The 57,671-nt window shown below is 49.5% G+C and carries 47 protein-coding genes and 1 pseudogene (1 of these 48 running past the window's edge); 9 read left to right on the top strand and 39 right to left on the bottom strand.

Going from position 1 to position 57,671, the window contains the following annotated elements; genetic code table 11:
- From FHS16_RS00235 to FHS16_RS00210, 6 genes are all read right to left on the bottom strand, one after another.
- Nucleotides 1–184 carry the 5' end (the start) of a hypothetical protein gene (locus tag FHS16_RS00235; RefSeq protein ID WP_183557229.1) on the bottom strand. The gene continues 185 nt to the left of window position 1, outside the view, so the window shows 184 of its 369 coding nt (coding positions 1–184); its start codon is at nucleotides 182–184; the stop codon falls past the left edge of the window.
- Nucleotides 185–257: 73 nt separating this feature from the next.
- On the bottom strand, nucleotides 258–638 hold the full coding sequence (locus FHS16_RS00230) for a VOC family protein (RefSeq protein ID WP_183557226.1): 381 nt from the start codon (nucleotides 636–638) through the stop codon (nucleotides 258–260).
- A gap of 46 nt (nucleotides 639–684) precedes the next feature.
- Nucleotides 685–1,425 (bottom strand): MBL fold metallo-hydrolase, encoded by a 741-nt coding sequence (locus FHS16_RS00225; RefSeq protein WP_183557223.1) that lies wholly within the window; start codon nucleotides 1,423–1,425, stop codon nucleotides 685–687.
- 69 nt (nucleotides 1,426–1,494) lie between these two features.
- Nucleotides 1,495–1,860 (bottom strand): hypothetical protein, encoded by a 366-nt coding sequence (locus tag FHS16_RS00220; RefSeq protein ID WP_183557220.1) that lies wholly within the window; start codon nucleotides 1,858–1,860, stop codon nucleotides 1,495–1,497.
- 105 nt (nucleotides 1,861–1,965) lie between these two features.
- Complete coding sequence (locus FHS16_RS00215) at nucleotides 1,966–2,868, bottom strand: pyridoxamine 5'-phosphate oxidase family protein (protein WP_183557216.1); 903 nt, start codon at nucleotides 2,866–2,868, stop codon at nucleotides 1,966–1,968.
- A gap of 15 nt (nucleotides 2,869–2,883) precedes the next feature.
- On the bottom strand, nucleotides 2,884–3,423 hold the full coding sequence (locus FHS16_RS00210) for an HPP family protein (RefSeq protein ID WP_183557213.1): 540 nt from the start codon (nucleotides 3,421–3,423) through the stop codon (nucleotides 2,884–2,886).
- Nucleotides 3,424–3,569: 146 nt separating this feature from the next.
- Here FHS16_RS00210 and FHS16_RS00205 point away from each other — a divergent pair, with 146 nt between their 5' ends.
- Nucleotides 3,570–4,559, top strand: a complete 990-nt coding sequence (locus tag FHS16_RS00205) for a GntR family transcriptional regulator (protein ID WP_183557210.1) — start codon at nucleotides 3,570–3,572, stop codon at nucleotides 4,557–4,559.
- Between the two features lie 219 nt (nucleotides 4,560–4,778).
- Here FHS16_RS00205 and FHS16_RS00200 read toward each other — a convergent pair whose 3' ends face one another.
- From FHS16_RS00200 to FHS16_RS00125, 16 genes are all read right to left on the bottom strand, one after another.
- The gene (locus FHS16_RS00200) at nucleotides 4,779–5,564 is read right to left on the bottom strand and encodes a TatD family hydrolase (protein WP_183557207.1); all 786 of its coding nucleotides are present in this window, start codon (nucleotides 5,562–5,564) and stop codon (nucleotides 4,779–4,781) included.
- A complete protein-coding gene (locus tag FHS16_RS00195; RefSeq protein WP_183558444.1) occupies nucleotides 5,557–6,138 on the bottom strand; it encodes an RNA 2'-phosphotransferase in 582 nt (193 codons plus the stop codon). The genes FHS16_RS00200 and FHS16_RS00195 overlap by 8 nt, the downstream gene beginning before the upstream one ends.
- Before the next feature lie 222 nt (nucleotides 6,139–6,360).
- On the bottom strand, nucleotides 6,361–7,245 hold the full coding sequence (locus FHS16_RS00190; protein WP_183557204.1) for a 5'-3' exonuclease: 885 nt from the start codon (nucleotides 7,243–7,245) through the stop codon (nucleotides 6,361–6,363).
- Nucleotides 7,246–7,279: 34 nt separating this feature from the next.
- A complete protein-coding gene (locus FHS16_RS00185; RefSeq protein WP_376769639.1) occupies nucleotides 7,280–8,530 on the bottom strand; it encodes an aminotransferase class I/II-fold pyridoxal phosphate-dependent enzyme in 1,251 nt (416 codons plus the stop codon).
- Nucleotides 8,499–8,873: an arsenate reductase family protein gene (locus tag FHS16_RS00180; protein WP_183557201.1), complete on the bottom strand. Its 375-nt coding sequence runs from the start codon at nucleotides 8,871–8,873 to the stop codon at nucleotides 8,499–8,501. The genes FHS16_RS00185 and FHS16_RS00180 overlap by 32 nt, the downstream gene beginning before the upstream one ends.
- Before the next feature lie 39 nt (nucleotides 8,874–8,912).
- On the bottom strand, nucleotides 8,913–9,869 hold the full coding sequence (locus FHS16_RS00175) for an RluA family pseudouridine synthase (protein ID WP_183557198.1): 957 nt from the start codon (nucleotides 9,867–9,869) through the stop codon (nucleotides 8,913–8,915).
- Nucleotides 9,866–10,438, bottom strand: coding sequence for a cob(I)yrinic acid a,c-diamide adenosyltransferase (locus FHS16_RS00170; protein ID WP_183557195.1), 573 nt, complete (start codon nucleotides 10,436–10,438; stop codon nucleotides 9,866–9,868). The genes FHS16_RS00175 and FHS16_RS00170 overlap by 4 nt, the downstream gene beginning before the upstream one ends.
- Nucleotides 10,439–10,541: 103 nt before the next feature.
- Complete coding sequence (locus FHS16_RS00165; protein ID WP_183557192.1) at nucleotides 10,542–11,762, bottom strand: aminotransferase class I/II-fold pyridoxal phosphate-dependent enzyme; 1,221 nt, start codon at nucleotides 11,760–11,762, stop codon at nucleotides 10,542–10,544.
- Nucleotides 11,763–11,775: 13 nt separating this feature from the next.
- The gene (locus tag FHS16_RS00160) at nucleotides 11,776–12,267 is read right to left on the bottom strand and encodes an Lrp/AsnC family transcriptional regulator (protein WP_183557190.1); all 492 of its coding nucleotides are present in this window, start codon (nucleotides 12,265–12,267) and stop codon (nucleotides 11,776–11,778) included.
- 256 nt (nucleotides 12,268–12,523) lie between these two features.
- Nucleotides 12,524–12,925: a spore coat protein gene (locus tag FHS16_RS00155; protein ID WP_183557186.1), complete on the bottom strand. Its 402-nt coding sequence runs from the start codon at nucleotides 12,923–12,925 to the stop codon at nucleotides 12,524–12,526.
- Nucleotides 12,926–12,960: 35 nt separating this feature from the next.
- Nucleotides 12,961–13,185 (bottom strand): hypothetical protein, encoded by a 225-nt coding sequence (locus FHS16_RS00150; protein ID WP_183557183.1) that lies wholly within the window; start codon nucleotides 13,183–13,185, stop codon nucleotides 12,961–12,963.
- Between the two features lie 91 nt (nucleotides 13,186–13,276).
- Nucleotides 13,277–14,446 (bottom strand): Ger(x)C family spore germination protein, encoded by a 1,170-nt coding sequence (locus tag FHS16_RS00145; protein WP_183557180.1) that lies wholly within the window; start codon nucleotides 14,444–14,446, stop codon nucleotides 13,277–13,279.
- Nucleotides 14,446–15,909: a spore germination protein gene (locus tag FHS16_RS00140; RefSeq protein WP_183557177.1), complete on the bottom strand. Its 1,464-nt coding sequence runs from the start codon at nucleotides 15,907–15,909 to the stop codon at nucleotides 14,446–14,448. Before FHS16_RS00140 ends, FHS16_RS00145 begins: the two co-directional genes overlap by 1 nt.
- On the bottom strand, nucleotides 15,906–17,039 hold the full coding sequence (locus tag FHS16_RS00135; protein WP_183557174.1) for a GerAB/ArcD/ProY family transporter: 1,134 nt from the start codon (nucleotides 17,037–17,039) through the stop codon (nucleotides 15,906–15,908). The genes FHS16_RS00140 and FHS16_RS00135 overlap by 4 nt, the downstream gene beginning before the upstream one ends.
- Nucleotides 17,040–17,258: 219 nt before the next feature.
- Nucleotides 17,259–17,927: a YwrJ family protein gene (locus tag FHS16_RS00130; RefSeq protein ID WP_183557172.1), complete on the bottom strand. Its 669-nt coding sequence runs from the start codon at nucleotides 17,925–17,927 to the stop codon at nucleotides 17,259–17,261.
- Nucleotides 17,928–18,004: 77 nt separating this feature from the next.
- Nucleotides 18,005–18,739 carry a DUF2642 domain-containing protein gene (locus FHS16_RS00125; protein ID WP_183557168.1) on the bottom strand — a complete coding sequence of 245 codons (735 nt, stop codon included), beginning with the start codon at nucleotides 18,737–18,739 and terminating at the stop codon, nucleotides 18,005–18,007.
- Between the two features lie 383 nt (nucleotides 18,740–19,122).
- Here FHS16_RS00125 and FHS16_RS00120 point away from each other — a divergent pair, with 383 nt between their 5' ends.
- The gene (locus FHS16_RS00120; RefSeq protein ID WP_183557166.1) at nucleotides 19,123–20,190 is read left to right on the top strand and encodes a CotH kinase family protein; all 1,068 of its coding nucleotides are present in this window, start codon (nucleotides 19,123–19,125) and stop codon (nucleotides 20,188–20,190) included.
- An 18-nt stretch (nucleotides 20,191–20,208) separates the two neighbouring features.
- Here the strand turns inward: FHS16_RS00120 and cysK are convergent, their stop codons facing one another.
- The 5 genes from cysK to FHS16_RS00095 form a co-directional block, all read right to left on the bottom strand.
- Nucleotides 20,209–21,126, bottom strand: coding sequence for a cysteine synthase A (gene cysK, locus FHS16_RS00115; protein WP_183557164.1), 918 nt, complete (start codon nucleotides 21,124–21,126; stop codon nucleotides 20,209–20,211).
- A 24-nt stretch (nucleotides 21,127–21,150) separates the two neighbouring features.
- On the bottom strand, nucleotides 21,151–22,350 hold the full coding sequence (locus FHS16_RS00110) for an MFS transporter (protein WP_183557162.1): 1,200 nt from the start codon (nucleotides 22,348–22,350) through the stop codon (nucleotides 21,151–21,153).
- Nucleotides 22,351–22,476: 126 nt separating this feature from the next.
- Nucleotides 22,477–23,085: a hypothetical protein gene (locus tag FHS16_RS00105; RefSeq protein ID WP_183557160.1), complete on the bottom strand. Its 609-nt coding sequence runs from the start codon at nucleotides 23,083–23,085 to the stop codon at nucleotides 22,477–22,479.
- A 112-nt stretch (nucleotides 23,086–23,197) separates the two neighbouring features.
- Nucleotides 23,198–23,620 carry a DUF350 domain-containing protein gene (locus tag FHS16_RS00100; RefSeq protein ID WP_138752566.1) on the bottom strand — a complete coding sequence of 141 codons (423 nt, stop codon included), beginning with the start codon at nucleotides 23,618–23,620 and terminating at the stop codon, nucleotides 23,198–23,200.
- Between the two features lie 48 nt (nucleotides 23,621–23,668).
- Nucleotides 23,669–26,035, bottom strand: coding sequence for an endonuclease MutS2 (locus FHS16_RS00095; protein ID WP_183557158.1), 2,367 nt, complete (start codon nucleotides 26,033–26,035; stop codon nucleotides 23,669–23,671).
- Nucleotides 26,036–26,237: 202 nt separating this feature from the next.
- On the opposite strand from FHS16_RS00095, the gene FHS16_RS00090 reads away from it, so the two are divergent.
- Together FHS16_RS00090 and FHS16_RS00085 are read left to right on the top strand one after the other, a co-directional pair.
- Nucleotides 26,238–26,597 (top strand): phage holin family protein, encoded by a 360-nt coding sequence (locus tag FHS16_RS00090; RefSeq protein WP_183557157.1) that lies wholly within the window; start codon nucleotides 26,238–26,240, stop codon nucleotides 26,595–26,597.
- 216 nt (nucleotides 26,598–26,813) lie between these two features.
- The gene (locus FHS16_RS00085; RefSeq protein ID WP_183557154.1) at nucleotides 26,814–27,197 is read left to right on the top strand and encodes a cupredoxin domain-containing protein; all 384 of its coding nucleotides are present in this window, start codon (nucleotides 26,814–26,816) and stop codon (nucleotides 27,195–27,197) included.
- A gap of 108 nt (nucleotides 27,198–27,305) precedes the next feature.
- Here FHS16_RS00085 and FHS16_RS00080 read toward each other — a convergent pair whose 3' ends face one another.
- From FHS16_RS00080 to FHS16_RS00070, 3 genes are all read right to left on the bottom strand, one after another.
- A complete protein-coding gene (locus tag FHS16_RS00080; RefSeq protein WP_183557151.1) occupies nucleotides 27,306–28,142 on the bottom strand; it encodes a carbohydrate ABC transporter permease in 837 nt (278 codons plus the stop codon).
- The gene (locus tag FHS16_RS00075; protein WP_183557149.1) at nucleotides 28,139–29,020 is read right to left on the bottom strand and encodes a carbohydrate ABC transporter permease; all 882 of its coding nucleotides are present in this window, start codon (nucleotides 29,018–29,020) and stop codon (nucleotides 28,139–28,141) included. The genes FHS16_RS00080 and FHS16_RS00075 overlap by 4 nt, the downstream gene beginning before the upstream one ends.
- A gap of 85 nt (nucleotides 29,021–29,105) precedes the next feature.
- A complete protein-coding gene (locus FHS16_RS00070) occupies nucleotides 29,106–30,473 on the bottom strand; it encodes an ABC transporter substrate-binding protein (RefSeq protein ID WP_183557146.1) in 1,368 nt (455 codons plus the stop codon).
- 170 nt (nucleotides 30,474–30,643) lie between these two features.
- On the opposite strand from FHS16_RS00070, the gene FHS16_RS00065 reads away from it, so the two are divergent.
- Together FHS16_RS00065 and FHS16_RS00060 are read left to right on the top strand one after the other, a co-directional pair.
- The gene (locus FHS16_RS00065; protein ID WP_183557144.1) at nucleotides 30,644–32,443 is read left to right on the top strand and encodes a sensor histidine kinase; all 1,800 of its coding nucleotides are present in this window, start codon (nucleotides 30,644–30,646) and stop codon (nucleotides 32,441–32,443) included.
- Nucleotides 32,444–32,450: 7 nt separating this feature from the next.
- Complete coding sequence (locus FHS16_RS00060; RefSeq protein ID WP_183557142.1) at nucleotides 32,451–33,998, top strand: response regulator transcription factor; 1,548 nt, start codon at nucleotides 32,451–32,453, stop codon at nucleotides 33,996–33,998.
- 452 nt (nucleotides 33,999–34,450) lie between these two features.
- Here FHS16_RS00060 and FHS16_RS00055 read toward each other — a convergent pair whose 3' ends face one another.
- Nucleotides 34,451–39,079: a glycoside hydrolase family 3 C-terminal domain-containing protein gene (locus FHS16_RS00055; RefSeq protein ID WP_183557140.1), complete on the bottom strand. Its 4,629-nt coding sequence runs from the start codon at nucleotides 39,077–39,079 to the stop codon at nucleotides 34,451–34,453.
- Nucleotides 39,080–39,291: 212 nt separating this feature from the next.
- Here FHS16_RS00055 and FHS16_RS00050 point away from each other — a divergent pair, with 212 nt between their 5' ends.
- Complete coding sequence (locus FHS16_RS00050) at nucleotides 39,292–39,972, top strand: SDR family NAD(P)-dependent oxidoreductase (RefSeq protein ID WP_183557138.1); 681 nt, start codon at nucleotides 39,292–39,294, stop codon at nucleotides 39,970–39,972.
- A gap of 225 nt (nucleotides 39,973–40,197) precedes the next feature.
- Here the strand turns inward: FHS16_RS00050 and FHS16_RS00045 are convergent, their stop codons facing one another.
- The 7 genes from FHS16_RS00045 to FHS16_RS00020 all read right to left on the bottom strand — a co-directional run bounded on the left by FHS16_RS00045 (nucleotide 40,198) and on the right by FHS16_RS00020 (nucleotide 54,203).
- On the bottom strand, nucleotides 40,198–43,752 hold the full coding sequence (locus FHS16_RS00045; RefSeq protein WP_183557136.1) for a hypothetical protein: 3,555 nt from the start codon (nucleotides 43,750–43,752) through the stop codon (nucleotides 40,198–40,200).
- A gap of 197 nt (nucleotides 43,753–43,949) precedes the next feature.
- Nucleotides 43,950–46,391 carry a phenylalanine--tRNA ligase subunit beta gene (gene pheT / locus FHS16_RS00040; RefSeq protein ID WP_183557135.1) on the bottom strand — a complete coding sequence of 814 codons (2,442 nt, stop codon included), beginning with the start codon at nucleotides 46,389–46,391 and terminating at the stop codon, nucleotides 43,950–43,952.
- Between the two features lie 24 nt (nucleotides 46,392–46,415).
- Nucleotides 46,416–47,450 (bottom strand): phenylalanine--tRNA ligase subunit alpha, encoded by a 1,035-nt coding sequence (gene pheS, locus FHS16_RS00035; protein ID WP_183557134.1) that lies wholly within the window; start codon nucleotides 47,448–47,450, stop codon nucleotides 46,416–46,418.
- Between the two features lie 167 nt (nucleotides 47,451–47,617).
- On the bottom strand, nucleotides 47,618–47,746 hold the full coding sequence (locus FHS16_RS32165; protein WP_281378953.1) for a hypothetical protein: 129 nt from the start codon (nucleotides 47,744–47,746) through the stop codon (nucleotides 47,618–47,620).
- A gap of 128 nt (nucleotides 47,747–47,874) precedes the next feature.
- Nucleotides 47,875–50,907, bottom strand: coding sequence for an Npt1/Npt2 family nucleotide transporter (locus tag FHS16_RS00030; protein WP_183557133.1), 3,033 nt, complete (start codon nucleotides 50,905–50,907; stop codon nucleotides 47,875–47,877).
- 6 nt (nucleotides 50,908–50,913) lie between these two features.
- A complete protein-coding gene (locus FHS16_RS00025) occupies nucleotides 50,914–51,411 on the bottom strand; it encodes a GNAT family N-acetyltransferase (protein ID WP_183557132.1) in 498 nt (165 codons plus the stop codon).
- A gap of 26 nt (nucleotides 51,412–51,437) precedes the next feature.
- Entirely contained in the window at nucleotides 51,438–54,203 is a 2,766-nt protein-coding gene (locus FHS16_RS00020; protein ID WP_183557131.1) for an adenylate/guanylate cyclase domain-containing protein, read from the bottom strand.
- Nucleotides 54,204–54,394: 191 nt separating this feature from the next.
- On the opposite strand from FHS16_RS00020, the gene FHS16_RS00015 reads away from it, so the two are divergent.
- A complete protein-coding gene (locus FHS16_RS00015) occupies nucleotides 54,395–54,781 on the top strand; it encodes a DUF4280 domain-containing protein (protein ID WP_183557130.1) in 387 nt (128 codons plus the stop codon).
- 1 nt (nucleotide 54,782) lies between these two features.
- Entirely contained in the window at nucleotides 54,783–56,624 is a 1,842-nt protein-coding gene (locus tag FHS16_RS00010) for a hypothetical protein (RefSeq protein WP_183557128.1), read from the top strand.
- Between the two features lie 41 nt (nucleotides 56,625–56,665).
- Here FHS16_RS00010 and FHS16_RS00005 read toward each other — a convergent pair.
- Nucleotides 56,666–57,671: pseudogene (locus FHS16_RS00005) on the bottom strand (IS3 family transposase); the annotation flags it as partial.

The raw sequence follows: 57,671 nt of genomic DNA, 5'->3' as shown, positions 1-57,671 counted from the left end.
TAAACTCACGGTTGTCCAATGAGTCATGAAAGCTGCGAGACAGGGATGTATAGTAGGAAACCACTGTTTGTATGATATGAATGACGGATGCCCTTCCCGCGATGCTTCCCTTTAGAAAGGTAGACGTAAGTATAACATCGTCGGCAAGGAGATCAAGAAAGGCCGGGCGATTATTGGTATTCATAGGGTTCTCCTTGTCTGAGTAAATGAGGGCTGCTATGATGAACGGCATCGACAAGCGATAGATCAATGCTAATTCATGCTTTTTGGAAAAATTCGATCCATTCCTCCTCGGGTCCATATATGAAAAAGTAGCGAATTCCGCTTGGCATCGATGCAATCTCTTCATTAATAAACGCTACGCCAAGTTGCTTGATCCGGTTCCATTCATCTTCGATATTGTCAACGGAGAAGGCGACGTGATGTATTTTGCCTTCGGACGGCAATTGATCCTTAAGGCCTTGAATCATTTCAATTACGGTCTCATCCTCCAATCCATACCCTAGGAAAGCTACCTCTAGCCCACCCGCATGTTCGCTTCTCTCCTTCACTTTGAGCCCAGCCACTTCCGTATAGAACCGAATGGATGCGTTTATATCCTTTACCATAATCCCAACATGATCAATTTTTCTAGTCATATGAATTCCTCCTGTGAATCGTTGATGTTGTTTTCAGAGCAGCGCACTATATCGAGAAAACTTCTTTTGTTTGTAAAAAGCGTATTTGTATGCGGTCTTGTCCACTTTTGGCCAATCGATTTGGGATGTCCGATGTCTCCGTATAGATAGGCGGATGATGGGCTGCCTTATAGTGGATCGGAATGAGCGTCTTAGCTCCTAGAATCTCCGCAGCCGTAACTGCTTGCTCAGGCGTTAAGCAGATTGGCTGATCGCTGGGTGGTGTGACTCCCGGGAATTGTGTTACGGCTCCGTTAACAGGCAGGCATGCGACATCAAACTTGCCGAACGCCTTTACAAACTTCCACCAGTAGCCGTGCCATAATGTATCGCCTGCATGAATAATTTGCTTGCCGCCACCGCGTACAATCCAAGACACCTGCGGATCACCCGAGCCGTCCACTGCATGAGCTGCAAGGAATGTAAATGGGCCAATGGTGCAGGGTACGCCGATTGCAAGGCCAGTTACGCGGGTCAATCCGCTGCTAACCGCTATATCGACGATTTCCTCGGTGACGAATACCGGAACGTCAGAACCATAAGCCGCAATAATCGCTCGTGGATCAAAATGATCAGGATGTTGATGCGTGATCAGCACGGCAGCGGCTGGCCCATATGCTTCTAAATGAAAAAACGACTCATGCGGCTCGCCTAGCTTTTCAGGAAAATGGTAAAGCGGATCGATCGCAATAGCCGTACTTTCTAATTCAACTCGAATGCCAGCCCAAGGAAGCTTCTGAATATTCATAATCGCAATCCCTCTCCCTCTATTTAGCCCTATTGATGCTATTCTCGTCAGTTCTATCCATATGCTTTTTTACAAAATAATAGGCATGTAACCATCCTTCATAAATTGGGAAAAGGATAAATGGCCGCCATTCCCTTCGCTTCCGACCAGTTGAACCCCTGCCTGCCGAACCTCTTCCACCACATCAAAAGCTCCCGCGCAAGCACCACAGCCTCCCTTGATGATGCCTGTCTTCATCACTTGCTTATATAAAGGATTGAGAAGGTGATCCGGCTTCGTGAATTCGTTAGGCCACTGCGTTCCTGCTCCGTCAAAATAGATCTCAACTTCCATCCCTGCCTCATGCAGCTCTTGGCCGTACAATAGTCCATGCATCGCTTTCCCCATGTCTTGCTGATTGGCTTGTATGATAATCAAATATTTATTAGTGCTCATATGAATGCCTCCCTATAATGATTTATGATCTAAAGCTGTAACAATCCATTCCGTTCGTTCTGAGTTAACCGCTCACCTCCTTTCATGTGCGTGCACCGCTTCGCCTCACGGATTGTAGGGAGACAATTCTGTATCCTCCCAATGCATTTCAGCAGCGTTATTTAATTGAACAACTTCTTCCGCGACAAATTGCACGAGTCGTTCTGCACCTCGGAACTGTGCTGATTCCTCCTCATCCCAAATGATTTCAGCCTTGCCGGTCAGATGAAGCGAATGACCATGTTCGTAGTCTATAAACAATAGGCCCGAAGCAGGGTTCGAATAAATATTGCCCAGCGTGTTATACATCGAATTGCCGTAATAGTCTGGAAACCTGATCGTCTTCGCATCGATCACCTGCAGAAACCCAGGATTACCTCCGCGGTGCGAGGCATCCATTTCTCCGCTTTCGCTCACGCTGCCAATGTAGAACGTATCCGATTGGGCGATCCACTCGCGTTGCTGCTGACTCAGTTCACTGCTTCGATGCATCGATTTTAGTTGCCTATGGGCATCTGAATCCGCTCGAAGCGATCTTTTTTGAATATATTTAGGACAATTCCCATAAACCTGATGAGCAGTCACTTTCAGTTTTCCCTGCTCGACATGGGCTGTTCCGTTGATTCGAAGCCTAATTCTTCTTTTCGTATCGATGATGAGCATCCCTATTTGTTCCTGGTTTAGCCACATGGAACCAAAAGGATCGTCCACAATAATGATTTCATCATGGATCACCATTGTATGCTCATCCATTACCTCGGCAAAGCCTGCTTCTCCAGTCAAAAATGTCACCCAAACGTTTCCTTTGCGATCCGCGGATGACAAAACCGCGAACTGTTGCGATTTGAGAAACTGGATGATTCCATTGGAAAATTGATTGCTGATCATTTTTGCGTTCTGGTCAGCAATCTTCCCTTCACCCGTTCGTTTTTGTACGTACAGCTCGCCCTCATGATACACGTCCATCATGCTGTCTACCTCCAATCAGAACCAGAATGTCGGATACTTGCGTTTCTTATCCATATTGTTAATAAGCAAAGCCATCACTACGATAAGCACGGATCCGATCAATACGGGCGTAAGCAAAAAAGTCCAGCTGCTGCCGCTTAGAATAACAACCAACGGATCTGCCCCTGCAGGCGGATGCGTGGTTTTACTGAGCATCATCAAGCCAATCGACAAGCCTACAGCTGCTGCCATTACCCAGATGCTTTGTCCAAAGAAATGTAAGCAAAGCAGCCCAACTAACGTTGAAATAACATGCCCTCCGATAATGTTGCGCGGCTGAGACAAAGGTGCATCCCATAGCCCGAACGCTAGAACACAGGTTGCGCCAAAAGGAGCCATCATCCACGCACTTGCTGTCAGCTCGGATAATAATGCTAATACTGCAATTGCGGTAAAGCCGCCAATCGCTCCGATCAGCGCATTTCTCGGAACGACCTTTAAAGGACTCCTGCCTTTGCTTCTCATCTTCAACCAAAACCCAGCTTCATCCACCTTATTCAATGTGTCCACCACCATATATACATTTAACTAGTTAACTAGTTATATAACTTTTTTAAAGCATTGTCAATCATCTTTTCGTTTATCTTTCACTTAACCCATTTGGATTATGTGTAAATCAAGGTTATAATATAACTAGTCAACCATGAAATGAGGTGTCTAGTATGGAAGAAAATCAATATATCCTTCAGGCTAATCCCCATTTAACCTTTAATGTAAATACGCAAATCAAAGAGCAGCTCAAATGGCTAATCGGAATTGGACAAATGGAAGCTGGCGATTTGCTTCCTTCAGCAAGTCAATTAGCGGATGAGCTCGAGCTTAATCGGAATACAGTCAACTGGGTATATACCCAGCTGCGTAATGAAGGCCTTGTAACCATGCAAAAGGGCTTCGGGACACAGATCACCGGCGGAGTTGAAACCAAGCAGCTTATGGAGCAGCGTAAACCGATGCAGCAGCTTTTGAACGCGACCATGAAAGAGGCTTCCGCCTTGGGATTTGATTTGCAAGCTTTTTTTATGGCGGGCCTCGCTTACTCTTTGCTGCAGCCTCCTAACCCAGTCGGCAAGCTTCGCATTTTACTTGTGGAATGCAGCGGACATGATCATCCTTTTTATCGCCAGCATATTGAACGGGCAACCGAGGGTGAAGTCGAGACTTTTTTTCTGAATGATAGTTCCACGACTGATGAAAGCGTAAGAGAAGCGGCACTTCGCTGCGATGTAATCGTTACAACGATGAACCACGCCGAAGAAGCCAAAGCTCTATTTGCCAGCTTTGACAGTAAGGTTATTGTGATTGGAGCAACGATTGAAACGTCTCTGCTGCTTGATATCGCCAAGTTGAAGCAGGATACGCATGTCGCGTTTGTGTGTTTGGGGAAAATAGGAGGAGAATGGATGGCCAATCGTGTTCGAGAAGCCGGAATTAACCAGCTTCACTTTGAGACGATGGGATTGAATGAGCATGAGCGCCTGAATGAGGCGGTCCCTAGTTTGGACAAAATATATGCATCTGCCGCCGTATTTCAGGAACTGCAGCAAATGTTTCCCGAGAAAACAGAGCTGTTCCCAATGAAATTAGAAGAGAGCAGTAAAAACTTATTACAGGAGCTCGCAATGCATCCTGACGTAAAAGGTGGGCGAGCATAGCCTCCTATCAATACCTGAACAAACGCTGCGCATACCATTTGTATTAGAAGGATCTACATTAATGCGAGTAGCTGCACCCGCGAACGGGGTTATAAAGCCTGATACGCTCCTCTAAGCCTTGCAGGTTTATCCTTTCACTTTCCTAGCGCAAGAGGAGCCTATCATCCAAGGACGGGTCGAACTCATCTTTTTCGATTTGCATTTGAGTGCTGGAATCGGTTATATACGGAAAAACGCCTCAGACGTCGCTGTCGTTGCTGCCGCAACCTCCTCCTCTGATTTGCCCATGCATCGCGCTACTGCTTGAAGAATATGAGGCAAGAATGCAGGTTCGTTCCGACCGTCCTGCGGTTTCTCCTTCATGTCTCGCGGAGTCAGAAAAGGCGCATCCGTCTCGATCATGAGTCGGTCCAGCGGAATCATACGGACAAGGTCCCGCAAATGCCTGCCTCTTCGCTCGTCGCAAATCCAGCCAGTGATACCAATGTGGAAGCCCATTTCAAGATACGCCTTAAGCTCTGATTCCGTCCCTGTAAAACAGTGGACAACCGCCTTTTTCACCGCATGTTCCTTAAGCATCGCCGAAAAATCCGCAAATGCCTCCCGTTCATGCAGAAAAAGCGGCATATCCAGCTCAAGCGCCAACCGGATTTGTTCGGTGAACCAGCTGCGCTGCACGTCACGGGGCGAGAAATCCCGGTTATAGTCCAGACCGCATTCCCCGATCGCCACTACTTGCGGCAAGGCTGCCAATTCTTTTAATTTGGACATCGTTTCTTCGTTGCAGCTCTTTGCATCATGAGGGTGAATACCCGCGGTACTATACAGATTCCCCTTATAACGTGATATAAAGCGAGCTGCTTCCATACTGTTTCTAAGGCTTGTACCCGTAATGACAAGCGGGGTAACGTTGTTTGCGACTGCCCTTTGGACAACCTGGTCCCGATCCTGCCGAAATGAACGATGCATCAAATTAACGCCAATATCTATAATTCGCTCACTCATGATTCTCGCTCTCCTTCTCCTGAGGGTGCCATACAGAGCAGCTTTCCGACGGAACATGATCTGCCAGCCACACCTCATTACCCGCGTAATAGAAAGTGACCCCTAGCTGCGCGGCACTTAACGTATCCACCTTCAAAATAATCAGCTCGCCTCTGCGGCTGCCGGCTAATGTTGCAAAATCGGTGCCTTCCGACAAATGAACATACTGTCTGCCCATCGATCTTAATCCTTCTATCAGGATAGATGGCAGAGCCTTCTTATTCGTTCCGTGATACAAAACGGCTGGCTGCTCGCCAGGCGCATAGCTGATTTTATTATGGCTGTGCCCGTATCTCGCTCTTATGCGCCCGTTCTTTATTTCAAACCGCTGCTTCTCCGAGTTCCGTACGACCTGCTCTATATCTTCCTGCTTAACCCATGACCACTCTGACTCGGCATGAATAGTTTCAAGCAGATCATTCACTGTACATGAGCCGTCCTCAGAATCCAGGACAAGACCGAACTCCTCTGGCGTATGCCGCAGCAGCTTAGTCATCCATTTGCTTAACCTTTTTTCTATGGTTTGATCTAACATCACTTTCACATCGCTTCCTAATCCTTCTTTTCCTTCTTTTCCTTCTTTTCCTTCTTTTCCCTTGACTGCATTATAACCAATCTGAATGCTGCGGGCTGGGAATTTTCAATTATAATCAAATACTTCGGATTCCCAATCTCCAATCGCCGCTGAAATGAGCAAACGACTTCATAAAAAAACAGCTAAATCAACGCCGAAGCGGATTAGCTGTTTTGTTCAGTGCTATTTAACAATGATAGGCTGTCCCAACAATTTGATTAGGCTGCCGAATTCCAGCTCATCAAACTTTCGAACGACTGTTTCCGTGTCCATGTTCCACAAGCATTCTAGCAATTCGCATGCTACGGGCGCATTGAGTTGTATCGTCGCCAAATCGCGTGAGAGATGAAGCATGTCCAAATCCGCTTCAATTTTGGCACGGATCGTCTTGGATACAGATTCCAAATTAGCAAGCAAGCCTTCAATGGAACCATGCTCTTGAATGAGCTTATGCGCTGTTTTCTCGCCGATCCCTTTGACGCCGGGATAATTATCGCTCGTATCGCCCATCAAGCCTTTAATATCAATGATCTGAATCGGCGTCAGCTGGCGTTCCTCCATTAAGCTCACCGGTGTATACACCATATAGTTGCCAATTCCTTTTTTCATGATAGCAACGGAGACACGATCATCAACTAGCTGCAGCATATCATGATCCCCGGTTACGACAAATATATGCGCTTGATCTTTAAGCGCAGCCGCCAACGTGCCGATACAATCATCCGCTTCATAACCCGCAATGCCAATGTTCGGCACGTTAAAGCTTGCCACAACATCCTTCACGAGATCGAATTGTGGAATCAAGTCTTCCGGAGCTGCAGGTCGGTTCGATTTGTAGCCATCATATTGCTCCGTTCGGAAAGTCGTGCTTCCCATATCCCAGCAGCATACGACATGTGTAGGATTAAAGGTATGAATAGCATCCATGAAATAACGTACAAAGCCGTGCACCGCATTCACCGGTACGCCCGTGCTCGTCCTGCGAATGCTTCCTCCGAATGATGTAGCGAAATATGCCCGAAATAAAATTGCCATGCCGTCAACTAACAGCAGCCGTTGCTCACTCATGATTTTAAACCCTCTCTCTCACTATTGCTTGCTACTACCTTTTATGCCCACGAATAAAGTTTCCAATCCTTCTCGCCGCTTCTTTCAGACGCTCCTCATTCTCCACAAGCGCAATTCGCACGTATCCTTCGCCTTCGGAGCCGAAAGCTTCGCCCGGAACGACGACCACTCCGGTCTGCTTCAGCATTTCCTGGGAAATTCGCCGTGAGTTCCAATGCTCATCCTGTACCCACTGCATAGGCGGCAGCGGCGCCCAAATAAACATCGTAGCTTTGGGAGCGGCAACTTCCCAGCCCTCTTCACGCAGCGCTTCCAGAAACACGTCGCGGCGACGCTCGTATAGCTTGCCTGCCTTCGGCTGGTCTGGACTCTCGATTGCTTCACGCAATGCAACGATACCCGCTTCCTGAATAGGATCAAATACGCCGTAATCGATATTCGCTTTCAGCTCGCGAAGAGCCCCGACGGCTGCCGCGTTGCCAGCCAAGAACCCGATGCGGCAGCCAGCCATATTGAAGCTTTTGGACAAGGAATGGAACTCTACAGCCTGCTCGATTGCCCCCGGTACCTCCAATATGCTGGGCGGCTCGCAGCCGTCGAAGCCCATTTCGGAATAGGCCAAATCATGCACAACCAATACCCCATGCTGACGGGCTTTGTTAATGAGCTGCTCAAAAAAAGAAAGGTCCGCGACAGCAGAGATCGGATTGTTCGGATAATTCAACAAAATAAAAGAAGCTTTGTCCCAATCCTCATCCGGGATCGCTGCTAAGTCAGGCATGAAGCCATTCTCTTCCCTTAATGGCATAAGCTTCGCTTCCACCCCTGCTAGCGCAAGCGAAGCTGCATAAATCGGATAACCCGGGTCAGGCAGCAGCGCCATATCGCCTGGATCGCAAAGTGCCATGGCGAGATGGGCCAGCCCATCCTGAGAGCCGAGAAGGGTAACGATATCGCTCCCTGCATCAAGCTCAACGTTGAATCGATGCTTCATCCAAGCCGCGGCTTGCTGGCGAAAGGGCAGTCCGCTCTTCGTTGCCGGATAGGCATACATATCCGAGCGTAAAACCGCTTCGCTTAGAGCTTGCTTAACGGCTGGCGAAGGTGGCTGATCCGGACTGCCGATACCAAGATCTATAATATCTAGCCCGCTCTCCGCAGCGGCAAGCTTCCAAGCCGCGACCTCTGCAAAGATCGACGATCCCAGCTGTGACAGACGGTTTGATCGCCATTTGATTTCCGACATTGTCCATTCACCCTTTTCTAGTATTCCAAGCTTGTTCATATTGCTCTTCCTTGTAGCCAACCGTGACCTTTTCCCCATCCGTCACGATAGGACGCTTGATGAGCATGCCGTTCGAAGCGAGCAGCGCATATTGGTCATCCGCTGACATAGCCGCCAGCTTGTCCTTCAGTCCTAATTCCCGGTAGACATCGCCAGAAGTGTTAAAAAACTTTTTGAGCTCCAGCCCGCTGTTGGCTACAAGTACTTTCAACTCGTCTGCCGAAGGCGTATCCTCGACAATATGGCGTGTCACAACGTCATTTCCTTTATTTTGCAGCGATTTCAACGCCGCTTTGCATGTGCTGCATTTGGGATATTGAATAATGGTTAATGGCTTTGACATTCTGTTGAATCCTCCAATATGGATATAAACGTTCCGGTGTTATGTTGTAAGCTTCTGCTCTAATCGTGCAAGCTCAGGGGGGAGATCTGCCTGCCACTCCATCCATTGCTTCGTGATAGGGTGTGTGAAGCCCAAAATTTCGGCATGCAATGCCTGTCTGCCAGCTTCTAGCTCCCACTCCTCAACGCTGCCCTGCTCGGATCCATACATTTTGTCGCCAATCAATGGACAGCCGATGTGCTTCATATGGACGCGAATCTGATGCGTTCTTCCCGTCTCCAGCTTCAGACGGACGGCTGATGCCGGTCTATTGGACGTTTCATTATAGCTCGCCAACGTCTCATAATGCGTGACCGACGGATAGCCCGTTGGCGTGACGATTCGAATATGCGGCCGCTCAGGGTCACGGTCAATCGGTTCATCAACCGTACCCTGCACGGGTGCCGGGCTTCCGTACACATAAGCCCGATAAAGCTTCAAGAAACCGTTCGCCTGCATTTGCTCGGATAGCTGCTGATGCACGTATGAAGTTTTCGCGATTGCCACGAGGCCGGAGGTTTCTTCATCCAATCGATGCACAGGTCTAAATCGTACCTGTTCGCCTCGCTCCTGCCAATGGAAAACAACGCCATTCGCAAGTGTCCCCGTATAATGGCCATGCGTTGGATGTACGATCATACCCGCTGGCTTATTCACAATTAAGAGATCCTCGTCCTCGAACACGATTTGAATCGGAATCGGCTGCGGTAAAATATCCTCCGAAATTTCCCTTAGCATCCTTACGCGAATCATATCGCCGGCAGCAACAGGTGCTGTCGTGTAGGCGCGGACCTCGTTAACCGTCAGTCCGTGCTCCGTCAGCTTCACCTGCGACAGCAGCTTTCGGGAAACGCCAAGCTGCCGCTCCAGAACGGTACGTACCGTTTTGCCATGCTCCGCCTCCCGAACAATCGCTACTAAGGGCCGATAATAAAGCTTTTCGAATGGATCATTCATTTCTTCGGCATCCCAAATACATGTGCGCTTCGCACATATTCGGTGTCATTCACGCCAAGCTTGGCATTCGCGGCTCTTGCCGCTGCAAAGAAAAAGTCAGACAAACGGTTTAAATAACTGAGCACGTCTTGATTGACAGCATGCTCGCCCGCTAGCGTAACGACGCGGCGCTCTGCGCGGCGACAAACCGTCCTGCATACATGCAGCAGAGCAGACACCGAGCTTCCCCCTGGCAGTATGAATCTCGTAATTTCCGGAGCTTCGCTGCTATATTGATCAATCCAGCCTTCTAGACGAAGCGCCGGCTCAGCTGCTATTTTCAAAGGAGCTCCCGGGGCCGCATAAGCAAGATCAGATCCGCAATCAAACAGCTCCTGCTGAATATCGATAAGCAAAGCAGCCATCTCCGCAAGCTCATCATGCTTGCTCGCCTCTGCCGCTGCTTGCCCGACGAAGGAGTTAAGCTCATCAATTGTACCGTATGCCTCGACGCGAGCGTCATCCTTGCGAACTCTCCCGCCAATTAAGGAAGTTTGGCCGCTATCTCCTGTTTTCGTGTATAGTTTCAACCTTTTCAGCTCCTCATCCATTCCCGGATCGTTAATCATGCAAACAGCAGGCCGGATAATCTCCTGACCTGCTGCTCAAGTAAATAAATAGTTCAACCTGGAATTAGCCCTGCTGCTTCAAACGGTGGACAAAGCCGCCGATCCGCTCAAGCGCTTCGGTTAGATTGGTAACGGATGTAGCGTAGGAGCAGCGAAGATGTCCTTCGCCTCCAAGCCCGAATACATCCCCAGGTACTGCGGCTACTCCCGCTTCATCCAGCAGACGCTGTGCGAATTGTTCGCTCGTTAAGCCTGTTGAAACGATGGACGGAAATGCATAGAAGGCTCCTTGCGGCTCATGGCAGTCAAGGCCAATATCCCGAAAGCCCTTTACGACTAAGCGGCGCCGCTGATTATAAGCTTCTACCATGCGGTCCTTCTCTTCCAAGCCGTGCTGAAGCGCTTCAAGAGCCGCATATTGCGCCATGATTGGAGCGCACATCACAGTATATTGATGAATCTTCAGCATCGCCGCGATCAGATCAGGATGGCCGCATGCATAGCCCATCCGCCAACCCGTCATCGCAAACGCCTTCGAGAAGCCGCTGACCAGAATGGTGCGGTCCTTCATGCCCGGCATAGCGGCAAAGCTGACATGCTTCGAGCCGTAGGTCAATTCCGCATATATCTCATCCGAAATAACGACAAGGTCATGCTCCTCCACAAGCTTCGTAATCGGCAGCCAGTCCTCATAGGTCATCGTCCCGCCGGTTGGATTGCTTGGGTAACATAGAATTAGCACTTTCGACTTCGGCGTAATGACCGCTTTTAGCGATTCTGCTTTTAGCTTGAACTCATCCTTGGCATACGTTTCGATGCCTACCGGCTTTCCGCCCGTAAGCGCCGTAATTGGCGAGTATGAGATATAGCAGGGCTCCGGGATCAGAATCTCATCTCCAGGAGCAATGAATGCGCGCAGCGCGAGATCAATCGCTTCGCTTCCTCCAACCGTAACCAAAATTTCGTCCGCAGGATTATACGCTACAGCGAACTGGTCATTTAAGTACTGCCCGATCGCTCCGCGAAGCTCCGGCATACCTGCATTCGAGGTATATTGCGTTTTCCCCGTTTCAAGCGCATAAACAGCCGCTTCCCTTACATGCCATGGCGTAACAAAATCAGGTTCGCCTACGCCAAGCGTTATGACATCCTTGCGCGTGCTGACCAAATCAAAAAACCGGCGGATCCCCGACGGTTTAATGTCCCGAACGAGCGGAGACAAGTAATCGGCCATCGATTGGCGCCGCACAGGTGTGGAGGGTTGTTTCTCTTCGTCTTTAATCATTGCCATCACCCTTTTACGGCGAAACCATCAACCGATGATCCCCTTCATGCTCCTCGAAGATAATGCCGTCCTGTTTGTATTTTTTCAAGATAAAAAACGTTTTAGTCGATAATACCGCATCGATCGGCGATAATTTATTCGAAACAAAAGAGGCAACCTCTTTTAGGTTTTTCCCTTCAACCTCAACCAGCAGGTCGTAAGCACCGGACATGAGATATACGGATTTTACTTCCGGATATAAATAAATGCGCTCAGCGATTCCTTCGAATCCGCGACCGCGTTCTGGTGTTATTTGAACCTCGATAAGTGCCGTTACCTTCTGATCATCAATCTTGCTCCAATTCACAACGGTAGCATACTTCACGATAATATGGTCGTTCTCAAGCTCAGCGATCGCTTGCTTCACTTCCTCTATAGGTACAGCAAGCATAGTAGCGATCAACTCGGCGTCCCTTCGCGCGTCTTCCTTTAGCAGTTCGAGCACTTTCAACTGTAATTCGGTCATTGTATAACTCCTTCCAGTACGACTGCGATTATAAAGAATATTTTACAACTTTTTCGAATCCCGCGCAATCAAAGGCTTTTGGGAAGACGCGGCATTTCCAAGCATCGTCCGCATGCAACAGCTTGTATATTTTCCGATTATTTCCTTGTTATATTTCGATGCTTCCTATTTTTATTTTTGCTGGTTGCCTGCGATTATGATGTTAGCCTTATAAATGAAAGCAACCAAAAAAAGACCCGCTAGGGGTCTTTTCTGCTTACATATAATGCGTCTGTCCGTTTTGCTGTTGCTGGCTTGATTGTTGCATTTGCGGCGTGTATAAGGTTTGGCTTTGCTGGCCGCCTAGCGTTTGCTGTAAAAACTGATTCGTTTTTTGTTTGGTTTGCTGATATTGCTTCGCTTGTTTATCGAGCTCTTGGCGAAGCGCAGGTGAGGCCGTATTATACATATTGGCTTGCTGCATCGCTTGGAACATTTGTCCTTGAAGCGCCAGCGTATTGTCTGTCAGCTTCGTAAACAGCTGGCGAATATCGGGACAAGTCGACTCGGTTGCGGCTGTCGCATATTCGCGAACAATCCTCTTTAAATCAGAGAGAATGCCGCCAGCCAAATCTTCTTCCGTTAAGACGGATTGTTTTTGCTGCTGTTGTTGATACATATCGACTTACCTCCTATGCCTATTATGGAGTTCTTTTATTGCTGAGGCTGCGTGGGAGCCATTTGCTGATGGTGCGAAATCGCATGCAGCAAAGAATCATAATGCTGCTGATGCGTTTGAATCATTTGTGAAGCTAGGCTCGTGAGAGCAGGGGTTGTACCCGTTGCTACCAAGGCTGCACATTGCTTTATTTGAGCATCTTCGTTAGACATAGAGTCTGCAATATACTCCAGCTCTTTCGCTGTCATTGGCTGAATCATCATTCATCCTCCTTGTTTCGTTATGAATTGCTTAAGCACCGCGGACCCATTATTTTCGTGCCAAACGTATTATGAGCTATTTTTCCTTTATTTATGTATCGCTGTTTAATTCGAAATTGCCGGAATGAATGAGCTGAAAGGTTGTTTTAAACTCCACTTGCTCCTCTTTCGGCATCCAATTCTCTCCTTTGCAGTGCTGCTTCCAATAGGCGTTATGGTATCGGTAAAGATGATGCTCGAGACCGAACACATCCATTCCCTTCGCCTGTCCCTTGCGATACGTTTCTAACAGCTGCTGCTGAGTCTTCTCTGCCACCGCTGTCTCTACCTGGGACTGCGCCACTCCAACCTGCATCTCTGACATATCTCCACCCATTTTCACAGCGAGTATAAAATGAGGAACTCCGTTCTTGAAAGTAACGTTTATTTTCGCTTTGGAGGAGGTGACCGTTACCGTTGCCGTGCCGTTGTTGACTTTCACTCCGAATAAAAAATGCTCAAATTCCGGATTTATCCATCTTAGCCCTTCTGCCTCCGGCTCCGGCATAAATCCTATATACCTAAACTCCCGATATACAAAGACGCCGTCGATAAATTGTATTTTAAGCGGCTGTTTTTTTCTTTTCCAATAATCCTTATTAGCCGAAAGTGATGGAACTGTCGTCGTCATAGCTGGTTCATTTAAGGATTGCACAGCCAACTGAAGAGCATGCGGACGAATGAAGCTTCTTTGAACATTAAGAGGGGCAGGCATGTACATAATGCTATTCAACGGCGATTGGTCAAAAAAAGTATCGGTCGTAAAAAGATCATCGATCGGGGATTTTGTCCCAAACAATATAGAAGTATACCTGGAAGCCCTTTGACGATTGAGACCATCCATAATATCCTCCATATGCGTCATCGCCCTTTCTTGCACGATGACAGATTTCAAATGCTCCAAGCTAAGAATCGCTTGCCCTGCCTTCGTCAGATCATTTAATGCAAGCAGGATGGAATCCCCTTTGCCTTTGCCGATCCAAACAGGGTTCGGGTCGGGCTGAATCGATTCCGTCTTCGCAATTAACCCGAACTTGATCATTTGGGCGTAAACCTCGTAATGCCCCTCCTTGAAATCAATGCCAAGCGATGAGATATAGCTCATGTCCTCGAGGTTGATTTCATCCCAGCAACCTTGGAGCAGAAAGGAGCTTAATAGCACGCCAAGCAGCGCCGTCCGCTTCGCTCTTTGACGTCGCAGCATCATCCACCGGGAAAGCATCACTTGTCCCTCCTTCCGCTTCGCAGCTTCCAAGGCAGCTGTATAAGCGCAGGAATAAGCTGCTTTAAGCGAAATGGTGCAAGCGGCTCTAAATAGGACCTTCCAAACGATTCAAGCGTGCATAAATAAATGATGACCGCGAAGGTGCCTACAAAGAAACCGAAAATACCTAGGACTGAGGAGCAAAAAAGAACGAAATAACGAATAACGCTGACCGAACCGCTTAATGATTGATTGACAAGCGTGAACGTAGAAACGGCAGTTACAGCGGCCATGACCAGCATGGTCGGCGAGGTCATTCCCGCTCGTATCGCAGCATCTCCCACAATTAAGCCCCCGACAACAGAAACGGTCTGTCCGACTGCTCTTGGCAGCCTCACCCCCGCCTCTCGAAAAAGCTCGAACATCGTAAGCATCATGAACATCTCCATGGTTGCAGACAAAGGCAAGCCAATCCTGGATATGGTAATGGTTGCAAGCAAGGTAAACGGAATTTGATCCGTATTGAATGCAGACAAAGCAATCCAGAATCCAGGCAGACAAATGGAGAAGATGAGGCCAACAAATCGCAGCAGCCGCTCCATCGATACGTAATAAAAAGGCAGATGTGCATCCTCGGGCGACTTGATAAGCAATAACAATGTTCCAGGCGCAATCAGTGCGGAAGGCGAGCCGTCCAGCAGAATCGCTACCTTCCCTCGCAGCAGTGACTGTACGACATAGTCCGGCCTTCCTACATATTCAACAAGCGGAAATAAAGAGAGACGGCGATCCGACAATAGCTCCTCCAGCTGGCTGCCGCCTGTTATGGACGGAACTTCAATTCGGCTAAGTCTTCTTCTCGCTTCTTCTACAAGCTCAGGCTCCGCAATGCCATCCATGTAGATCAACGCGATTTCCGTTAAAGATTCACTGCCGAGCCGATTGTATTCAACCTGCATATCCGGAGTGCGGAGACGCTTGCGTACCAGTGCAACATTCGTGGCCAGCTGCTCTACAAACCCGTCACGCGGACCTCTGATCGATACCTCCATCGTAGATTCCTCAGGACTTCTGCCCGGCTGATCAGCAATGTCGTACTCATATAGCCCCTCTAAATTCTCGAATGAAAGGATCACGCTGCCTGCAAACAATCGAGCAAATAAATTGCTGCCGTCTGGTCCGCTCTCTAATTTACTGAACAGCATACTGGGTTTATGGATATCCGTCTTGGTGTCTTTCGGGAAAGCTCTAAGCTGCTCCGCCCATTGCTCAAGCTGGGGAAGCAGGCCCAGCTGCATCTGCTGGTTATCGATCAAGCCATCACAGTAAAACAAAATCACCTCTAACGGTCCGTGGACGTCCAGCGTTTGCCTATATTCAATCACGTCATGGCAGCCTGCTAAATAGCTTCTGAACTGATCTACATTCATGTCATGGCCATCCGCATTCCCTTTCCATTCTTGCCGGACGATATGTTTCATGTCTGCTCTGCCTCCTCCGAGCCGTTTATCGCGATACGTGTATTTCCTTTCGCTCTCTTTCCCTTTTTAAAGAAGGAGACGAACCAAATGATGCTGGTTAATGCAATGACAAATACTCCGACGTGCTGAAAATAAACCATGAACAACTCTTTAATGAAAATCATATGGTTGATACCAATACCTGAAGCGATGAGGATAAGCACTCCCAACACCGCAGATGAAAGCCACTTTCTTCTCAATCGCCGCATCGGTCCGAACTCGGATAAAATATGTATGGATAACGATATTCGAATGAGCGCTCCGGACATCCATTGATAGATCGCAAAAAAATCAACATGCTCGAAATATTTGCCAATCGACACCAATCTCCACTGCGAAAAAGCGGGATAACGGAGATCTTCCGCTTCCTCCGGCCCGAATTGGGTAATGGCTCCCGTCACAGGCCCAATCGTCAGCAATGCCAAAAATAGGACGAGTACAATGAAATGCCAGCGTTTGAATGTCCCTTTCACATGGTGCTGAATAAATAGCAGACCAAACAGCTCGCAAGATGAGGTCACGCAAAACAACACACCATGCAAAACGGGCATCGGTCCTCTCTCAAGCATTGGCAACAAGTAATGGTAGTCCTTATGCGGCATGTTGGCTGACATGACGAAATCGCCCAGCAGTACTACAATCGGCAATAATATACAGCTAACATAGGCAATCACTCTTAGCCCGGATATAGAGGCAAACATGCATAGTCCTAAGAACACCGTACACACAACAATCGAAGGGGTGTTTGGCAGGTAGGTTGTGGCGGTCCAAGAGGCCGTCGTAATGAGCGTCTCGAGCGCCGTGCATAATTGGACAAGCAGCAACATGCCGATTAGGAATGCTGCCAGCCACCGAGGAATATATTCCGCGAGCCACTTGTCGATAGCCATCCCATTCATTCGTTTTAAAGTTCCATATATAGGTAGCAATACCCATGGCAAAACAATAGCGAGCTCTGCTAACACCGATATCCACGCGTCACGTTTGGCAACATCAAGCAGCAACGGAACCACCAATACATGATTCACGAGACCGACAGACAAAATCAGCATAAACATGGCGGGTAAAATGCCAAATGGTTTTATCTTCATTACCAATCACTTCCTTACACAGTAATGTTCCCTTATTGCCATTCATAATGCATCCAAATTTCGTTTTTACATGAGAGTGTAAACGGCAGTCGCCGCCCTCTGTGGCAAAAGCAGTCGTTTCGCGGAGATATATAAGCACATTCAGATGTGAAAACCTATAAATTCTTATAGATCAAAAAAAGATGCTTAAGCCGTTTGCCGGCAAAGCATCTTCTTGTTTTAAGGAATATGAACGGTTTTGACATGATCAAAATGAAGGAAAACAGCATTCCCGCTGGCATTTGCCAGCTCTATCATATTTTGATCGACACTTTTGAGCACGCCGATCTTGTTCGAATTCTCGCCTAAATCAAGAACTACAAATTCTCCGATAAGCTTGCGAAGCTGTTGATCGAGGGTTCTTGCCAGTGTTAGCGGGGATGGCTTCAGAGGGAACTGCTCAGGTGTCAACGTATAAGGAGTAACATTCGGTGTATACGGAATTAAATATTTCATATGATGCAGCGAAACGATTACCGTATGGTAAACGGGCGAGTAGAAAACGAAGAAATCGTTCATTACGGTTGTTAGATAGCCATGTATAGACTGGTTTCCTGTAATATAAATTTCCGAGAACATGCCTTTGGCGTTCATCAACATTTTGCGATACGAAACAGGCTCGTTATAGGGCTCAAAAGGTGTCTCCGGGACTTCGTATATTTCTTCAGCCTCTCTTGTAGAGAGCCGAAGCTGCTGCAAGTGAATAAGCGGAATATAAAGAAATTGCGTTCCGTTGTGCAGCACTAAAATATCTTGACCAAATTCAATCAGTTTACCTCGTATAGGCGCTACTTTTCCTGAAATCTCCAATTCGACCTGCCGGTCAAGCAGCGGATGACGGGTTTTCATGCAATCAACCTCCTCTCATCCGATTAGGATTGAGCCAGACAAAGGATCAACACTTTGTCTGGCAACAACCATTAGCCTTACTTAACCGACCGACGTGGAGCCTTGGAAACCATTTTGACAGAAGCTGCGTTTGCACGGTTTTTTCCACCGCTGCGGTTGCCTTGCGATTTGTTGCTTTTGTTTTCGTTTTTGTTGTCGTTTTTGTTGTCGTTTTTGTTGTCGTTTTTGTTCTTGTTGCTGTCGGAATTGTTTGCTGTGCTGTTGTTGCCGCCCGAACGGCCGCAGTTCACTTCTTTAATCGTCTTGATATGGTCGATTTGAATTTGAATGGCTTCTCTGCCTGATACAAGCAGAACGGAGTTGTTGTTTACTTGAGCTAAGAAGCCTTCTACCCGCTCAGGTCCGCCCCAGTTGATTTGTACGAACGTTTGATTCAATGCACGGATAACCCCACGGAAATTATTCGCTTTGATAAAGCTAGGGTCGCGGTGTCCGCTTTTATGACCGCCGCTTTTGTTTCCTCCGCTCTTTCCGCCGCTTTTGTTGCAAGCTACTTCAGTAATGCTTTTAACATGACTTTTAGCTACATAAACAACGCCTTCTCTTGTGTTCACTACGAGATAATCGCTTTTTACTGCAAGAAGCTTGCCTTGAATGGAATCCGGGCCTCCGCGGTTGATTTTCACGTTTTTGCCTACCAAGCTTTGAAGAAAATCATCGTTTTGTCCATTGCCATTGCTTCTATGACATCTGTGATTGTTATTCGAATCCATTTGACCAGCAACGTTCTGATTGTTACAGCAATAACTCATAAATAAATCCCTCCGATAATATCATTAGTAGATTGGGGCCTTACCGAGAAAACGACATCTGACTGAACGCTATCCTTCTGTTCTTCTAGCTTTGCATCCCTCCCACGCGTCTTTCACTCCATCTATCATGATGCTCGATATGTAATATATTTATATGTATCCCCTATAGTAGCGGTACTAGATTACTATCTATTTATTTAAAGTTGTGCCTTTTGTCATTACTAGAAATAGAGTCATTACGGACATATATACGATACTGGTAAACATATCGTCATTTGCAGTTCCGAGGCTGTGACCATCTGGGCATGTGCTGAATACGGTAATAAGATCAAAAGCCTATCGTTATGAGGTGGGCTGTATCTTTTGCCACGGGAGATGATGGAATGGCTGCTGCCTTGCCTGTGCGTACGATTCGGATCACAGACTCAGACTTGCAGGAAATTAAGGGGAATGCATGGGGGAAAGACTTCAAGCCGGCTGAGCTCGGAATGGATGAGCATACGTACAAAGCAGAATTCGGCTTGCGGGGAGGCCATACGCGCAACTATGCCAAAAAATCCTATGAGGTTCGGCTGGAAGATGGCAGAACGCTGCATTGGAATGCCGAGTATGATGACCCATCCATGATACGCAATGCGCTTTCCTTTCACTTTTTCAATACCATCGGCGTGCCTTCGCCTCGAACAAACCATTTCTGGTTAATCATCAACGGGATTGCGCAAGGCGTTTATTTGGAAATCGAAGCCGTTGATTCGCTCTTCTTTGAGAAACGAAGCATTCGCAGCAAGTCATTGCTCTACGCAGTGAATGACAGTGCTGATTTCAGCTTAATCGACCCGGTAACGAAGGATAGGAAGCCTTCATTATTTGACGGCTATGAGCTTATGAAAGGAAAAACGGGGACAAAAAGCAGGCTGGTGTCGTTTATTCGAGGCTCGAATCGTTTATCGGGAGAGAAGCTGCACAAACATACCGCAAGAAGACTCGACATATCCCAATACTTATTGTGGCTAGCCGGAGCGGTATTAACGGGAAACTATGATGGATTTGATCAAAACTATGCTTTATATGAGCATGTGCCAAGCGGGAAATACAGAATGATTCCATGGGATTACGAGGGAACTTGGGGAAGAAATTGCTATGGGAAGCCCTGCGGAAGCGATCTCGTACGGCTGCAAGGCTACAATACGTTGACAGAAAAGCTGTTTACGCTTCCTGCTTGCCGCAGAAAATACAAGTCCATTATGAAAGGGCTGCTGAAAACCGATTTCACATTGGAGAAGCTTGAGCCCGTTATGTCCAGCATGCATGAGAGCCTATCTCCAGCGATTCGGAGCGACTATACAAGAAAGGCAAGCTACGATACGTTTCTATCGGAGCCTGCCTTCTTCCGCACCTATATTCAAGAGCGGCGCATCATTGTGAAGCGTTCGCTGCAGGAATGGACATAAGAGCGGCCCATGACTAATTTAAAAGATATCCATGCTCATGTAGCGTTCTCCCGTATCCGGCGCAATGCAGAGCACGCGTTTTCCGGTACCAAGCCGCTTTGCGATTTGCATGGCTGCCCATACGGATGCACCGGAGGAAGGCCCTAGCAGGAGGCCTTCTCTTGTGGCAAGGTCCCGCATCGTCGTTAGTGCATGATCATCGGACACTTGAATAATCTCATCATAAACCGAAGTGTTAAGAATGGCCGGCACGAATCCGGGACTTGTTCCAACCAGCTTATGCGGTCCCGGAACACCGCCTGATAATACGGGAGACCCCTGAGGCTCCACAACCGCCACATAGAGATTCGGCATCGCTTCCTTGAGCGCTTCTCCTGTACCGGTTATCGTCCCCCCAGTGCCTGCCGTTGCAACGAACGCATCAAGCTTGCCATCCATTTGCTCCACAATTTCAACGGCAGTCGTTAACCGATGAATATGCGGGTTCGCTTCGTTCTCGAATTGATTCGGAATATAGCTGCCGGGACGGTCTGCTTGAAGCTCTTCTGCTTTGCGAATAGCGCCAGGCATTCTTTCTGCGGCTGGGGTGAGTACAACCTCCGCTCCGTAGGCCTGCAGCAGCTTAATCCGCTCCGCAGTCATATTATCCGGCATGACTAGAATCATTTTGTAGCCTCTTGCTGCCGCGTTCATAGCGAGTCCAATGCCAGTATTGCCGCTTGTTGGCTCAATTATGGTATCACCTGGCTTGATTAATCCCCTTTGCTCCGCATCATTGATGAGAGACAGGGCGGCTCGATCCTTGACGCTTCCGCTCGGATTAAATCGCTCCAGCTTGACGTATACCTCGGCGCTTCCCTCTTCCGGCAGGCGTCCCAGCCTTACGACCGGCGTATTTCCAATCAATTGCGTAATATCGTTCACGATTCTAGGCATTGTAAGTCCTCTTCTCCACTTATGTTAAGCGCTTTGCTGCTTCAAGAACGGCTTCATAAACCACCAGCCCGCAATCGGAACCACCCCGACTGCGAACAGAAGCCATGTAATGGCGGTTGTCGAATGATTAAGCGGCAGTACGATCAAATATGATGATAAACCAATGACTCTTCCGAGTACGAGGCCCGCTTCTCGCAGCACAATAAACTCTTCCCGCTCCCGTGCGCTCTCTTCGGATTGCCCAATCAGATCGAAAACTCGCGAGGTCATCGGAATAATATAAAACGGCATAAAAAGCGACGTTCCGATACCGAACATCAGCAGCGTGCCATAGGTTACTTTCCAGAACAGCGGCAAAATGACGATTCCGATCATTACGGCTCCGAGAAGCATGGCCCGTTTGCGATTGTTCTGATTAAGCCTCTTTCCGATGAACCAAAAGCTGACAAGCGCGACAAGAGAAGTAATCAGCGAAAACGTGCCAAGTTTGCTCTCGTTTTGGGTAGCTATATAGACGGTAAGTCCCACAAGAAACATAAAAACCCCCTCGCGTACGCCCTGCGCCGCTATCGCAGGAAACATGCGCCGCCAAGGATTTCCTTTCTGCCTGAGCTGCCGCCAGCCATGCAGCCAGCTGTAGCTGCCTTCCGCATGCCGCTTCTTAAGCCAAAAGCTCAACACGACGCTAATTGCGAATATAACGAGAGATATCGTGAAAATGAGCCGATACCCTTTCTCGCCTTGCATGGAAGTAATGAGCAAGCCTGACACCCATGGCGCTATAATGCCTGCCGCCGATCCCAGCAATCCGGCCCAGCCATTGTATCGATCGCGATTATCGGGATCGGTCACCTCGAAATAAACCACATTGAATGCGATCCAAAAAAAACCGAGCGCCATACCATTCAAAAGCCCTAGTGGCACATAATAAAGCTTTGCTTGCGTACCAAGCAGCAGAACGGTGCAATAAAAAACGCCTGATAATACGATGCCTGCACGCAGGCTGTTCATTTTGTTATGCTCTTTCACCCATTTGCCCGCGACCCAAAATGTTAATCCACTCATTACATATTGGCCCATGGTGAACCAACCAATCAAGGAATAGGACTGGCTTGCTTTCCATAAGTACACGGGAACAAACGTCCCTGACAGAGCATTCGCAACGCCGTACAGCGCTTGAACGATGAGCAATAAAACAGCTTGTTTGTCTAAGGTTTTGGCCAAAACGATTCCTCCTGCCAAAAAGGAAGGACCTGTTTGCCATGTCCTTCCCTTCGCGTTTCCGAATTACGTTTTGTAAGATTCCCTCTTTCCGCACAAGCCATGCCCGACCATTTTATCCAGCCGCAGCTACTCGTTTGGCGTTAGCCGCTTCAGCATTTGCTCCCGGTCGCTTTGACTTAGCAGTGTGGACGTGTGGTAACAGGCAGGACAGACATACAATGCAAGCTTGAACGGAGTCGTAAGCACTGGTCCGCCAAGTGAAGGAGCGATTCTTGCCTCGAATTGCTGCTCGCCTACGAGCTGTACGCCAGCCTCAATCATATAGGAGCGGCAAACCGGACATTCCGGCACCTCGTCTTGATCGTCGAGCACCCGCTGTACGGTTTCCTCTACGGCAAATCGAGCCGTATCGGCGCTGCGGTAACCATCATCCTCTTGCAGCCAGCGTTTATGGCCAGGATCATCGGAATCATGCTCCTGCTCATCTTCATCCCACTCTTCTTGGTCCGAATCAGAGTCGTTTTGCTTCGCAGCTCGGTGCGTATCATTAATTTTCAACGCTTGGACTGCTCTTTCATGCTCGTCAGCTTCTACCTCATCCTCGTCATAGCCAAGCTCTATCGTCCGGTATGCGCTTAACTCATTGTCGCAATGAGGACAATGCGATTCAGGACCGATTTCCTCATCCCATACGATTTCTGTCAAACACCATGGGCAAATCAAATGCTCTTCCATTGTTTGTCTTCCCCTCTAATTGTTCAATAGATAAACGACGCCAAATGCAAAAAACAAAATAGCGACGACGATTAAAATTTTCCATAATACATTCAAAATGATTTCCTCCGGATTATATAATGACCGTTGCTCCGATGACATAGGATAGCGATACCGAGATAATCATCGCAATAAGTCCCACCGCGCGATTATCGCGGGCGATTTCATCATCAATTCGGAATACAGGCGTTAGAAACTCGAATAAGAAATATGCGGCCATCAGAATAACGAACCCAAAAGCTCCCCAGATGAGGCTTTGATAAACCGAATCATTCGATTCAATGGAGAACCTGAATATATTGCATATGCCAAATATTTTCCCGCTCGTCGCCATTGCAACGGCTACATTGCCCTTCTTGATTTCGCTCCAGCATTTGTATCTGGTCACAAGCTCAAAACAAGATAAAAAGACGATAAGGGACAAGACAGTCACTGACACATAAACGAGCGAGGCTGCGTAAGGATTGCTTAGCAGATTATCGACTTCATTACTCATTTCCTGTTCCTCCATATCAGGCGATCTTGGGCACCTGACGGCTGCAGGCTATTTCAGTTCCGCAACCGTCACGCCAACGCCGCCTTCGCCATAGTTGCCGAGCCTGAAGCTTTTGACATGGCTGTGCCTGCGCAAATATTGCTGAATGCCGGTGCGGAGCACTCCCGTGCCTTTGCCATGAATGATGGCAACCTGTGCGAGTCCCGACAAGAAAGCCTCATCCAAAAAGCGGTCTACCTCTAGAATCGCTTCTTCCAGGTTATCGCCACGCAAATCCAGCTCCATTTTGAAATTCTCTTCTTTGGAGCGCTTAAGGGTGGCAGATTGCTTCGGCTGCTGCGTTTTCGTGGAAGCTGACGCCTTCAAGAGCTCCAGATCATCAAGCGCAACCTTCATTTTCATAATGCCCAGCTGAACAGTAGCATCCGATCCGTGGATTTCCACGACCGTCCCCTTCTGGTTCAGGCTGTACACCGTTACTTCGTCTCCTGCTTCAATCTTGGCAGCCTTCGCTGCGGTTTTGGTACCGCCGCGTTTGGATTTCTGCAGCTCCGGTGCTGCTTCATCCAGCTTGCGGCGCGCTTCGATCAGCTTGTGCTCCTTAACCGAGGCTCCTTCTTCCATCGCAAGCTTACGCAAATCGGCAATAATTTGCTCCGCTTCGCGCTTCGCCTTCATGACAGCTTCACGCGCTTCCTCCTGCGCTTTCAGCAGAAGCTTTTCCTTCTGCTCCTCGAACCGTTCGCGATCTGCTTCGTGGCGCGCACGGAGCGTTTCCATCTCGCGGCGCAGCGATTCTGCCGTTTGGCGCTCGGTTTCCGCTCCCAAACGATTCTCTTCAAGTGATGCAATCATGTTCTCAACCCGTTGATCCTCTTCGCTTACCTCGCCTCTTGCATGTTCAATAATCGTGCGGGGAAGTCCGAGCCGTTCAGCAATTGCGAACGCATTGCTTCGTCCCGGCACGCCGACAAGCAGGCGATAAGTAGGACTAAGCGTAGCGACATCGAATTCCATGCTCGCATTAATGACTCCCTTGCGATTATAAGCGTATGCCTTCAGCTCGCTGTAATGCGTTGTTGCTACGATACGGCTATCCATTGCATGCACATGCTCAAGAATCGCGATCGCAAGGGCTGAACCTTCAGCAGGATCGGTACCCGCTCCAAGCTCATCGAGCAGCACAAGGCTCTTCGAGGTCATCGTGCCCAGAATGCGGATAATGTTCTTCAGATGGCTTGAGAATGTGCTTAAGCTCTGTTCAATGCTTTGCTCATCGCCAATATCGGCATAGATGGCATCGAATACGCAAAGCTGGCTTCCGTCCTCTGCCGGAACGAATAAACCGGACATTGCCATTAAGCTAAGCAAGCCAATCGTTTTCAAGGAGACCGTCTTGCCTCCCGTATTCGGCCCCGTTACGATAATAGCCGTGTATTGATTGCCGAGCTCAACATCAATAGGTACGACAAGCTCAGATGCGATCAACGGATGGCGGCCGCGTTTGAGCTTAAGAAATCCTCTGTCATTCATACGCGGCTGCGTCGCTTTCATGCCATGGGCAAGTCGTGCCTTCGCATAAGCGAAGTCAATACGACCCAGCAGATCCATATTAAAGATCAAATCCTCGACGTAATCCGAAGCAAGGGCGGTAAGCTTCTGCAATATTTTTTCAATTTCGCGCAGCTCGCCAGCCTTTAGCTCACGCAGCTTATTGTTCATGGCGACGATTGCTTCCGGTTCAATGAAAAGCGTTGCACCGGAACCGGATTGGTCATGCACAATGCCGCCGAAGTGAGAGCGGTACTCTTGTTTTACGGGAATTACATACCGATCGTTTCGCAGCGTGACGATGGCGTCCTGCAGCATCTTTTGGACGGAGGACGAACGAACCATTTGATCCATTTTCTCGCGGATGCGTGATTCGCCGTTTCTCAGCTCGCGCCTGATGGATGCGAGCTCAGCGCTTGCGCTGTCCATGACCTCTGCTTGATCGTCAATGCAGTCGAATATCGCGTCCTCAAGCTGCTTATGCTCACTGATTTGGTCTGCAATTTGCTGCAGCATCGGAATCGGATGATCCTCATGAAGCAAGCCGATATGTTTCTTTACGCGGCGTCCGCCTCTGGAGGTAGCCGCGATGTTAAGCAGCTCTTCGGGGTTAAGCGTACCCCCGATGCGGGCGCGATGAAGCGGCGCAGTAATGTCAACAACGCCTCCGAACGGTGCGCTGCCCTTCAAGCGGTCTGCCGCATAGGCCTCGTCAGTTAGCTGCAGCGTTGCTTTGACCGTTTCCAAGTCCGACAGCGGCTGAAGCGCTTCTGCAATCGTTTTCCCGAGGGATGTTGCCGCATGCTGTGACAATCTATGTATGATTTTGGGATATTCAAGTGTCGTCAAAATTTTGGTGTCCAACAAATAACACTCCTCTCGCCTTCCTATTATAGCCGAACCGCGGCTGCGATGCACGATCTGAACCTTTGTTTCATACATAAATGATGCGCATTTGGTCACAATAGTATTGAACGAGCTTTCTTACAATGCAGCTTTCGCTACAAACGGCGAAAAGATCCAGCTTGGCTGAGGTTTTCTCGCACAATAAAAGGAGGTTTGCGCAATGACTTTTTTAGGACATGTCATCCGGTTTATCGTGGCCGCGCTGGTGTTAATGCTGGTAGGGTTTATCGTGCCCCAATTTAGCGTAGGCGGTTTCTGGAGCGCCTTTTTTCTTGCTCTTGTTATCGCCGCTCTTGGCTGGGTTATTGAAGGGATATTTGGCAAGAGGGTTACCCCCTTCGGCCGCGGCATCGTCGGCTTTATCGCCAGTGCAGCCGTCATTTGGATCGCTCAGTTTATCGTAGGCGGCGTTAGCGTCACGCTGCTCGGCGCAATATTGGCTGCGCTTGTCATCGGTATCATCGATTTGTTCATCCCGGTGAGCACACCGTATGAAGCAGGCAGACGCGACCGCAATTAATGAATCAGCTTCCATGCAAAAAAAGCCCTTGATCGCCTTCCAAAGCGTTCAAGGGCTGCTTTTTGCGATTAGGAGCTTTACCTGATTTCATCATACATTCACAGCTTATTCAAAAGTTTGCCATATGGTCATGTCTGCAATGTCCGGAATTTAGGCTACAATAGAAATAACTCGGCCTTGCAGCACATGCCGGGAATAGAAGGGGGAAACTTACTCATGAAAAAATGGTTACTATTTGCAAGCGCGCTTTGCCTTGTATTTGTCCTCGCGGCTTGCGGAGCAAATACCGCCAAAGAAGACAACAAGGAAGCTAACACTACTGCCGCAGACAGCGGTTCAGCGTCCGATCTAGTCGTAACCGCATCCAACTGGAAGTTCGACCAAAAGGAATATAAGATCAAAGCCGGTGAAACGGTCAATCTTAAATTGGATTCCGTTAGCGGCCTGCACGGCTTGCAAATCCAAAAAACCGACTATCAGATTGCAAACGGCAAAACCGTTGCCGTTAACATAAGCGAGCCAGGCAGCTATGAGATGATCTGTACGGTACCATGCGGCACTGGCCACAGAGAAATGAAAGCTACGCTGGTTGTTGAGTAATTGAAAGAGAATGAAAGCAAGGGCTGTGCCGCGGATCTCATCGATCAGCCGCACAGCCCTTGCTCTTTCCATCCGTTAAACTGTAATCGCTTCACACTTTGTTTCACGCTACCCCTTAACGGCTCCGACCGTCATGCCGCCGACAAAATATTTTTGCAGGAATAGAAAGGCTACGAGCAGCGGCAGCGCACAAAGGAAGCAAGCCGCGAACAGCACATTCCACTGCGTCGGATTTTGCTGATCCCCCAGAAAGCCGAGCATAGCCAAGGGCAGCGGAGATTCAGCGGCTCTGGAAATGAAGATCATATTAAAGAAGTAGTCATTCCATATCCATACGCCTTGCGTAATGATAACCGACACCGTAACCGGCAGGAGCAGTGGGAATACGACAAGCCAGAACCTGCGGAACAACCCGGCCCCATCGATATGGGCAGCCTCCTCAACCTCCTCAGGCACGCCGCTCCTAATGAAGCCTGTGTACAGAAACGTAGAGAACGGCAGGCTGCATGTGATAAACATCAGAATCGGCGTATATTGCGACGTCGGGATATGAAGCGAGTTAATCATCTGCACAATCGGGATAAGCACCATTTGGGAAGGTACGACTAAGCCCGATAGGAAAAATAGATACAGGAACTTGCTCCATTTGGACTGGAGGCGAGCCATCGGGTACGCAGCCATAGCCGCCAGCAGCACGACTACAATGACCGATATGCCGGTAAGGATAATGCTGTTCATAAGCGCTTGCGGGAAATGCATTCTCTCAAACGCTGTACGGTAGCTCGCAAAGGATATTTCGCTGAATAATTGAAGCGGATTGGCATTGTTGTTCGGATCGCGCAGCGAAGTCGACAACGCAATAATGAGCGGAATTAAATTAACAGCCATGACGATAATAACCGAAAGCTGCACGAGCGTCTTTTTGGTCAAGGAACCGATGGTCATGCCGACACCTCCCGTTTGTTCATGCGGATAACGAAAGCGGCCGTCAGAACAATAATCAGGGCAAAGGAAATAACGCCTAGCGCCGATGCCTTGCCGAACAGCTGCTCCGTAAAGGCCATCTTGTAAATGGAATAAATCAACGTATTGGTAGACGTGCCTGGACCGCCGTTTGTCATAATGAATGGGAAATCGAACGCCTTCAAGCCATTGATCAGACTTAATGTTACATTAATCGTGATCGCAGTCGCGAGCAGCGGCAGCTTTACATGCTTCAATAGGCGCCAAGGGCCGCAGCCATCCATTTTCCCCGCTTCAAGCAAATCATTCGGTACCGTTTGGAGACCTGCAAGGAAAATAATCATCGTTGTACCTATGTTTTTCCAAATTTCAACAAAAATAATGGCATATAATGCGGAGGAATAGCTGCCTAGAAAATTCAGATTGTCGTCGTTGATGCCGAATTTATCTAGGAAGGACGAGATCATGCCGTAATCAGGCATATATACGTAGCTCCAGATGAATCCGACTACAATTGCGCTGAACAAAGTCGGAATATAAGCCAAGGAGCGGTAAATCCCTTTTCCTCTAATTTTCATATTTAGGAGCAATGCGAGCGCAAGGCCGATAATATTGCCTAGCACGACCGTGACGAGCGTATAGATCAACGTGTTTTTGACGGAAATACCGAGTGTATCTCCATTAAAGAGAGCCTTGTAATTATCCAGACCGATGTAGTTGTAAGCCTGCGAAAAGCCGTTGTAGTCCGTGATGCTGTATTGAAACAATCTTAAAATCGGAAAAATCCAAAAAATCAGGTAGAAAACGAGTGCCGGTATTGCAAAAAAGTACATTGTTTTTTTCATTACAGTCGAATTCATGTTGCTCCATCCTCTCCGGCTAACCTCATACCGGCGGGGAAGACGGCTGTCTTCCCCCCGCTGCTGCTACCCTTTAATCAAAAAATTATTTGTTTTTCCAAAGCTCTTGGAACTTCTCATCCATCGCCTTCGCCACATCTTCCGGCGTCGCTTTTTGACCGCCGATAATTTCAGCAAACTTCGATTGCATCACATCGGAAACGCCAGCCGGCCACATTTGGTTGCTGAAGTATACCGAGTTGCCGTTCGTTTGATAGTTATCATTCACCGTTTTGAACAGCTCATTAATAAGCGGAACGTCTTTATAGACGCTGATCGAGCTGTTGGCGGCAACAAATGCTTTGAACAAATCCGATTCTCCGTCAAACAGATAGTTCAAAATTTCTTTCGCAGCATCCAGATTATTCGATTTGGCATTGATGCCATAGCCGGCAGCTGTCGCCGCAGAGACAAAAGTTGGCTTGCCTGCCTCGTTGCCGGGAAGTGAATCGAATCCGCGGGTAAACTCAGCAGCGCCTTTCGACGTCATGGAAGCGTAATCCCAAGTGCCCGTGAATGTCATCGCTGCTTTGCCGTCAATGAACAATTGGGAAGCCTGCGCGCTGCCTACTCCAAGCGAGTTTTTCACGACATAGCCTTTGTCATAAAGCTCTTTGTACATCGAAATGGTTTTTACCCATTTCGGATCATTCAGTGATTTCTCGCCGTTTTGCACCTTTACGTCAAAGTCCATCTCATCTGGGTAAACTACGTTCGCCGCAATGGGATACATGCCGAATTGAATCACCCAAGGATCTTTATCGCCAAGCACGATTGGAGTTATGCCCGCATCCTTCAGCTTCTGGCATGCTTCAAGGAAAGAAGCCCAATCTTTCGGGAATTCGGTTACGCCTACTTGCTCCAGCATTTCCTTGTTATAGTAGACGCCCAGGTAATCCAAGCCTTTCGCTACGGCATAAGGCTTGCCTTCATAAGACATATCATCTTTCGCACCCGTTCCGATGTTGTCCCAGAATGTCAGATCGGACAAGTCGGCCGTAAAGCCTGCTTTCGCGAAATCTATAACGCCGCCGGCTGCATTTTTAGGGAAAACCAAGAAAATATCAGGTCCTTGCCCCGCTGCCAGCTTCGTGCGAACGGAAGTGTTGTATTGATCATCCGGAAGCTTCTGCACTTCTAGCGTGATGTTCGGGAACTTCTCTTTCACGAGGCGCGGAAGCGTCTCTAGTTCAAAATCTTCGCCTTCCGATGCTTTATTGCCGGACAACATCATGGTCAGCGTAATCGGCTCGGATGAAGCTGCTTCTTCCTCTTTATTTCCCGAATCGTTTGCGCTGTCCGTCGCGGCCGGTGTATTGGTCGCATTCGAAGCTCCGTTATTGGAACCGCAGGCACTGAGTAGAACGAAACAAAATACTAGAATTGCGAGTCCCATTGTTTTAACCGATTTCATTGTACAATTCCCCCTGTTTTCATTGTTTGTGTCGCAGGCTGGCTCTCTCCTGCTTTTCATGAAACGCTATTGCCTTGAGCACACTTTTATAATAATGTGAGAAACAGTATAAATGCTTTGGCTCATTTGGTGCACTATTTTTAGATTAGACAAACGAGGAGGATACGTGTATGCTCTTTTTTAATATTAAAACCAAGCTGTTTCTCGTGCTTGTCCTAGTGTCCATTGTGCCCATTATTGTGGTTAGCGTAAGCTCTTACCGCAGCTACACCAAGCTTGTCAATGAACAGACCTCGCTTGTCGCTTCAACAACGATCAACAACTCGGTGAAAAGCATTGAGGATATTTTGCAAAATATTGACCGAATCTCGATTACGGTGCAGCAGCAATCCTCAACCGCAACCGCTTACACTACCGTTAGCGACGAGCTCAGAAAGCTGCGCAACACGAATGACCAATACGAAATATTCATTACTCGAGCTAAGCTGAAGCTTATTTTCGAGAATATTTTATTGGGTTATAATTACATTAATGGTATTTATCTTTTTATGCCTGATGGGAAATTCATTAGCTACGGCAACGGAACAGATCTTATGGTCGACTACGTTCCTTTCGCTGACGATTGGTACAAGCAGACTATTGCAAGCAAAGGCGACCTGTTCATCGGCGAGGTTGAAACAAAGCCCTACATCATTAATGCGAAGCCTTCCATCGGCTTTTCAAGAGCGCTTTATGATCCCAATTCCAATGAATTTCTTGGCGTATTCATGCTGGATTGCAGCATGAACATCTTCGCCGGGGTGAACCGGAATCCCGCTCCAAGCATCTCCAATATTTACTTGGCGAATGAGAAAGGGAAAATATTGTTTGACGGCACCAACAGTCTCTCCGGTGAAGATCTGCCAGAAGAGCTTCTAAGCAAGACACTTGCCATGGCGGGCACCAAGCAGCAGTTCAACGATGCCAAGAGCTTAACGGTTATCCAAACGATTCCGAGCAATAACTGGAAAGTTATCGCCAACATTTCCGTCGCCAAGGTCTATGAAGAGTACGGAATCTCGCAGAAGCTTATCATTTACGTTTCGGTTTCATGCGCCGTCATCTTCCTGCTCCTTTCCTTCTTCTTGTCCAATTTAATTACGAAGCCGATCATACAGCTGACGAAGGTTATGCGCAGGAATAAGGCAGAGCGTATCGTCACGATCAAAGCCGACAACAAAAGAGTCGACGAAATCGGCATACTGTACCATGAATTCGACAAAATGATGAAGGATATCGATACGCATATCCGCGAGAGCTACCAAAACAGGATCCTCACGATGGACTCGCAAATGAAAGCGCTTGAAGCTCAAATCAACTCGCATTTCCTGTACAACACGCTTGAGTCCATTAACAGCATCGCCGAGATCGAGGAGGTCGAAAGCATCGTTGTCATGACGAAAGCGCTGGGCGATATGTTCAGGTACAGCATCAAAACCGATAGCGAGCTAGTAGCTGCTTCCGAGGAAATTCAGCATGTAGACAACTACATGGCGATTCAGCAAATCCGATACGGCGATAAAATTACGTTCAACAAACAGATTGACGAGCAAATCTTGCAGGTCAACATGCTGAAGCTTCTTTTGCAGCCGCTCGTAGAAAACGCCATTTATCACGGTTTAGAAAACAAACGGGGCAAAGGCAGCATCACCATAAAAGGCTATCAGCGCGAAGAAATGGTCTTTTTCGAAATTTGCGATGACGGAGTCGGCATGTCGCACGAGCAAGTTTCAGAGCTTAGGCTGCTGCTGTCCCAGCCTGCTGAATTTTCTGCGATCGGACAACGGTCAAGGCAAAGCATCGGCATTAAAAACGTACATTCCAGGCTGGCGCTTTATTATGGCTTGGAGAACGGCCTGACCGTCACTAGCGAGAAAAACATGGGCACCACCGTCAAAATTGCCGTTCCGTCTAAATGGGAGAAGAGGTGACAACAACATGTACTCATTCATTATCGTAGACGATGAGCCCTTGATTCGGAAGGGGCTGCTCAAAAAAATTCAATCCTATGCCGAGCCGCTCGCCTTCGCTGGCGAAGCCGATAACGGAGCAGATGCTTTGGAGCTAATCGGCAGCCAAAACCCTGATATTATTTTTACGGATATGCGTATGCCCGAGATGGATGGGAAGTCGTTAATGAAAACCGTCCATCAGCTCTACCCCGACAAAAAAATAATCGTGATCAGCGGGCACTCGGACTTTGATTACATGAAAGAGGCGATCTCGGCTAAGGTCGTCAGCTACTTGCTTAAGCCGTTCAGCCGCGAAGAGATTCACCGCACGCTGGAGCAAGCGATCGAAGCGATTGAGAAGGATCAGAGCGTCAAGCAGGAGGTTGTGCAGAAGACCGCCGAAAATGAGCAGATCAGCTACCATTCCGATGTGCAATCCCTGCTCAATCTGATAATCGGCATTCACCAGCGGGATAAGCTGCCCACCTTTCAATCCGCTCGCTTGAAGGAAGCTCTAGCAGCTTCCGCTTTTATTCTGCTTACCGTATACGCGCCTGATTCGAATGCGCAGCATATCGATGAGCTGCAGCCGGAATATGTGTATATTCCCCATTCCCAAAGCGAGAAGCTGGCTTTTATCCTTATTCCGCTATCTGCCGAGCAGACCGATTCAGAAAAGCTTGCATCCGCCAAACGGACAGCAGATCAGCTCATTAACGCCGTAAGCGTGAGAAAAGGCAGCGAAGGCTGCGTGGGCATCAGCAATGTATTCCACGACATCGGCATGCTTCGGCAAGCCCATCACGAAACCATTAACGCGCTCGATCAGCGGTCGATTGCCGATTTCGGCCGCTGTTACATGTACGAAAAGCAAGGCGAATGGCCTGATGTCATGCTGTGGGAAAGAACGCATGAGCTGTTATTTCTGGTAGAGTCGGGCAAGAGCCTAAAGGTAAAGGAGCTCGTTCTCGACTTTTTCGCCTTTTATATCCGTCAGCCCGCCGTCTCTCTCGCCCAGCTGAAGGAGCAAAGCCGGGATATGATTCAAGAGGTTAAAAAGATGCTGTCCGTCTATTTGCAGACACATGCCGACGGCGCCCCCTCCTCAAGCCTGGAATCCGTGCTGAACATCTCCTTTGATCTGGATTCGATTCGTGAGTATCTGCTTACGGTCTTGATGGGCACCGCCGACCTCTTGAAGGAAAGCTCTGTCTATGCGTCCGAAAATGTGATCGAAAATATTAAAACCTATATCCACAAAAATTACACCAAGGATCTCACTCTTGAAAAAATATCATCGCTTTTTTATCTCAATCCAAGCTATCTCAGCTTCTTGTTCAAAGAAAAAACATCGCATAATTTCACCGATTATATTAACCAGCTTCGAATCGAGCAAGCAAAAGCGCTGCTTAAAAACTCCGATGACAAGGTTTATAAAGTAGCCAAGCAGCTTGGCTTCGACAATCCGAAATACTTCTTCCGGGTATTCAAGAAAATCACTGGCGCGACACCCGAGGAATTTAGAAAAAGCTGATCATTAAGGTGAAACGGCTGTCGCCGTCCTTTGGCGGCGCAGCGCGTTTCATACCGAAAAATATAGAGAAAGGATGGCGAAATCATATCCTTTCCTATATTTCAAGTGTAAACGGCTGAAGCCGTCCTTTCTATAGACGCCATCGTATCGGCGAAATGTATAGAGAAAGGATGAGCAAAGTCATATCCTTTCCTATACGTCAAGTGTAAACGGCTGAAGCCGTCCTCTGGCGGCTAAGCTTACGTTTCGCGTAGACATATAGAGAACGTTGGCGAAATGATATCCTTTCCTATATCTCAAGAAGAAAAGGATACCCTCCTTTGCAAGAGGAGGGTATCCTTTTCTAGTAGAAATAGAAGAATACTTTATCGCCTGAAACATATTAAATCTTATATTTGCAGCAAAAACAGCCTGCCCTCAAACGAGGAGCAGGCTGTTTTCTATCTACTATTTTACGGGATCAAGTTCACGATAATGCCTTGGGTACGGAGGGCAACAGCAGCCAGCTCCGCACGGGTAATGGTACTTGCAGGCAGCAATTGCTGCGCAGGCGTCCCTTTGAAAATGCCGTATTTGATAGCAATAGCCATTGCGTTACGGTTCTCTTTGGAAATGTTGGATGCGTCCTTATAGCCTTGGAGCAGCTTGCTGACCTCTGCATCGCTCAGCGCAATGTCAACGCCTGCATGCTTAAGGGCGTTAGCAAGCACAGCAGCCATTCCTTCGCGCGACATTGGCGTATCGGATGCCAGAGTAGAATAATCTACCAGCTTAAGCTGGACCGCCGCTCTCACAACCGCATCATACCATTTCGTATCGGAAGTGCTTGTAATTGGAGCTATGCCGAGCACGTTAAGCGCAACCATTAGCGTTTGTGCTTTTGTGGTAGGAGCACTCGGCTGCATCGTCGAAGTCGTCACGCCATTGATTAGCAGCAGGCTGTTCGCCTTCGCGATCTCACTGGCGTACCATGCACTTGCAGCCACATCGGTGAACTCGCGCTCGGAAGAAATGGCTACATAGGTGCCGCTCTTAGAAACGAGCGCTTTAATGACAGTCTTCCCATTTGCATCCGTCGTCAGCTTGCCAGGCACCGGTGTCAGCGTGCCGTCATCGGCAACCAAAGCGAGCGCCGTCACCTTTTTGCCGGCTTCTTTCTCTACGGTAACAGTCGCTGTTGCATAGGAGCCGTTCACTTGGTTGACTTTGATGCTTACCGGCGCTGAAGCTACGATAACGCCATCTGCTTTAACATTGTTCACTTTCGCAATATCAGCAGCGCTCGCGGGCGTAACCGACACGGCTGGCGTTGCCGTGACCGGGGCGCCTCCTCCGCCATTTGTTGGAGCTGCTTCAATCGCAACAGTCAGCTTATTGCTGTCCGTTACATTGCCGTTAAACGCAGCAGCTTTTGCTTGCATGCTGATCGATGCAGCTTTCGCTGTTCCATTGAGCTGAAGCGCTGCTTCTGTGCCTGATTCATTTACTTGAACAGAAGCCAGCGCAAGTCCGCTTGCTGCTGCATCAAAGCTCCAGTTATCGGTGTTAGAAGCCGCACTCGCAAAAGGAGCGTTGTCGCTTTTAATTACAATAATAGGATTTACTTGCCCTGCTGTGAGTTGGCTGGCTGTGCTGACAGCGGCTTCGCTCTCGAATGCCAAGCTGTCGATACGTAGGTCAGCCGATTTGAATACGACATAAAGATTATGCTTGCCCTTCAAGCTTGTGTTGCTCAAATCTGAATGAACGTCAACATAACCAAGCTCTGTTACCGGAACGGCTGCATTTGCAATCGTATAGGATCGAGGCTGTGTGGCTGGAACCTCAATCATTGCGATCGGCGCGCTGCTAGGGGAGTCCGCATGCAATGTTATAATACCGCCTGCAGCATCGGATGCAACGGATGCGCTCACGCGCAATGCTCCTGTCATATCTACATTAGGAATGGCAACGTATGAGCCATTTTGCTTGGATCTAACCGCATAATAGCCGCCTACGACATTTTTCGCTTTCAGGTTTTGTGCCGTACGCTCTTTGGACACCTCGTGATAGATAACCTCATTCGAGACAAAGGAATGGTCAAACACATTAAACGGAACATAAACCTTCAGAGCAGCAATGTCTTCGCCACTGATTTGAATCGTCTTCTCGCCGTGGATATCTTGGGAGGAAGACCCTGTCAGTAATGAATAAACGCCATTTTCAACAACGAAGCTATTTTGGTTCACATCCCAAATACCAAAGTCGCTTGCGTCAACCGTCAATGTAACGGTACGGCTCTCTCCAGCAGCCAAATGAACTTTCTCAAAGCCGACAAGCTGCTGCTTGGGAGCGGAGTCGCCATAAGCGGATTGCTTGTTTTTAATATACAGCTGAACGACTTCAGAAGTATCCACGCTGCCTTCGTTTTTCACCTTAACGGAAACGGTAAATGTATCATCCCCATTTGCGCTCACTGGAGCAGCGAAATCACTGTATGAGAATGAGCTGTAAGAAAGACCGAATCCAAATGGATACGTAACCTGCGCATCTGTATACATATAGGTAAGCTTGGACTCGATTGGATCAGCATTCGTCATGTCAAGCGTAAACCTCGGATCAATTGTTGCTAGAGAAGCGGTTTTGTTTCCTTCTGGAACGACATATTTATGAATAGCCGGGAATGCTGACATATCGGCATACCAGGTAGAGGTCAAACGGCCTGTTGGCGCATAGTCGCCGTATAATACTTGTGCCAGCGCTTGCGAATCATATTGGCCGCCATAAGGCTGATATACGATAGCCGCAACATTCGTATTGTTTTGAATTTCTTCAATGCCTACCGGGAAGCTGCTTTTCACCACAACAACCGTTTTTTTGCCTTTTGCCGCGAAAGCAGCCGATACCTTATCAACCAGTTCATAATCGGCATCACCCATGTACAGGCTCGAGCGGTCATTGCCTTCGCCCGCGCTATGGCGCGGAACTGCGCCGACGAATACGACAGCGTAATCGTCAATCGCTGCACGTGCAACCGTATCCTCGCCAACTTCCTTCACTACGGTTTCCTTGAATTTCACGTCTGCGCTGCGAACAGCTGCGTTCGCGGCATTGCCGAGCACCGCTGACGCTGCCTTCAGCTTAGCGTCCGCGCCTGCCGTAATGAAACGGCCATTCGAGTAATACCAGTTCGTGAAGTCGCCGGAGAAGCCGCTTCTGTATCCGTTCGCTACGAGGGAGATCGTCTGATCCTCGTTGTTTTCAATGCGAAGCCTTGGCGGAATCGCGCTCGTATTGCCAAGCATAGCCGCAAGATCCCAGTCATTATCAGTCAAGTTCAATCTTGTAGCATCCGTATTGCCTACAACCGCATTGTTCGCGGTCGGTGAAGTCACCCAGCGGTTGTTTTTGAGCGAGAGCAAGCTGGAGCCTTCCTGACCCCAATCGAATACCTCGAACAATTGGGCTGTATCAGCTGGATTCACCGGATCAGCCGTCGTGATAAGCTGAGCACCGCTTGCGGTAACAGCCGGGTCATATACGTTGGCCGTAACCGTCTGATTATTGCCCATAGCCGTAAGAGCTATGACTTTGCCTGCTGGTTCATACGAGACATGGTTCGCGCCGTTCGCATTGATGATCGCCAGCAACGGTGAGATTCCCGATTGCGGAAGCGTAGGCGTCGTGCCTACCGAATATGTCGTTTTGAACCTCGCATCCGCATACACACCGGACACGGCCGCATTTTTATTTTTCGCGAGCGGCAGCACGCCGTCATTTTTGAGCAACACGATGCTTTCTTGTGCCGCTTGCAGCGCAACTTCCTGATGTTCCGGCAAGCTATAGGTTGCTGCTGCTGCCGTACGCACGTCTTTAGCGTCTTGGGCAAATGGATAAAACTTCGGAATGCCGTTCTCATCCACCTCGTTAAAAATGCCCACGCGCACCATCTGGTTCACATGCGATCTCGCAGCTTTGATGAGATCATCGGCAGTTATGCCATACTCGCCCTTGTTCACGAGCGCAACAAGATCAGGAACATCCGCAGGCGTCGTCCCTGACGGACGGCCGGCATTCGCTTCAGCGAGCGCCATAAGCACAGTCGCATGGGTACGGTCTACTGCATAGTTCGCATCATAGCCGTTGCTAAGGTTGCCGGAGCTCGAAACGTGGGCGTCGCCGTTAAAGTCAGGCGAGCTGTAAGCCCCGTATTTGGAGAAATCATTTGCATGAAGCTGCAGCGGCGAAAGTATGTTGGGAATACCGTTCGTACGTCCAAACGATGTCATAACGCCCGCAATAGCGCCAGATTCCAACCCTTTGAGCGGACTCCGCGTTTGGTACTCAAACATGGCTCTTGCCCCAGCGCTGTTGTTCGCGCTCTCGCGGAACCACTGCGCATTATATACTGAATAATGTTTCGTGCCTACAGCTGCACGCATCCAGAAGCCGTCTTCGCTGGCTGGCTGGTCGATACCGCTTAGTCCAGACGCCATCTCGTCAATGAGTGTCCCGGCCATATACGGATCCTCGGAGTAGCCTTCGTCAAACCGCCCACTCAATGGGTTGATCCGCATATCGCTGACGACCGTAAAGGCAACCGTCGCAGATGCATTGGCGCCGCCATGAATGTTGGATTCACCCTGCTTTACTTTGAGCAAGCTGATTTTTTCGTTCCCCATCACCTTGCCAATATTGGCAAGCAGCTCCTTATTCCAGGTTTGTCCCATTCCGACCAAAGCTGGAAAGTCGGTTGATACGCCTTGCACGTTATCCGCGGCAGCCAACGCGCCAGGAATGACTTTTCCCGCATTTGCTCCTTGGGTGAGCGTGTAATGATTGCGGGAGCCCGTCACATAAACCGCCGGACCCTCTAGACCCGTATACTCGAAATAAGTATCCACATAAGCGTCCAAGTGTTCCGGATTGCCATCAAACAACGGCATCCCGTTGAAGACCCCTCCGACCTGTGTTTTAAAAACAATACTTTCCGCCGCATAGACAGGCGTTCCGGCATGTGCTGACACGCTGGTCACGAGGACCCCGGCAAGCACCATTGACAACATCTTTTTTCCCCATCTTCGTTGAATCGTTTGATTCATTCTTCCGCACCCTTTCTCTCGTCAATTTGCAACCGCTTTCATTTTTGACCCATGCTCATTATACAATTGCAAAGGGTACACTTTGTTTTTACCTTTTGGTGCAATAATTTTAGATTCAAGCCAGGCCTCGCATTCCGATCATGATTGCTCTTTCCCTGCGGCTTCACCTCTGATAAGATATTCACAAATGAACAGCGAATGGAGGAATGGTGATGGGCAACCTACACAATCGAGTCGCCATCATTAGCGGAGCTGGAAGCGGGCTGGGGCGCGCTGCATCGATTTCTTTTGCAGCCGCTGGCGCGGAGGTCGTATTGTTGGGAAGGCGCTTATCCAAATTAGAAGAGACGGCAGCACTCGTTAAGGCAAAGTCTCAGAAGGAAGCGCTCATTTTGCAAACGGATGTTGCGGAGGAGCAGCAGGTGCAGGATACCGTCGCAGCTGTCATCGAACATTTCGGACGCATCGATATTCTGCTGAACAACGCTGCGGTATTCGAATCCGGTACCGTTCTCGAGCTTACCTCCGAAGAATGGCAAAACCAAATCGCAACCAATCTAACAGGTCCCTTTTTGTTGACGAAAGCCGTACTGCCAGCTATGCGCAAAGCAAAATACGGGCGCATTATCAATATAACTTCGGGACTATCGTGGAGCGGCGCTGGCGGCTATGCCGCTTACAGCGCAGCCAAGGCTGGATTAGAATCTTTGACGCGCACGCTCGCGGGCGAGGAGCATGAGCACGGTATTCTAGCCAACCTCTATAATCCAGGTACGCTTCGCTCAGAAATGCATGCGACAGGCAAAGATCCTGCCGTTGTGACGCCTGACCTGATCCGGTTAGCGAGCTTGCCTGCTGGCGGACCAACAGGCACTATCGTTTCTTATGGTTGATGCAGCTTTTCCTTGATTCAAAACAGGGACAGTCCGAAACACACCAGCATGTCTGCCAATCGCATAACAAACGCAAAAACCCTTCAGCACCACTATAAAAGTGGAGCTGAAGGGTTTTTAACCTTATATGATTTAACGAGTGGAAACTAAAATTTCTATTTCCTGCTTTTATTACCGGCTTTTGAGACTGCCTCGTTTATATTTCAACGTTTGCCAAATGAACGGTTAGCTATGCTCTATGAGCTCAATCCACTCATTATATTCCGTCTGCAGCTTCGAATACTCGTTTTTCAACTTATGGTGCTGTTCCTGCAAGTCGGCATGATCTTCTGCAAGCTTCTCAGCAGAGCGGGTTGCTTCATCCCGCTCAAAGGAGAGTGACTCCAGTGCGCTGGCAGCCGCTTCACGCTCTCTGGCAAGCTTCAGTGCATGCTCGCTTAGCTCCTCTTTGAGCTCAGTGGCTGCTGCAGCCTCTTGCATGGCCAGCTCAAGCCGCTCGCGCATGGCGCTCTCCTCCGCTTCACGCGATTGCTTCTCGCGCGCAAGCCGATCAGCTTCAGCTGCGGCCAGCTCCGCGAATTGCTGCTGGTCTTGCAATTGGCTGCTAAGCTCGCGTTCGCGAGCCGAAGCTGCTTCAAGCTGCTGTGCAGCAATCCGCTCCCTGGCAGCCGTCCATTCAAGCTGCTCGGTAAGCTCCTGCTCTCTAAGCTGCATCTGCTCCATCTCCGTCTTCATGGATTGCTCCACATGGGCTGCGGAAGCCGCGATTTGCTCGATTTGGTCCAACTGCGCCTGCAGCTTCTGAAGCATTCTCTCGTAATCATGCTGCTGCTGCAGAAGCAGCTCCTCTTGGTTTGCTGCCAACTGCTTAAGATGCTCGTCTTGCTCAGACTCCAATTGAAGAATGCGTTCTTCCTGCTCTTGTAACAGCAAGGCCCGCTCTTCCTCCTGTTTGGCAGCAAGCGCAATGTATCGTTCCTCATATTGGTCAACCAGCTGCTCGGAGCGGGCTGACTGTTGTGCCGCGTAAGCTTTGGCCTTCTGCTCGTACTCGTCAGCCAGCTGTTTGTTCTGCTTCTCATGCTCGCGAATAAGCTGATTCACGTGCTCCTCTTGCTGCAACGCTTGCTCGAGAAGCTGCTCTTCATATTGAGTAACAAGCTGCTTCTGCTGAGCTTCGAACTCGGCACTATTCTGCCCTAGCTGCTCTTCATATTGATTGGCAAGCTGCTTATTCTGACCTTCATACTCAGCGCTCTTCTGCCCTAGCTGCTCGTCATGCTCGCGAGCAAGCTGTTTCACCTGCTCCTCCTGCTGCAGCGCTTGCTCCAGGAGCTGCTCTTCATATTGATTGGCAAGCTGCTTATTCTGACCTTCATACTCAGCGCTCTTCTGCCTTAGCTGCTCGTCATGCTCGCGAGCAAGCTGCTTCACCTGCTCCTCCTGCTGCAGCGCTTGCTCGAGAAGCTGCTCTTCATATTGGTTGGCAAGCTGCTTGTACTGACCTTCGAATTCAGCATTCTTCTGCCTTAGCTGCTCGTCATGCTCGCGAGCAAGCTGTTTCACTTGCTCCTCTTGCTGCAGCGCTTGCTCGAGAAGCTGTTCTTCCAGCTGTTCAATCAGCTTCCTGCCTTGCTCGGCCTGATCGGCATCCTTCTGCTGAAGCTGTCTCTCAAATGCAAGAGATAGCTGTTTACGCTGTTCCTCGTTTTGCATTTCTTGCTCCAGCAACTGCTCCTCGTGGCGATTAACAAGTTGATTCTGCTTGGCTTCATGCTCTTCCGCCAATGAGGCAAGGCGAGCGTCGCGCTCTGCAGCAAGCTGTTCATAGCGCTCGTTGCTCTCAGCGGATAGCTGCTTGAACAGCTCATCGCTTTCTGCCTCGACGATTCTAAGCTGCTCCTCGTGTTCCAAGCGCAGCGTTCTAGCCAGCTCGCGCTTCTCTTCCTCCATCGCAGCCAGCTGCTGTTCATGCTCTGCTTGCAGCAGGTCGCGCTGATTCTCAAGCTCGGTGCGCAGTAGAGTTCTCTGCTCGTCCCTTTGCACCTGCTCGCCAAGCGCCTTCTCCTCTAACTCAAGCTGAAGCTGAAGCACCTGTTCCTCTAGCTGTTTTTTCAGCTCTTCAAGCTGTACCAGCTCCTGTCCTTGCTGCTGCTCGCGCTCCAGAGCATCCTTCAGACGCTGCTGCAAGTCCGAGGCCCGCTTATCCGCAGCAGAGACATGGCTGCGTTCATGGACAAGCTTCTGTTCAAGCTCTTGGACCTGAGCAGCCGCCACAGCAAGGCTTTCGCGCAGTTCTTCAACCTGCAAGGCCGTCTCTGCAAACTCGCTTTGAGCAAGCTGCAATTCGGTTTCTTTATCTCCTAATCGCATCTCCAGCTCCGCGTATGAGGTTCGGGACGCTTCTTCCTGCTCCATCGCCTGAACGATTTGCTCCTCTGCCTCCGTTATGCGCGCTCCGAGCGTATCCTTGTCTGCCGTCCAACCTTGCTGGAGCTCTGCAATCTGCGTCTGCAGCCTGCTTCGCTCTTCCAGCCAACCGTTTCTGCGGCGCTCCAGGTCTGCACGGAATGCCTGCTCCGCTTTTGCGGCTTCAGCCCTCCAAGCCTGCTCCCGCTCCTCGCTGAGACGCGCCAGCTCCAATTGCGATGATTCCGCATGAGCAAGCCAGCTTAGCTCCCGCTCATCCCACTTGGATTGCCAGCCCTCCGCGAGCTCGGCGAGCAGCTGCTCCTTCTCTCCGATTGCCGCTTGAAGAGCTGCTTCATGCGCTGTTGTCAACGTGCTTAGCTGCTCGTCTTTTTCCTCGCGCAGCGCTCTGAGTTCATTATCCTTCATGCTTTCAAGCTCTGAGAGCTGGATGTCCTTCTCCAGCTCAAGCTCCTGCTGCAAGCTAGCTTTCGCTTCCTTCAGCTCATAAATCTCAGCTTCCGTTACCCTTTTCAGCTCAGCAAGCTCGGCTTCTCGCTGACCTTGCAGCTCCTCCAGCTCTAATTCCTTCATGCTTTGCAGCTCTGCTAGCTCAGTCTCTTTTTGGCTTTGCAGCTCTGATAGTTCCGTCTCTTTTTGGCTTTGCAGCTCTGCTAGCTCCGATTCCTTCTGGCTTTGCAATGCGGCAAGCTCCAGCTGAAGATGGCTTTTCTGCCTCGCAAGCTCCGCATCCTTCGTGCTTCGCACCTCAGACAGCTGCGCTTCCAGCGTCCGTTTCAGATCATTCAGCTCTGAATCCTTTTTAGACTGAATCTGGGCCAACTGCTCGTCCTTCTTCGTCCGCAGCTCGGCAAGCTGCTCCGCATGCTCTTGTGTCAACAATGCAAGAGCAGCCTCCTGCTGCTGCATCGCCTCGGCAGCGGCGGCTTTCTCCGCGGCAGCCTGCTCCGTTGCCAGCGCCAGCATTTCGGCCAGCTCGGCCTCCGCCGCGTCCTTCGCTTGCTGCAGCTGCTCGCTCGCCATGCGCTTCGTCTCTGCAAGCTCCGCCTTCAGAGCCACGGCCTGCTCGCTGATCTGCTCCAGCTCTCGAATGAGCAGGTTCAGCTTCGCTTCCTCCTCCAGAAGCCGAACGTTATCACGACGAAGCCGGAACACTTCCTCCGTAATTTGAACCGCGGAGAGCACCGCAAGCTTTGGCATATCGAGGCGTGGATATCCTTTTGCCAGCTTCTTCATGCTCTCGTCTATCGCTGTTGCAACTCTCTTCATATATTCCACATTGGAATGACCTTTTAATTTATATTGAACTCCATATATATCAACCGTAACTACCGTTTGTTCAGCATCCATTAAGGCGAATCCTCCTATTGTCCAAGTAGAGCAAGCATAGACGTCTATCGTCCAGATAAAGGAGCTGCTTTCTTTTCGCGGTGAATGAAAGGCATAAATCGACCTGCATCGTGCGTTATGCCTCATGTTCAAAAGGAAAAAAGCCGCATCATTAGCTCACTAGGAACTATTTCGATGCGGCTTTAAAGGTTTCCTGCCTACTTGCGCAATTCAGCAGCAAAAGATTGTTCTAATTGTAAAACGACCTTGCCGTGCAACTCTGTTACCTCTTCATCGGTCAGCGTGCGCTCACCATGACGGTACACGAGGGACAGCGCTACACTCTTTTTGCCCGCGCCAAGCTTCTCTCCCGTGAAGACGTCAAAGATGCGAACCGACTCCAGCAATTCGCCGGCAATATCCCATGCGACGCCTGTCAGCTTGGCAGCGGCTACCTCATGATCCACCACGACTGCAATATCACGCTGCATAGACGGATAACGAGGAAGCACCTTATAAGCAATCGCGGAATCTGCTAGATCGTAAACAAGATCAAGTCCGATTTCAAGCACGTAGGTGTCCGCGAGATCAGCTTCCAGTTGAAGGGCAGGATGCAATTGACCCACATAGCCGATAACCTCGTTGCCTTTCGGCGTATGAAGAATGACGGCTGCCGTTCTGCCAGGGTGGAAATGCTCCGGCTGCGCCGCCTCATAAGATACGCTTGCCGTTAAGCCAAGCACTGCAAATACCGTCTCAAGGATGCCTTTTGCATCATAGAAATCTACCTGAGCAGCCTTCGCGTTCCACTGCGCGTCCGAGCGATTGCCTGTAAGCAGCGCTGCAAAACGGTGCTTCTCCTGCGGCAAACGCGTAAGCTGAGCTTCATCGGTATGGAATACGCTGCCGATTTCAAACAACAAAGCGGATTCATTTTTGCGATTGCGATTATAAGCGGCTGTTTCCAGCAGCTGTGCAATCAGCGTCGTACGCAGTACGCTTCGGTCTTCGCTCATTGGCATTGCGAGCTTAACGGGCTTAGCTTGATCAGCAAGTGCCGGGAAAAGCTTTGTACGCTCAGGACCCGTGAAGGAATAGCTGACCACTTCATGCATTCCCGCATCCGATAGACGCTTGCGCAGCTCGCGGCGGATCGTCTGCGGCTTCGTCAAAGAACCAGGTACCACGTCACCGTGAATCAATGTTGTCGGAATTTCATCATAGCCGTGGAGACGAGCGACTTCCTCGATGAGATCAACCGCACGTGTAATATCGCCTCTGCGCGATGGCACGTTCACGGTAAACACATTGCTGTCAGACAGCTCATACTCAAAGTGCAAACGCCCGAATATCGTTTGTACCTCTAGACGGGATAGTTCCGTTCCAAGGTAGCCATTGATTTTGTCCAGCGATACCGCTACTTTGGCCGGCTTCGCTTCCGCTGACGCAGCCTCTACGATTCCTTCCGTGACTAAGCCTTGCGCGAGCTCGGCAATAAGTGCAGCGGCACGATCCAGCGCCGGAATAACGCGCGCAGGGTCAACCTCTTTCTCGAAGCGGATGCTTGATTCCGAACGAAGGCCGAGCTGACGGGATGTTTTGCGTACCGTACCGCCATCGAATTTCGCCGATTCCAGCAATATATTAACCGTCTCGCCCGTTACCTCCGTGCTAGCTCCGCCCATCACGCCTGCCAGGGCAATCGGCTGTGCTCCGTCAGTAATAACGAGCATATGAGGCTCAAGCTTGCGCTCCTGATCATCCAACGTTACCAAGGTTTCCCCCGATTTCGCAAGCCGGACATCAATACGACCGCCTGGCAAACGATCCGCATCGAATGCATGCAGCGGCTGGCCATATTCCAGCATCACGAAGTTGGTCACATCCACGACGTTATTGATAGGGCGAACGCCTGCAGCCATCAGACGGTTCTGCAGCCATAGCGGCGATGCCGCAATCTTTACGCCTTTAATGTAACGTGTGGAATAGTGCGAGCATTGCTCTGGCGCGCTGATGCTCACCGATACCAAGCTGTCCGTACGTACTGTCGTATGATTAATATTGGCATTCGGAAGGCGAACCTCGCGACCGGTCAATGCGCCGATCTCATAGGCTACACCCAGCATGCTAAGGCAGTCTGAGCGATTAGGCGTCAAATCAAGCTCAAGCACCTCATCGTTAATGCCAAGCACATCGCCAATAGGCGTTCCGATTTTGGCCGATTCCGGCAGGACGAGAATGCCTTCCTGCTGCTCCTTCGGCAGAAGCTTCTCATTCAATCCGAGCTCCTTTGCCGAGCAGATCATGCCTTGCGACTCTACGCCGCGCAGCTTAGCGCGCTTGATCTTGAAATCGCCTGGCAGTACCGCGCCGATAACGGCAACAGGAACGAGCTGGCCTGCATCAACGTTTTTGGCGCCGCATACGATCTGCAGCTCCTCGCCTGTACCCACATCCACCTTGCATACGTTCAATTTATCGGCATCCGGGTGCTTTTCCTTCGATTTCACATAGCCGACAACGACGCCGTTCACGCCTTTATTGCGGGATTCGACAACGTCGATTTCGATGCCGCCGCGCGTCATCTTCTCCGCCAGCTCCTGCCCTGTGAAGCCGGACAGGTCGATATATTCGTTTAACCAATTATAGGATACATTCATTTGTTATCATCCTTTCTCTCATTGCTACATTCTTGCGAATTGACTTAAGAACCGCAGGTCGTTCGTATAGAAATGACGAATATCGTCAATGCCGTATTTCAATAGCGCGATACGCTCAACGCCCATACCGAACGCAAAGCCGCTAACCTCTTCTGGATCATAGCCGCCCATCTCAAGCACTCGCGGGTGAACCATGCCGCAGCCAAGAATTTCAAGCCAGCCCGTTTGCTTGCACATCCGGCAGCCTTTGCCGCCGCATTGCACGCAGGTAACATCAACCTCGGCGCTAGGCTCCGTGAACGGAAAGAAGCTTGGACGAAGCCTGATTTGCGCTTGCGAGCCAAACATTTGCTGCACGAATTGCAGCAGCGTACCCTTCAAATCGCTCATCCGGATGTTTTTGCCGATGACGAGTCCTTCGATTTGGTTGAACTGGAATGAATGCGTCGCGTCGTCGTCATCGCGGCGGTATACCTTGCCTGGGCAAATAACCTTAACCGGCGTCTGGCCGTTCATCGCCTTCATCGTGCGAACCTGTACCGGTGATGTATGCGTACGCATCAGAATGTCGTCGGTCACGTAGAAGGAATCCTGCATATCGCGAGCCGGGTGGTTCTTGGGCAGGTTTAACGCTTCGAAATTATAATAATCCTCTTCAACCTCTGGTCCTTCGGCTATCGTGTACCCTAGGCCGATAAATACATCCTCAATCTCCTGCGCCACTTTATTGAGTGGATGCACGGAGCCTGTCGGCAGCTGCTTGCCGGGAAGGGTAACATCAAGGGTTTCCGCCAACAAGCGATTATTGGTTTCGGCTTGCTGGAACGCTTCCTGCTTCTCGTCAATAACCGTTTCGATCGCAGCGCGAACATCATTCGCTACCTGGCCGATAACCGGGCGCTCTTCGGCGCTCAGTCCGCCCATCCCCCGCAATATTTCAGTCAAAGCGCCTTTTTTGCCCAAATACTTTACGCGCAAATCGTTAAGCTGCTGCGGAGTGTTCACTTGCTGAAGCTCCTGAAGCGCTTCGACGCGCAATCCATCCAATCTTTCCTTCATTATTCTTCGCCTCCATGTCTTCATCCCTATTTCTTGACACAAAAAAAGGCCCTCTCTCCCTGAAGGGACGAAAGAACCGTGGTACCACCCTAATTCGGACAACGCTCGCGCCATCGCCATTAACCTCATTCGGTCAACGCTTGACTGCTAAAGCGGATTGTTATCCCTTAGCCCCATAACGGCGGGAACCGGACACTCCCTACTCGCGCCGTGCGGCAAGCCGCTTGCGGCGTTTCAGGCGTCTGCTCCGGAGTGAATCTTCGGCAGCCTGTTTCCGTAAAGACGCTCTCAATCAACGGCGTCTTCTCCCTGTACGAAAGTACTGCTTACTCTTCTCCATCATTGCTTTGCTGCGAATATGAAACAATAATCTATATTATATGCAATCTGACGAATGCTTGCAACCGGAAAGCATGCTTTCCTGCTAAGAATCAATTCGCATCATCATTTCTTCAAGCAGCCTGATGCGGGCAAACGATGCGCGAAGCAAGCCAATTCCGATCTCCGGATACAGCCGTATGAGCCTAGAAACGTTTTCGCCGAGAAGCTTCAGCATCTTGACGTCGCCGAGCAAGGACTGCGCCGTTACGGTCGAAGCCGTATTGTCGAGCGCAGATGTTACGCCGCAAACGTCTCCAGTGCCCAGTACGCCGATCGTTCCTTCCCAGCCGGCTGCCGAGATGCTCGTTAGCTCAATATTGCCGTCAACGATGACGTACATGGCCGGATTCGGCTCCCCTCGCTCCAGCAGGTTCTCTCCGTCCAGGCAAATATGCTCCTCCGCAATATTAGCGATCAAGCCAAGCTCCTCCAGCGACAGATCAGCGAAATAAGGAACCTGCCGAAGAAAGATAACCTTATTCAAGCGGCTCATCATCTGCTGTTCGCTTCCCACTTGTGTTTCCTCCTCTACTAAAGCCGCAGCGGCAATCTCCCGCCACCAATCATCATTGCCTTGCTTTGCATTCTCCAATTGCGTGATTGCATCGGAATCCGAATCGACGGCTATGCCTTCTTCCCCGCGTTCAAGGACGGTGAGCAGGTACTGGGAAAGTCGCCGTTCGCCCATTCCTTCCGCCAATACTTCCCACGCATTGCTGCGGATTTCTTCATCCTCATCGGCTGCGGCACGCCTGATCGCATCGACGACCTGTTCGTCCGCAAGCTTCGTCAATACAGCCCATACCCCTTCAATAATAAAGGTGCGAACCTCGCGCCAGCGCCGCAGTGCAAGTTCCGCAAGCTCGGATTGACCGAGTCGCTGAAGCGAAGCGGAATAACCTAAGGCCGCTTCCAGCTGGCTAAGCCGCTTTAGCGCCTCATCGGTAAGCACCGTACGAACCTGATCGTCCGGCAGCAGCATAGAGAGAGCAGACATCGCTGAATTCCAGTGCTTCGGCGGGGAGTCCGGCAAGCTGTCGAGCAGCGGCCGAACCGCGCCATTCCCCATGGCGATAAAGCTCTGCGTCGCCGTTCTCAGCATTTCCTGGTCCATAAGCGGCAGCTTTTCGAGCAGCATGGGAATAATCGTGACGACCTGCAGCCGTCCAAGACAATCAATTGCCGCTACCCTTGCTGCAGGATGCGCCTCTTCAGCCAGCCGTTCGACCTTAGGAATGAAGTTTCGAAGCTCCAGCTCCGCAATGACACGGCAAATATAAACAGACGATTCTCCGCCTTCATCCAAAATCCGGTCAATCACCTCCGCGCAGGCTTCAAGGCTTGGGGCATTATTAAAGGAATACATCGCTTTGACGGCTTCCGCGACGACGCTCGGATGGTGATCGAGCAGCTTTTGACGCAGGAAGAAAAACGCCTGATGCTCCATATGCTTCATTCTGCCGATTTGCCTGACGCCTTCCGCGCGCATCTCATCGTCTGGATCCTCGAGAAATGCCGCAACCTTGACCATTGCATGCAGGTCGGCACTCTCCAAATTCATAGCCCTTACCGCAGCGACCCTAATACGCGGATTCGGATTGTCGATAAGCTCCAGCAATTCGGGAACGTCATTCGGGTTTTGCAGCCTTGCCAAAATCTGCAACGCGATCTCTTTCGCTGAGTCAGCCGGCAGCTTTAGCATCTTTTTAACCTCGGCAATCGCTGCATCGTTCCGGCCGAATTCATCGAATTGCTCGGCCAAATCCTGCTCGCCGATCGTTTGCACGCTGCTCACAAGCTCGCGCATATAAAACCTTCTGCCGAACCACGCCAGCACGAAAAGCAGTACTGCTCCCGCAAATCCGACAAAGGATAGCACCGTCCAGGATAAGCCGAAGCCCGAATGCAGAAACTGAAGCCCCGCCCCGATCATGATCCCGGCTGATGCCGCAATGCCTTGGGCTGCATAACGGTAGCTGTCGCGCTGCGCAAGCGGAAGCGTCTTGTAGAACAGCTGGTACGACGGCTCTGCAGAGTAATACAAAAGCAAATACAGCAGCATGTAGCCGACCGATATAATCGGCAAAGCCGCCGTGCCGCCTACGAAAAACAAAGCAGCTGCAAAGGAGAGCACATATACGCCGGAAATGGCCGTGAGCATCTGGCTCGCGCCAAGCCGCGCCATCAGTTTTCCGGATACGATTTGCAGCAGGAACGCAAGCACGAACAATACCATCGTAATCATTCCGAAGAAGCGGCTAAAGGCCTGCTCGCTCGGGAAAGACAGCTTGGTTACATTCAGAAACTCGTATTCCATGAGGAAATACAGCGCCGGCATGAGCGTCATCAGCAGGATGACAGTCAGCAGAAAAGGAGACCTGAGCGCGTGCTTGAACACGGCGGTAGTTGTGACAGGCTCCTCTTCCTGCGCGTTAGCCTCCATTTTAATAGATAGAGGAACCAAATAACGATTGATAACTTTGCGGTAATTAGGCATAGCCGCAAGCAGCAGCAGCCCTCCCGCTGCATACACGACTTCAGGCCCGAAAGCTAAGCTAATGAGCTGAGCGAGCAAGCCAGCTGCTACTCCGCCAAGCGTGGCGGAACCCACGAACACTGGCATCAGCCGCTTCGCCTGCTGCGTGGAGCATAAGTCTACAGCAAGGCTCCATAGCAGCAGCGTCTGCTGCCGCACAACGAAGCTCGAAGCGATGAACAGAATCGGGTAGTAGGCTCTTGCCTCCAGCCCAAAGCCTTGCAGCACTAACAGTACTGTGGCGTTAAACAGCACAATGCCGAGCAAAATGCCATACAATACCCGCATCAGCTTTGGTTTGGGCAGCTTTGCCGCCAGCCAGGACAGCAGCCACGCCTCTAGCGGCAAAATAACCGCTTCCGCTGCGTAGACATAGGGCAAGTATTCGCTACCGAACCGTTGATTGAAAAGTGTCATAAACCCGTTGTAATTGAGCATCTCCGATATGCCGCAAATAAAAAAAACAGGCGCCATCATAAGCAGCTTACGCTGATCTTCAGGACGGGCGCCGATTGCACGCAATATTCTTTCTATGTTCATTTCCCTTTAAACCAGCTTTCGATGATAGATTAACCGGTCTTCCCCTTCGTAGTAATAATCCGGGCATCTGCCGACTAGTGTAAATCCACTTTTCTCAAAAACCTGACGAATCCGGTTATACTCCGGCAAATCGCATGTATAAGTGACCAAATATCTGGCTTGCTTCGCTTTCAAAAAGTCATACATTTGCTCCATCAGCATGGCTGCGACGCCTACCTTGCGGTAATCATGATGGACGACCATATAATCCCAGCTATAGCCGCCTGTTTTTTGCTCGTTTTCCGCGACACAATTAATTCCGATAATATTGCCGTCCTCGTCCTCTGCATACCAGAAATAGATTTCTTCTTTTAAAGCTCGGTAAGGAAGCTCATGGAAATGGACCAACTCGCCTGGCGTATAGCGTGTATCGTCAAAGGAATGATCCGATAATAAAAAATGAACGATTTTCTCGGCTTCTTCTGCCGTAGATAAGCGATTTAATCGAATTTGTCCCACAAGCATATGCCCGCCTCCCTTGTATGTTGGCACTAAACAGCCAGCGTTCCATTCCAGCCCTCTGTCGAGCCTTTCTGGTAATATTCATCGCAAAGGTAGAAATACAACTTTGCAGCTTTGTCGAAACGGTTGATTTTGATAACCTCGATAAAGGTTTCCCTTGCGTCGAAGAAACGGCCCTCCTGGCAAAGCATAATGCCCTTCTCGAACATCGTTTTCGTCCGGTCCTTCAAGCCCCGCTCCATATCTGAATCGCCCTCGTACACATCGATCAGCTCAATCGGCTCATCCTTGCCCTCGATCCGAACCCGCCCAAGCTGACGGAAACGGAAGCGCTCAGGCGCGCGCAGCTGATCGAAGAAAGTGCGCGTTACGAGAATCGATGCGCCCATCGTATCCGACATCCGCTCCAGCGTTGCCGTAATGTTAACATCATCCGAAATCACGTTGCCCTCCATGCGCTGCTCCTCGCCCACGATGCCGAGCATCAGCGGTCCCTTATGAATCGCCATGCCAAGATCGACGGGAGCGTAGCCTGAAGCCTTCAAGCTCTCGTTATAAGACACAAGTTCTCTGCGAATGGATACCGCCGCACGCAGGGCGTCCTCATTGCGGGCTGGGAAAAGCGCCATGAAGCCTGCTCCCAGATACTTGCTAATGAGGCCTTCCTCCGTCCGCACGAATGGGCTGAAACGCTTGAGGAACGCATTCATGAAATCAAAATTTTCTTTAGGAGACAGCTGCTTGGACAGCTGGTGGAATGAGCGGATGTTCGCCACCATAACGGTCATATTCTGCTGTACCTGATCGCCAAGATGGATATCCGTGATGCCCTTTTTACCCAGGTATTTGAAAATCTGCTGCGGTACGAACCGGTGCGACGCCTCGCTAAAGGATGTAATATCCTTAATGTAAGTCCGGATATGGACGGCCATTCTGTTGAATTGCTCGCCAAGATCACCGACCTCATCCTGCGAGCGAATATTCACCCTTACATCCCAATTTCCGCTTGCCATCTCCATCACACTTTTGCGAAGCTTACGAAGCGACGACAACAAGTAATAGGTAACCGCGAGTACCAGCACGATCAACGCCACGCTAATCAGTCCAATATTGCGCATAATGCTCTTATAAATGGTTTGATTGGATTGATATAAGACGTTGACATCGCGGCCTGTTTCATAGACACCTACGATCTTGTTCGTGGAATCATAGATCGGCCCGATCGCATAGAGCCACTTTCCTGTCGCGTCCTCCCAGCGATCCGTCACAACCTCGCCGTTCTCTACGACAAGCCGGTTCAGCTCGTTTACAGGAAACGGCTTATACATGTTTACGCCGTCATCATCGTCCATGATAATGAAGATTTCACCGTTCTCATATCTGTAAAGCGTGCTGTACAGACCTTTGCGGTTGGCAGGATCCTCGCTTTCGAACAAGAAATTCATCTTGCTTCGAATCGTTTGATAGTCCTTGCTCATATAGTCATTGGGCGATGTCAAACGGTTTAACTGGTCGCCGTTAATTATATTTTGTCCGTTCCGCGCAAGCAGCGAAAGCTGCTTCTGCATCTCGTCCTCCATTTTGCTGGAGAAGCTGTTGTAAATAAAATTCGATAATAGGATCATTGCGACAATCAGGATAGGTACGATAGCGAAAACCTGTTTGAAAAACAAAGAAATTCTGCGATTCAGCACGTACACGTAGAGCAGCCTGATCAGAAAAATCAAGATGATGAGCAGCGCCGCGGCGCCCAGCCACGTCACCCAGCCCTTCACTATCGTGCTTCGATCATAGGTTAGCTTCATTAGTACCTGAGCCGGACTCTTATCCTCGCTAATCGTAACTTTGCTGTCGCCCAGTATGAGCTCCATGCGTCCCGCAGCATCAAGCGTTAAATCCATGATGTCGAGGCTTTCTGCGCTTGGTGCCAAAGCACTTAAGCCAGCTTCGTCGATGACCGTAATTAAATCACTGGAATCCGACGCATTCATGCTTGAAACTGCATTTACGAAACGGTCAATGAAATAGAGTCGCCCATTCTCTCCGAGCAGCAGTCCTTCGGGAAAGTTTTTGCGCGTGCGGTCCATTCCCTCAAGCGGGTATGACATTTCACTAACGCCGTCCGCCTTCACATTAAATATGGCCCCGCGCTTCGTAGAATAATAGATTTGCCCCGCTTCATAGCCGACAATCTCCGACAGATAGCGATCTGCCGGCAACTCGAACGCCAGCGTTTGCTCAGGCTTGCCTCCAGCTGCGGACAATCGATTCAAAGTGACGCTTGTGCTTTCATTTATGTAGAAATAAATACTGTCGCCGGCAACCTGAAGTCCTTTGATCAGGCCGACACGCTTGTTCGTTCCGCTTCCCTTATAGGTATAAAGAAGCTTTCCCTTCGTATCGCCAGGCGTATAGCTAACGATTCTTTCCTCTTGGACATAGAGACCGTAGCCATCCAATATCGTATCCAGGACATAAATAGTGCCATCGGCAGCAACCGCAATTTCCGTAAAATCATGCCTGCTTCCATCACTGGAGTCCTGCCTTACCAGCTCTTCAATAGAGCCCTCGCTGCTCATCCTTACAATTTCTTGACGGGAATCGCCAATAACAATGGTGCTCCCTTCTGGTCCGGCAGCTACTTTCGATAAATAAGTAAGTGGTTTTTCTGTTGTATACGGGGGAGTTTGGAAGTGATCGGCATTCGGATACAGCCAAAAGCCGAGACCGATTGCCATAAGTAACAGCAGAGCTATTCCCAACGTGGACCTTCGCATGCGCACCATCGCTTTCATCTTGCAAAATTCTACTATTTCCATAGTACTACAAGTTTAGCCATTTCGCATCAGTATACTTGTTATAATTCATCGAATGTTAGCTATTTTAGTAGGTTTTTGTTGATGGTCCTATTGGCTTATAGTACTATTAAAATAGTAGAACATAGGAGGGGCCAGCTATTGAATGCCCACTCACGGAAAGGAAATTTATGGGACAACTTGTATGCGGCGGAGCTACGATGCAATGCTCCTTCGGAGCAGCTCCAGGAACGTTAAACGTGCTGCCTGCCAACCGTGTTCTGACGGCTATGCCGATCGCGAACATCATGGATAACAAGCCAATGGTTAATATCATGCCTTTTGGCGTATGCAACTCAATGGCCAACCCGATGGTGGCAGCCGCTACGGCTGCAGCACTCGGAGCACTCACGCCCCAACCTTGCATTCCAGTCACTGCCGCTCCATGGGCTCCGGGCTCCCCGACCGTGCTGGTCGCGAACATGCCCGCACTCAATCAAACTTCGAAATGCATGTGTAACTGGGGAGGCGTCATTCAGTTCGTCAATCCCGGACAGATGACGATACAGGTGCCATGATATGATTGAGCAAATTTTAAATCCCATTATAAAGCCGATTAAACGGAAGATTATCGCCCCTCTCAAACGCGCCAAGACGCTACCGAAGCGTGCGCTTGCCGTCATACGCAGATGGCTGGTTACCGCCATATTCGGACCGCTGCGCTCGCTTAACAATTATTTGCGGGTTGGCAGTTACTTCATTGCGAAGAAGCTCATAGCACTCATATTGATTATTACGCTTTTCATCGTTTATTTTGGCTTTATTAGTCCGCCGGCGTTTATAAACAAATGGTTCGGGCGCACGCCGCAGCTCGAAGCGAGCGCCGCAGCCGACAAAGGCTTCACGGGGCCAGCTTCCATCATGGACGCCGATGGCAATCTGCTGTTCAAAGGACAGCTTGAGAATGGGCAATATACCGGAAACGGCAAGCTGTTTTTTCCAGATGGCAAGCTCCGTTATCAAGGAGACTTTGCTAAAGGAATGATGGAAGGAGCTGGCGAGCTCTATACCGCTGAAGGCATTCTATTATACCGCGGAGCGTTCGCAGCTGACCAATACAGCGGAGCAGGAACACTGTTTTATCCCGATGGGCAGCCTAAGTACGAGGGACTATTTCTAGCAGGAGCCTATGAAGGCGCCGGTACCGCCTTTGCCGCCGATGGCAGCATGATCTATTCAGGCGCTTTTTTGAAAGGCGTATTTAGCGGGGACGGCAAGCTTTATAGCGGCAAAGATAAATTGCTTTACGAGGGCCAGTTCAACAATGGCATCTACGAGGGAGCCGGCAAACAATTTGACGGCAATGGCGTATTACTGTACGAAGGAAACTTTCTTGCCGGAAAGCTCTCAGGACCCGCCAAGGAATATTTCCCTTCCGGTTTCGTGAAATACGACGGCGCTTTCCTGCTCGGCAGCTACCATGGTGCCGGCAGTCTGTTTAATGAAACCGGTTCAACCGTTTATGTAGGTTCTTTTGCGAATGGCGTGCAGAATGGCAGCGGACAAGCGTTCAATGCCGCCGGAGGCGTTGTTTATGACGGCAAGTTCGTAAATGGCAAATACGAAGGCGTAGGTACGCTCTTCGACGCGGACGGCGCACCGCTGTACAAAGGTTTTTTCCGGCAAGGCAACCTGTATGCAGAAGGCTTTATAAGCCTCTCGCTCGTGAAGCTGCAAGAAACGTTAGGCGCGCCTGATGCGCCAGTTCTTCCGCTAGAGGAGGAGCCGCTCGAAGATGGAACCGTTATAGAAGGTACTTTGCCGGACGATGCCAGCGATGCGAACGGATCGGTGATCTCGCCGTTGCCGTCTGCTGCTCCAACCGCAACGGATCAAGGAGCTATCCAGCCATCTGCAACGCCAACCGCAACGGATCAAGGAGCCATTCAGCCATCCGCAACGCCAGAGGCGAGTGCTGTACCTTCTTCATCGCCGACTCCGAACAATGAGGTTCAGACGTTATCCGCTTCTAACGAATCTGTCACGATTGCAGATATCGCCACGATGACGGACGCTCCTGCATCAGATAGTGTACCACCTATTGAAGGAGAAATAGGCGAAGAGGTAATTTTACCTCAAACCCTAACCTTTAGCGCGATGCAGCTATCCTTTGTTCTTGAAGTTGATGTGGACAATCCTGAAGCTTTTTATGTCCAGAGGCTTACGACATGGAATCCGGTCATCATGGAGCAAACTTACAGCCGCTTGCTGGCAGCCAAGACCGTATCAGCCAAGGAGCAGCTGGAAAATGGACGGACAAACCTTATTTTCAAATCAGGCACTACGCTGCTTACTTTTTTAATGAACAAGAACAAGCCTGTGCGGCTTGAAATGTCATCCATCCTAACGGGATCCGAATAAAAAAGGCAGGCTGAGAACGATTATGAAGTGACCCCTTAAAGTTAGACAAATATTTTTTGTTCAACCTGTTGGGCATGAGCTCGGTACTGTACCGGGCTCATGCCTTTTAATTTTGACTTGATACGTTTGTGATTGTAGTAATCAATGTATCGTTCTAGTTCTTGCTTAAAGTGATCTACACTTTCAAACTCATTAAGATAAAGAAACTCCGACTTCATAATGCCAAAAAAGTTTTCCATTACCGAGTTATCGTAACAATTCCCTTTGCGCGACATGCTTTGGGTAATTCCTTGTTTCTTCAAAGCATGTTGATACTGCTTCATCTGATAGTGCCAACCTTGATCCGAATGCAGGAGGAGTTCATCCTCGCCAGATAAGCGTTTAAAGGCCTTATTTAGCATCTCAGAGACTAAGGAATAGGTAGGGCGAGTCCCTATTGTGTAGGTGATAATCTCGCCGTTAAACAAGTCCAGAACAGGTGATACATACAGCTTTTCACCAAACAACTTAAATTCCGTAATATCGGTAACCCACTTCTCATTTGGCCTATCTGCTTGAAAATTACGATCCAGCACGTTAGGCGCAGTTTTACCTACTGTTCCTCTGTAGGAACGATATTTCTTCATACGTACCACAGATTTCAAATCTAATTCTTTCATGATAGGTTGCACTTTTTTATGATTAACTCGGTGGTCCCGATTAACTAGTTCATCACGAATACGACGATATCCATAACATCCCTGATGTTCCTCATATATGGATTGAATAAGGAGTTTCAGTTCTTCGTCTGGGTCTGGCTTCCCAAACTGTTTCACCCAGTAATAAAAGGTGCTACGTGGGACTTCAGCGAGCTTTAGCAATTCAATCACCGGGAATTTGAGCCTTAATTCATAGACTACTTGCGCTTTGTCTTGTTTGGTGATTTTTCCTTGTTTTGAACTAAGGCATTCAACTTTTTTAAATAGGCGTTTTCCATGCGCAAACGTTCTAATTCAGCTTGTAAAGCTTCAACTGAGCCCTCGGCAGGTTCTTTTCTTTTGGTTCTCT

Source organism: Paenibacillus endophyticus (assembly GCF_014192395.1).
In the GTDB taxonomy this organism is placed as follows: domain Bacteria; phylum Bacillota; class Bacilli; order Paenibacillales; family Paenibacillaceae; genus Pristimantibacillus; species Pristimantibacillus endophyticus.
The sequence above is the reverse complement of the archived record's forward strand: the minus strand, read 5'-3'. Positions and strand labels throughout refer to the sequence as shown.

Coding starts and splice junctions, on each gene's coding strand:
- FHS16_RS00130 (WP_183557172.1), bottom strand. CDS start 17,927: ATGAAAACCCGTCATCCGCTGCTTGACCGGCAGGTCGAATTGGAGATT.
- FHS16_RS00065 (WP_183557144.1), top strand. CDS start 30,644: ATGCTCTTTTTTAATATTAAAACCAAGCTGTTTCTCGTGCTTGTCCTA.
- FHS16_RS00225 (WP_183557223.1), bottom strand. CDS start 1,425: ATGAATATTCAGAAGCTTCCTTGGGCTGGCATTCGAGTTGAATTAGAA.
- FHS16_RS00055 (WP_183557140.1), bottom strand. CDS start 39,079: ATGAATCAAACGATTCAACGAAGATGGGGAAAAAAGATGTTGTCAATG.
- FHS16_RS00050 (WP_183557138.1), top strand. CDS start 39,292: ATGGGCAACCTACACAATCGAGTCGCCATCATTAGCGGAGCTGGAAGC.
- FHS16_RS00215 (WP_183557216.1), bottom strand. CDS start 2,868: ATGATGGACGTGTATCATGAGGGCGAGCTGTACGTACAAAAACGAACG.
- FHS16_RS00125 (WP_183557168.1), bottom strand. CDS start 18,739: ATGAGTTATTGCTGTAACAATCAGAACGTTGCTGGTCAAATGGATTCG.
- FHS16_RS00175 (WP_183557198.1), bottom strand. CDS start 9,869: ATGAATGATCCATTCGAAAAGCTTTATTATCGGCCCTTAGTAGCGATT.
- FHS16_RS00155 (WP_183557186.1), bottom strand. CDS start 12,925: ATGTATCAACAACAGCAGCAAAAACAATCCGTCTTAACGGAAGAAGAT.
- FHS16_RS00200 (WP_183557207.1), bottom strand. CDS start 5,564: ATGAGTGAGCGAATTATAGATATTGGCGTTAATTTGATGCATCGTTCA.
- FHS16_RS00060 (WP_183557142.1), top strand. CDS start 32,451: ATGTACTCATTCATTATCGTAGACGATGAGCCCTTGATTCGGAAGGGG.
- pheT (WP_183557135.1), bottom strand. CDS start 46,391: ATGAATGTATCCTATAATTGGTTAAACGAATATATCGACCTGTCCGGC.
- FHS16_RS00070 (WP_183557146.1), bottom strand. CDS start 30,473: ATGAAATCGGTTAAAACAATGGGACTCGCAATTCTAGTATTTTGTTTC.
- FHS16_RS00090 (WP_183557157.1), top strand. CDS start 26,238: ATGACTTTTTTAGGACATGTCATCCGGTTTATCGTGGCCGCGCTGGTG.
- FHS16_RS00080 (WP_183557151.1), bottom strand. CDS start 28,142: ATGACCATCGGTTCCTTGACCAAAAAGACGCTCGTGCAGCTTTCGGTT.
- FHS16_RS00075 (WP_183557149.1), bottom strand. CDS start 29,020: ATGAATTCGACTGTAATGAAAAAAACAATGTACTTTTTTGCAATACCG.
- FHS16_RS00045 (WP_183557136.1), bottom strand. CDS start 43,752: ATGGATGCTGAACAAACGGTAGTTACGGTTGATATATATGGAGTTCAA.
- FHS16_RS00220 (WP_183557220.1), bottom strand. CDS start 1,860: ATGAGCACTAATAAATATTTGATTATCATACAAGCCAATCAGCAAGAC.
- FHS16_RS00030 (WP_183557133.1), bottom strand. CDS start 50,907: ATGAACATAGAAAGAATATTGCGTGCAATCGGCGCCCGTCCTGAAGAT.
- FHS16_RS00165 (WP_183557192.1), bottom strand. CDS start 11,762: ATGATTAAAGACGAAGAGAAACAACCCTCCACACCTGTGCGGCGCCAA.
- FHS16_RS00135 (WP_183557174.1), bottom strand. CDS start 17,039: ATGAAGATAAAACCATTTGGCATTTTACCCGCCATGTTTATGCTGATT.
- cysK (WP_183557164.1), bottom strand. CDS start 21,126: ATGCCTAGAATCGTGAACGATATTACGCAATTGATTGGAAATACGCCG.
- pheS (WP_183557134.1), bottom strand. CDS start 47,450: ATGAAGGAAAGATTGGATGGATTGCGCGTCGAAGCGCTTCAGGAGCTT.
- FHS16_RS00180 (WP_183557201.1), bottom strand. CDS start 8,873: ATGTCAAAGCCATTAACCATTATTCAATATCCCAAATGCAGCACATGC.
- FHS16_RS00230 (WP_183557226.1), bottom strand. CDS start 638: ATGACTAGAAAAATTGATCATGTTGGGATTATGGTAAAGGATATAAAC.
- FHS16_RS00015 (WP_183557130.1), top strand. CDS start 54,395: ATGGGACAACTTGTATGCGGCGGAGCTACGATGCAATGCTCCTTCGGA.
- FHS16_RS00195 (WP_183558444.1), bottom strand. CDS start 6,138: ATGTTAGATCAAACCATAGAAAAAAGGTTAAGCAAATGGATGACTAAG.
- FHS16_RS00210 (WP_183557213.1), bottom strand. CDS start 3,423: ATGGTGGTGGACACATTGAATAAGGTGGATGAAGCTGGGTTTTGGTTG.
- FHS16_RS00185 (WP_376769639.1), bottom strand. CDS start 8,530: ATGAACAAGCTTGGAATACTAGAAAAGGGTGAATGGACAATGTCGGAA.
- FHS16_RS00150 (WP_183557183.1), bottom strand. CDS start 13,185: ATGATTCAGCCAATGACAGCGAAAGAGCTGGAGTATATTGCAGACTCT.
- FHS16_RS00145 (WP_183557180.1), bottom strand. CDS start 14,446: ATGCTTTCCCGGTGGATGATGCTGCGACGTCAAAGAGCGAAGCGGACG.
- FHS16_RS00100 (WP_138752566.1), bottom strand. CDS start 23,620: ATGAGTAATGAAGTCGATAATCTGCTAAGCAATCCTTACGCAGCCTCG.
- FHS16_RS00160 (WP_183557190.1), bottom strand. CDS start 12,267: ATGACCGAATTACAGTTGAAAGTGCTCGAACTGCTAAAGGAAGACGCG.
- FHS16_RS00025 (WP_183557132.1), bottom strand. CDS start 51,411: ATGCTTGTGGGACAAATTCGATTAAATCGCTTATCTACGGCAGAAGAA.
- FHS16_RS00190 (WP_183557204.1), bottom strand. CDS start 7,245: ATGAGTGAGCAACGGCTGCTGTTAGTTGACGGCATGGCAATTTTATTT.
- FHS16_RS00020 (WP_183557131.1), bottom strand. CDS start 54,203: ATGAAAGCGATGGTGCGCATGCGAAGGTCCACGTTGGGAATAGCTCTG.
- FHS16_RS00205 (WP_183557210.1), top strand. CDS start 3,570: ATGGAAGAAAATCAATATATCCTTCAGGCTAATCCCCATTTAACCTTT.
- FHS16_RS00010 (WP_183557128.1), top strand. CDS start 54,783: ATGATTGAGCAAATTTTAAATCCCATTATAAAGCCGATTAAACGGAAG.
- FHS16_RS00105 (WP_183557160.1), bottom strand. CDS start 23,085: ATGGAAGAGCATTTGATTTGCCCATGGTGTTTGACAGAAATCGTATGG.
- FHS16_RS00140 (WP_183557177.1), bottom strand. CDS start 15,909: ATGAAACATATCGTCCGGCAAGAATGGAAAGGGAATGCGGATGGCCAT.
- FHS16_RS00085 (WP_183557154.1), top strand. CDS start 26,814: ATGAAAAAATGGTTACTATTTGCAAGCGCGCTTTGCCTTGTATTTGTC.
- FHS16_RS00120 (WP_183557166.1), top strand. CDS start 19,123: ATGGCTGCTGCCTTGCCTGTGCGTACGATTCGGATCACAGACTCAGAC.